Genomic DNA, 45,742 nt, shown 5'->3' with positions numbered 1-45,742 from the left:
GTGGCTTTGCCACCATATCCGTACAAAGCCTTTATTTGATATGTGCCTTATTCAAAAGAATTAAATTACATACTAGATAATGATGGCCTTGAAATGTTGGTATCAAATTGCGATGGGTACAGCCCGTTAAAAATCAAATAATCTTTACTCTTTTAAAAGATAGGTGGCCTCAAATATTTATTTTAGATTTGTGGTCTTACAAAGATGAGTTTCCACATGCATAGTGAAAAAATAAACCAGATTAAAGCTGAATTAGCAGCAGCCAAAGCCGATTCTCCAGAAGAATTAGAAGCATTTAGAATGAGGTTTATAAGTAAAAAGAGTGTAATAGGTGCTCTTTTTGCCGAAATGAGGAACATTCCAAATGAACATAAAAAAGCATTTGGCCAGGAAGTCAATGAAGTAAAACAACTTGCTGAAGAAAAATTTCAGGACCTCATTGCTCAATCTGAAAGCGGAAATCAAAAAAAGGCAAGTCTTGATCAGGACCTTACCCTACCTCCTACAGCATGGCCTGTTGGTGGCATACATCCTTTAACTGCAGTCCGTCAACGTATCGTCACCATTTTTGAACGAATTGGTTTCAACCTTTCCGAAGGGCCAGAAATTGAAGACGATTGGCATAACTTTACTGCTTTAAATTTTCCGGAAAACCATCCGGCACGTGAAATGCAGGATACTTTTTTTATAGAGAAGCATCCTGACATTGCCTTAAGAACACATACTTCTTCAGTACAAGTAAGGGTAATGGAAAATGAGGCCCCTCCTATCCGGACCCTTTCTCCAGGTAGGGTTTTTAGAAACGAAGCCATCTCTGCCAGAGCCCATTGTATTTTTCACCAGGTGGAAGGGCTTTACGTAGATGAAAATGTGAGTTTTGCGGATTTGAAACAGACGCTTTTCCATTTTGCCAAGGAGATGTTTGGGAAAGACACCAAAGTAAGGTTTAGGCCTTCCTTTTTCCCCTTTACGGAGCCAAGTGCTGAGATAGATATTTCTTGCCAACTTTGCGGAGGCAAAGGCTGCAACATTTGTAAAGGCAGTGGCTGGGTAGAAATAGGTGGATCAGGAATGGTAGATCCAAATGTCCTTAAAAATTGCGGCATTGATCCTGAAAAATATACTGGATTCGCCTTCGGTATGGGCATTGAACGAATCGCCATGCTAAAATATCAAATCAACGACCTTAGGCTTTTTACAGAAAATGACATAAGGTTCCTTAGTCAATTTAGAGGTTTGTTATAAATAATCCTGACATACTAACTGACTTCGCAATTTTTGCCTGTTTTGCAAATTTGCAAAACAGGCAAATTTTAATATCTTTGATTGATGCACAAAAAACTATCAATTGTTTCCCTCAAGCGGAAATTACAAGGAAAATGGAAAGCTTTTCGTTTCGATTTAAGTGCATCAAATAATCCTGCCTTTATTGGGTTTTACAAATACTTCTACAATCCGAAAGCGGGAAGTTTGAGTGATTTTTTGAGTCTTTATTCTCTTTCCAAAAAAGGTGATTTTACAGTTATTCAGATCGGTGCCAATGATGGCATAACGCATGACCCCATCCATAAATTTATAAAAAGGGACAATTGGAAAGGTGTATTGCTAGAACCCCTTCCCGGTGTATTTCATCAATACCTCAAAAAGATTTATGTTAAGAATAAAGGTATAACAACAATCTGCGCCGCTATAGGTGAAGAGGATGGTACACAAGCCATGTATAAAATTGGTTTTTCTGACATGCGCTGGGCAACTGGCCTCACTTCCTTTTCTAAAGAAAAGGTTTTAAAGGCCTTTGAAGATGGGATAGTAGCTTCTAATTGTTCAAAATTTGGTGTTGATATCCCTGAGGACAAAGAGAAGTGGGTTGCGAATGAAGAAGTTGAGGTAATCTCTCCGAAAAGCCTAATTAAAAAATACGAATTAAATAAAATAGACCTGCTACAAATTGATGCAGAAGGTTACGATTTAGAGGTCATCCGCATTTTTGACATCTCACAAACTAAACCTGAAGCCATAATCTTTGAGAATGTAGGCCTTAATGCTCAGGATTACGATTCATGCCTACTTTTATTGGAAGAAAACCAATATGCTACACGGAAATTCGGCCCCAATACCCTGGCACTTAAAATGCCTATAGACAGTGCTTTTCAAAAATTCTTTGACTAATGAATAAGGCACTGGTGTCCATAGTAATCCCCTGCTACAATCAGGGCAATTATCTTAACGAAACCGTTCAATCCGTTCTAGCCTCTACTTACAGGCCCATTGAGCTAATAATCGTCAATGATGGATCCAAGGACGATTCTTTAAAAATTGCCCATCAACTGCAAGACAAACACCCAGAGATAACAGCATTGGACCAACCTAACAGTGGGGTGGCCAAAGCGCGAAATTCTGGGGTTAAGGCCGCAACAGGTACCTACATTCTACCCTTAGATGGAGACGATCTTATTTCTCCTGAATACATAGAAAAAAGTATAGAAATTCTAGCGCAGCAGCCAAAGGTAAAGGTCGTCTACTGTCAAGCCGTAAAATTCAATTCCAGCATGCAAAAACCCTGGAAACTTAAGGATTTCAGTCGAAATAAGCTGGCCAGAGACAATATGATCTTTGTAGCAGCCCTGTTTAGAAAATCGGATTTTGTTGATGTAGGAGGGTTCTCCGAAGACATGACCATGGGTCGTGAGGATTGGGAATTTTGGATCAAGATGTTGAAAGATGGAGGAGAGGTAATCCAGCTTCCATTTATTGGATTTTATTATAGGCTGACCCAGCAAAGCAAAAGAAAAAAAACAGGAACCAGCCAAAAAAAGAGAGAAAGAATCGCTTATTTGAATGCGCATCATTTGCCTTTCTTTGAAAGGGAGTTAAATGGCCCCCTAAGATTCCAACGTACCTGGTCAAAGCCTTATAATACCTTATTAAAATGGTTGGGTAAGTTATAGTAAAAGACCATACAGCCGAATAAATATCACTACTACTGGAAAAACAAGCATTGCGCTGTTAGCCTTTCCACCATAGCCCCTTAGTCAGACCAAGTTAATTCCTCAGGGTTAATCACTTATAGGAACAGACGAATATTTGGTACTTTTAAAAACACACGAATCATTAAATTGCTATATATGGGTTTGCAATTATGTCATTAGATTTTTTTTGGTTTCAAGGGAAATAATCCTATATTCATAATCATAATATTCTCATTAATATGAAAGAAAAAATCAATTTTAGCCTTCACAGTCTAAGTTTAGTAGTAGTCCTGGGACTTCTTGCCTGGTATTTTGTAAGCACTGGATTAACAACAGCTACCGTATTCACCTACATGATCGTAGTGTTGATAATTGTAGAAATCACCAGCCTAACCTTAATAAGTGGCATATACCCAGAGAGCCACACTTCATTTAAAATTGGGATCATCGCCTCTCTTTTTATACTCTTGGGCATTAAAATCATGATGCCTACCTTTTTTGTCCCGATATCAGTTACCTTAATCTCGGTCAACTTTTTATATAACTTCTACTCCAATAATAAAAGAAGGAAAGGTGCTTTTAGAAGAAGGAAAAAGAAAGCTTCTCGATTTTAAGCGCTACTCTATATACACTATACCGCTTCATGTATAGAATTTGCCTCAAAAGGCAAATTCTTTCATTTCAATCATAGGATAAGCTAAAAGCAATCACTAATAGAAGAAATGGAGGTATACCAATTCGGAATAGCATTGCTTGACAAGCAAACTAGAGATTTTACCCGCCACAAGTGGATCATTCCCTGAGCAAACAAGCGTACCATTGCCCGTTTTTAAAACAAGACCTGTTCATTTTCGACCATTAAAAAATACTTAGCACTCAGACCTACAACTACTTATGAAATTTTTAGTGAAAATTTAAAATAGTATATATTTTAGCCCTCCCACCAAAAACCTACTTTTACTGTTCAGAAAAATAACAAACAGCTGTACAGTTGTTCGGTTATGAGGCACTTTTGTCTCCCTTACCTTCTTTTTAAGGTTGCACCTCTATCCAAAATAATCCCTATAGGTTTTCAAAAATGATTTCTAAAATGATTTGGTATGTACTTGGCAATAACTTCTGCAAATAAAGTCAACGCCAAACATTATCAAATCATGAAAACATTAGCAACATTATTACTCGCAATCGGCTTATCATTTTCAAGCTTCGCACTGGACAAACGCTTGATGGAGGTTTCCTCTATTGAGATTCAAGAACAAAGATTCGCAATAAAATTGAGTGAGGCCATAGGAAAGGTTAGGGTTACTATCTTCAATCCAAAAGGGCACATTATAAACAGGACATTCTTTGAGATAACTTCCCCTCAAAATATCCCTTTTAATTTAAGTGATATACCTGAAGGCCTGTACAAAGTAAAACTTGACACTAAAGACGATTCTCAAACTTTCGATGTTAAAAGTTATCGAAAAGTTGAAACGAAACTGATGGCTTACGCAAAAGCAGTTGATAAAAATACTTTCAATCTAAAAGTACTTGGCGTATCGGACCCAGGTACCATGGTCACCATTTTCAGTAACAACCATAAAGTACTTATGAAAGATGAAATTCAAGAAACTGGTGGGTTTTCAAAAAATTATCACTTAAAACATTTAATATTGGGTCAGGTCTATCTTAAAGTGGAGGATGCCAAAGGGAAAAGCAAGTATTTGTATTTCAATTGATCTATAGTTTAATCCTAAATCAAGCTTACACCCAAAACTCATTATTTATGCTTTCACAAAACCTATTTGACGAATCGGTTTAAAAAGGCCTCCTTGAATTTGGGAGGCCTTTTCAATGTTCCTATTGGTACGCTTCAATAAGCGCTTTAAGCTTTTCTTCACTTATTTGGCCTGTATGGAAATGCCTTTTACCCGTTGAAGTAACAAATAAAGTGGCTGGAATGGCTCCCGACCAATCTTCTTCCAATTTTTGTTTCCAATCCTTTTGTTCTTTTTCGCTAAGCAACCATATTGGAGAACTAAACCCCTTTTTCTCCACAAAGGCTTCCACCCTTTCAGGTCTTCTGTCATCGTCCAAAGACACAAATACCAATTGAGTGCCTTTGGTATCCTCAACGACCGATTCAAAATAAGGCATCTCATGTATGCAAGGCGCGCACCATGTAGCCCAAAAATTGTAGATTCTCAGGTCTTCAGATGGTGTTTCAATTTCGCTCTTGAAGCCCTCAAAATCCAAGGTGATCATGGGATCAGGTTGGATAAAGCCAAGACTCAAGAAGAGAAATAAAAATTTAATTTTTAACATCATATACATTCAATTTTATGCAATTTGCACTATTTATGCAATACCTGATTAATAAAATATACTGATTGAGGTATCCGAGTCACTGACTTGGAAGGTTTCTCTTCAATGATGACACAAACTGTACCTCTCTTTTTAGCTTACGCGACAATCTTTTTGATGGTGGAGACAAATGAAAAAGTCATCACCAAGGCAATGACTATATAACGCAAGCATTTTTCATGGGGTTTTTCGTTAAGGAGTAAAATAACGAAATCCCAGCATACTATCAAAAAAATAAACCCTAAAGGATTTGGTTTAAGTACTACTTGAAATTACTCTTCTTTAAATTTATCAAGAACATATAAAAAAACATTCGAAGAGAGTGTAGATGCTTCTTCCCTTACAGCTGCAATTTTAGGCAAAGCAGTAACGCTATCGCTACGCAAAACTTCTTTAGGTTTTGAGAATTTTGAGTTTATGCCATTTGAATAGCCAATAAAACGATTCTTTTTATCTACTGAATTTTCACCTTGGATTACATCCGCCTTTGCCAGTTCCCCTTTTTGCTGAACAAAATTGGAAACGTTACCGGAATTATCTTGAGAAAAAGTTTTCCCGGATAAAAGACATAAAAACAAAACCCCAAGAAAACATGGAATATTGTATATAATCCGAATATTATTTTGAAAGCTCATGACTTTATTGGTTAAAACAAGAACTAATCCAATTATTAGCGATTAGTTAACCAATTATACATAATTATTTAATCTTTTACAAATTCAAGATCGCTTATCCTAGCGATTATTTACGAGCATTTTATCACAAAATTTTTAATTCCTGCCAAAAAATAATAGCTATGAATATAAGTTATAAATTTGTTTTAACTCCAATTGCTTAACCTATTCAAAAAATGATGCAAGCCATCAATTTCCTTTTATTTGCTTCAAAATTTACAAAGCATTTTACCAACAACTCGGATAAAATTATGCTCTTGAACGTGGTCATCGATTCAAGAAAAATTCAATCCGGAAACGACACCCTATTTGTAGCCCTTGATGGGTCCAGGAATGCGGGTTGGGAGTTTGCTTCAGATGCTTATGAAAAAGGGGTTAGAAATTTTATTCTTCCAGTCAATTCCCCTTCTTCTCTTATAAAAGGTCTGGAGAACAGCAATATTCTTTTATCCCCTTCTCCATTAAAAGACTTGCAGCAATTGGCGCAGCTAAACCGTGAAAATTTTAAAGGCCCCGTAATCGGCATTACCGGCAGCAATGGAAAAACCATCGTGAAAGAATGGCTTGCTCAGGTACTTTCTGCGAAGTATAATTTATGGAAAAACCCTAAAAGCTACAATAGCCAGATAGGTGTTGCCCTATCTGCATTGGGAATTAGCCAACAACACCAAGTTGCCCTACTAGAGGCAGGGATTTCAGCACCTGATGAGATGGACGCTTTGACGCAAATCATCCAACCCCAATTGGGTATTTTCACCAATATCGGAAGTGCCCATGATGAGCATTTTAAAGACACCAAAGCTAAAATTGAAGAAAAATGCGCGCTCTTCCAAGGTGCCAAATTCCTTATCTATAGAAAAGACCAAACTCAGGTAAGTCATTATTTGGAGGAAAATTTTAATCCTTCTGTTCTCATTAGTTGGTCTGATAAGGCAGGAGCAGATTATATCTTGTCCGTAAAACGGCATAACATTGGCTCGAAGATTTATTTGATAGGCAAGGACTTTCAAACGCATACTTTTTTTACTTCCTTCAGGGATCAGGCTTCCCTTGAAAACATCAGGCATGTGATCACCGCGGCTTTAAGCCTGGGGATGAAGCCTGAAATTATTCAGCAAGGACTTAAACTACTTCATGCTGTGGACATGAGGCTCACCCTAAAATCAGGTAGCAAAGGCTGTAAACTCATAGATGACAGCTACAACAATGACCTCGCAGGGCTGGAACTTGCGCTTGAATTCATGAGCCAGCAAATCACGGCAGGTGGTAGAAAGATTCTCATTTTGTCGGAAATGCAACAAGAGGGAGACGATGAAGTGGTTTTCCAAAAGGTTGCTTGGCTTTTGAAGCACTACAACATCGACCTTTTTGTAGGTATAGGAAAGGGCTTTGGTGGCTTTAAAAATTTATTTTCTGGGGACAGTAAATTTTTTGAATCCACAGAAATACTTATAAATAATTTAAATGCTTTAGCGCTCTCAAATGACCTTGTCCTCATCAAAGGGGCAAGAGCCTTTGGTTTTGAAAGTGTTGTTCAAAAATTGGAGGCACTCGCTCATGAAACCATTTTAGAGATTAACCTCAATGCCCTACGCCACAATTTCATCCATTACCGCCAAAAAGTTAAACCTGGGACCAAAATAATGGTCATGGTTAAGGCTTTTGCTTATGGAGGTGGAGCTGCTGAAATCGCAAACTATTTGCAGGAAATTGGCGCTGAATATCTATCCGTAGCCTATACGGATGAGGGGGTTTTCTTAAGGAACAATGGAATCACATTGCCTATAATGGTGATGAATCCGGGAAGTTATCACTTGGAGCTGCTACAGGAACATGCCTTGGAACCTGTGGTATATAACCTGAATCAATTAAAATCATTGTCGAATGCATTGAATAGTAATTCGGGGTTATTGTCTGTTCATTTAGAATTGGACACTGGCATGAGGAGACTTGGGATGTCCGATCGAGAGCTGGATGAGGCCATTTCAATTCTTCAACAGTGCAGCAATTTAAAAGTTGCGGGCATCTTTACGCACTTGGCTGGTGCAGATGAGGCAATACACAAGGATTATACTTTATCACAAATCAGCTCATTCGTAAGCTCAAGTAACAAGATTATTCAGGAGACCGGATGTGAACCGATTAGGCACTGCTTGAATTCGGCAGGGATCATCCGCTATCCTGAGTTTGCCTTTGACATGGTCCGCTTAGGCATTGGCTTGTATGGCATAGAAGTCAATCAGCTCGAACAGGACAAACTCCAACCTGCCATGACCTTAAAAACGGTGGTATCGCAGGTTAGGAGGCTACAAAAAGGAGAAACCGTTGGGTACGGAAGAAAAGGAGAAATGACGGTAGATGGGGAAGTGGCCACTTTGGCCATAGGCTATGCGGACGGTTATGACCGTCGTTTTAGCAATGGCCAGGCATTGATTTTAATAAAGGGTCAATTGGTACCTATTATTGGCAATGTCTGCATGGACATGTGCATGGCAGATGTTACCGGGCTCAATGTATGCGAGGGGGACGAAGTCATACTCTTTGGCTCCAATCCCTCAATTGTGGACCTGGCAGCAAACATAGGAACAATTCCATATGAATTGCTAACAGGAATAGGACCAAGGGTCAAACGCCAATATATACTGGATTGAGGCTAAAGGCAAAATCAAGATAAACCCACCTTTATGTGAATAATATTTTGTTTATTTGTCATTTATTTTGAAGGTGCTTTATCCTATATTTAATGACCCATATCTCATTGAAATCACCCTTTCTGTTTTTTCTAGCGCTATTTAGCTTTTCTTGTGAAAATGCGCTCGAAGAAGAAATCATGATATATAACAACGATTTCTCCACAGCAGATCTTAATTTCATAGAAAACGGTAGACTATTCGAATTCAATGGAGACACTGTTTTAGGCTTTTACAATGATGAGGAAGTAGTTTTGAACCTGGGGTCTTTACCTGATCACAATGCCATCAAGGTCACCATAGACCTTCTGCTTCATGACAGTTGGGATGGCAATCCTGAAAATGTTGGAGGCCCAGATTTCTGGTATTTAGAATTGGATGGTGAATCCGTTCTCAACACAACATTTTCAAATTCGCCTTGCGAATCCACATTCTGCCTCTACCAGTCTTATCCAGCGAACTACCCTAGGTTTAACGACCCAAAAACCGAAGCTTTGAGCACTGATCTTCCAGGTAGGTGCCAACATAAAAACAGTAATGGCTGGACGAGCCTCTACAGAATCACCAAAATCATCAACCATAAACAAAATCAACTTTCCATCATTTTAGGAGATGATCTTAAACAAGAAAACACGCCTGAACCGATTTGTGATGAAAGTTGGTCTGTATCAAGCATCCAGGTTAGCACCTTGACAATAAATTGAACCCGGCATGAACAAGAAGCACCCTTTCTATCTACAGATTGTCTTTTGGGCATGTTTTATATGTTTGACTTCACAAACAAACACCCTTGCGCAAAGTACAGGGTTGAATTATCCCATTTATGACGATTATATGCGCAGGCAACAACTCCTCGGTAACCTACCGGAGGAGTCTAGCTTCATGATTCGTCCCCTTTACCCTACCGAGGCTTTTAATAAGAGTGATCCATTCCATTTTGAAGAGAATAATGAAGATTCAGCTTTAGCCAAGCCAGGCTTCCAAAATTTCGAAAAACTGAATTTTAAGGCCCTTCCGCCAATGATAAAAAGCAGGTACAATAGTGACCTCCCTTTTGGCATAAATGATGGGCAGATGATCCCCAACAAAGGACTTCAATTAAATGCCAGTGTGGGTATATATTTCGAATATGGACCATTGACTCTTCAGCTTCAACCCGAAATTTTGCATGCTGCCAATCAAGATTTCGTAGGCTTTCCTTTGGATCACTGGGGAAGCACTTGGTTACAGTACTTCGAATGGATCAATACCTCAGACATTCCAGAGCGATTTGATCGCGGTGCGATTACCCAGCTGTCCTTGGGCCAATCCAGTATTCGTTTCAACTATAAAGAATACTCCATCGGTATTTCTAACGAAAACTTATGGTGGGGCCCTGGTAGAAAAGCCTCATTGCTGATGAGTAATAACGCCCCAGGCTTTTTACATTTTACCTTAAATACCCGAAGACCTGTTCTAACAGATATTGGTAGCTTTGAGGGGCAAATAATAGCAGGCCAACTTAGGTCTTCAAAAGTAGATCCTGTCAACTCCGATTATATCTATACCAATACACCTCTCTATGTAACAAAAAGACCCGATGAAGACTGGCGTTACCTATCAGGATTAGTCCTTAGTTACCAACCTAAATGGGTTCCTGGCTTATTTTTGGGATTCAGCAGTGTGTCCCAAATGTACCATTCAGACTTGAGTCAATTTGCTGATTATCTTCCCGTGTTAAATGGAGAGAAGGGCCCTGAAAGCATAAGCAAGCCTAATGTAGACAAAAGGAATCAACTAAGTTCAGGATATTTCCGGTGGATAAATACCAATGGTCATTTTGAATTCTATGGCGAATATGGCAGCAATGGCAATAGCCGAACATTCAATGATTTTTTAATTAATCCAGACAAAAACAGGGCTTTCATCCTTGGTTTTACAAACTTAACGCCACTGAAGAACAAAGATGAATTTATACAAATGGGAATGGAAATCACCCAAACTGGACAAACTGTTCGGGAGGTGATACTTGAAAGAAACAGCTGGTATACGCATCCTCATGTAAGACATGGATATACGCACAGGGGACAAGTTTTAGGTTTTGGTTACGGACCAGGTAGCAATGCCCTTACCATTGATATGGCCTGGGTCAAAAACTTTAACCGCCTAGGTTTTGAGTTCGAATACATCAATCACAATAACGATTTCTATTACAAACGCTTTGAAGCAATCAAAGACCTGCGTCGAAAGTATGTAGACCTAGCACCTTCACTCCTTGGAGAATGGCGTTTCGATAACCTTCTGTTGTCAGCCAACTTTAAATACGTCACCTCCTTAAATTATAAATGGTACCTGGAAAACGATCCTAACGACTATTTTATCCCGGGGCTGGACAAGAGCACTTTTGTTGGAAATATTGGGATTACCTATCTACTGAAGTAAATTAACCTTTTAAATGATTTAAAGGCTTAAGCTTCTGGTTGCCATAATTGGGGACTCAAGCAGTAATAAATTTAGAAAGCTTAAAGAATTTCTAATAATACCATTAGTTTAGTTGATTTAGAACAGCTGGCAAAGTCATCCCCTTCAAATTTAATTTATCCAATCACTCAATCGTAGCATCAATTTCTAAAAGCACATTTAATATAAGCTCACTGGCTTGTAAATAAAATGTCTGTTGGATGTTATCGAAGGTATCTGTAGGCTTGTGATAATCGGCATGATCTGCCACGCCGAAATAAATGAATGGAATTTCTTTTTTGTGAAAAGGCCCATGGTCAGAGGCATTGGTCCAATCAAGTTCTCCTTTTCCTCCATCATTCCCTAAAACCAGTTCCACAGGAGACCGTTTGCCCGCTTTCTCCAGGTAGTGTTTGAATTGGGGGTAAAAGGTAGTGCCTACAGCATAAAGGGTATTCTCTTCACTTCGACTTATCATGTCCATATTGACTACCAAATTGATCTGCTTTAAAGGAAAGGGGAAGTCTTGAAGCAAGGCTTTGGCTCCTAGTAGACCTAATTCCTCAGCGTCAGTTACAGCAAAGAGAATGGAATGCAAGGGTTTGTTTTCCATAAAATAAGCCGCCAGATTCAATAAAGTAGCCGTTCCTGAAGCATTGTCATCTGCCCCATTGTAGATTTTATTGTCCTTCTCACCCAAATGGTCATAATGCGCCATTAGCAAAATGATTTTTGAAGAAGATGTTCCAGGAATAAATCCAATGATATTTCTTCCTTCTGTTTCTTCACTTATAGTGAAATTTTGAATGTAATCAGGGTATTGACTGCTTATCTCTAAATCTTCAAATCTGCTGATAATATAATTAGCAGCCAACTCGTTGCCTTGAGTGGCTGTAGCTCTCCCAGCTAATTTGTCTGAAGAAAGATACTGTACATCCTCCAACAAGGTCTGTTTATCTATCTTTTGAGACCATGTTAAGGATGGTAAACAACAAAAAAGTAATAAAATTAAGTAGGTAATCGTTTTCATAACGAAAGATTTTACAATGGCTTGTGTATATTCGTGAAAATACTAAACTTTCAGATGTGGATTTGACTTTGTTTATGAAATATATTTCTTTGACAGGGCTGATGTGTTTTTTTTCTCTGGTAAACATTGCCCAAACAACACCTGTAGATCAATTTTTAGACGGAAAGTCTGTGGTTCTTGTTTCAGCAGCCACCTCACCCCTTCCTCCTGTAAATTGGCAAGATCTGGCTGAAGAAATTCATCCTGCCTTGGTCGCTGCTGGAGGAGATCCCGTTGCCTACTTCGACCTGGAAGAAGTGATTTTAACAGATGCGATAAAAAATGCCTACGCAAGCCATTTTTCTACACGGCAGATTAAAAACATTGTTTTACTGATCAGAAAAGAGGATGGCCGTCTGTTTTGTCATATTTTCCCTTTCTCAGGCAATGGTAATATTATCTCTCCCGGCAATAATTGGTCCACTCAAGCAAGTGACAAGGGCGAATTTAAGGAACAGATCCAAGCTATAGGATTAAACAAAAGAAGTGAAAATTTCTTGGTAATAGAAGTACCTGAATACCCTTCTATTCCGGGATTGGAGAATAACTCGGTAAATAGCGGGTACATACAAGCTGCTCCTTTAAATCTGGACGTTTTCAAGCTAGGAATTCTACTCACGGGTGCTGCTGGCAATGAGAGCTATCTGAATACATTCCGGCAAGACATCTATGGTAAGGAGCAAAATCAGGTAATGGAAGAGCAACGTGCTCAAAGAGAAGGTATAGAACAAATATTTAAAGCTGAGTATCCTTTTCAAACTGAATTCCTGACAACTTCTAAGTCAAACCAGGAACTTATCAGCGAAAAGGTCCAGTTTATACTCATGAAGCAGGAAGGGCGGGAAGCTGACCTGATGAGAAGTATGGGTGTGCCATTGGAACAAGGTAAAAATCCAGACGCAATTGTGGTTAAATATTACATCCGGTTTCTGGTAAGGAATGAATTGTACATCGGAGAAAAATGGGATGCCTCACCTGATTGGCGATTAGCGCTTAAAGATTTTTTAGATCAAATCACCCCATGAAAATCCAGGCAAAGTATCATTCAAATTTCCCATATTAAAATCTTGACCTATGGTGAATTAAAAAAGGTAGATCCAAAGGACCTACCTCCACACTTAGAAATAGCAGATTTTATTTGGGTGATAAACAACTTTTCTACTTCTCTAATGCAATATTACTTATCTATTGAACCCATTACTCTTTTCAGAAAAGCATTCATGGCCTCTTTTTTATCCATTCCCTCTTCTTTGATCATTTTCTGAACTTCTAAGGTTCCGTATAAATTGGAAAGCAATTCGCCCATCACATCCAATTCCTCATCCTTCAAACTGCTTATCTCCGTCATTGACTCAAGAAGTTCTATGGTTTCTACTACCCAGTCCTCATCGTTCTCCTCTATGAAACCCAGTACATGTTTAATTATTGGCAACCTCATCTATCAGTATTTTTAAAGCCTCTTCCTTATTTGTTTGTATTTGATTTATAAGTGATCCACCATTAAAAACCGCGAAAGTTGGTAAATTGTTAACCTCAGCTAGTTTTCTGGACTCTGGAAGTTTCTCTGCATCAACGTACAAAAAAGTGATCCCTTCATAATCCTTACTCAATCTTTTCATTTTAGGCTTCATAATCCTACAGTTGCCACACCAGGTAGCACCATATTGAACCACTACTTTTTCGTTGTCCTTAATGACTTGTCCTAAATTGTCTGATTCTAATTCTTGTAGCATATAACTTTTGGTTTATTTGAAGCTCAAAGGTAATTACTATAATTAAATATATCCAATCGAAAATATCTATGAGCGATAGCCATTCTTAATAGTACTCTTTTTGAAGAAATGGGATAAGGGCCAAACTAATTGCTTGCTGATAATAATCAGCCCTACTGATTACACCATTTGTAAGAATACCAACGGCTCCACCACTCTCTTTTGAATTGGTTCGATTAAACAGCTTGTCATCTGCTTCACCCAGTTCCATCCCCTCACTGACCATTTTGTTTACAGCCTCAGGTAAAAAGAAAGTTGCTGTCTTGGCTTTCCCAATAGTACTCTCATTATTCAATACCACCATCCAGGCAAAGGAGACCATTTGCTCTCCAACATTGTCCACACCACCTTCTATTCCAACCCAAAAATCGGCTTCTGGAAAAGCATTTTTGGAGGCAAAAGCCCTGTTGTAGGCACCTGTATAGGTTTCCACGTCTCCTTTGGGTTGTGGACTTACTTTAGGGTCAACATTCAATCCCTGAACAATAAAACTTTCATCAAACAAGGTGGAAAATGCGTTTTCGGTACTTTTAATTTTTACAGGGTTCTTACTGCCGACAATTACTAACTTTTGCCTTTTTTGCTCCTGTAAATTTCTTCTTTTAGGGAATGCCATTATGTGAATTAATTTTTGAAATACCTGGTTTCACCCAGATTACGTAATAGTTTTTCTCCGCCTCTGCTTTGGTATAGCGTAGTGGCTGTCCCGACTTCATCGGGAAGTGATGTAAGCGCAAGAAAATCAGGCTATCTGGAGAATGATTCATAGCACCGTTATGCTGAGGTCGAAAATAGCAACGATTAGACTGATTTGTCCGCCGCAGCGGATCATCACGTTATAGAAAGGCTATTGCATATTTCGGGTTTAAGACATGTTGTGATAAACATGGTTTACATCATCATCCTCTTCTATCCGCTCTATCATTTTGTTTATATCGGCCTCTTGTTCTTCTGTGACATCAGTTGTCGACATTGGGAAACGTTGCATTTCAGCGCTTATGACCTCAATACCTCTGTCTTCAAGTGCTTTTTGCATGTTGCCAAAATCCTCAAAGGCAGTGTAGACAAAAATTTCTCCTTCATTCTCATCAATATCATCTAAGCCAAAATCAATTAATTCCAGTTCAAGTTCCTCTAAATCATAGGCTGCTTTGAGAAAACGAAAAACCGCCTTGTGGTCAAACATGAAACTAACGGAACCACTAGTGCCTAAAGAACCACCAGCTTTGGTGAAATAATGCCTGACATTGGCCACTGTTCTGTTGATATTGTCAGTAGATGTTTCAATAAGAACCGCAATACCATGGGGACCATATCCCTCGTAAACTACTTCTTCGTAGTCTTTTTCATCTTTGTTGCTGGCTCTGGAAATCGCCGCCTCTATCCTGTCCTTAGGCATGGATGCACCCTTGGCATTCTGAATGATGGTCTTTAGTCTGGTGTTGTTCGCCGGATCAGGTCCGCCGGCCTTTACCGCCATCACTATTTCTTTGCCTAGGCGGGTAAACACCTTGGACATTAGATTCCATCTTTTGAATTTTCTTTCTTTTCTAAATTCAAATGCTCTTCCCATAAGTTTTTATTTTTCTGGATTGTAAAAATAAATAAATTTTTCGATAGGACTAATATCCAAGCAAAACTAAGCAAGACTAATCTAGTTGCAAGGTTTTGGGTATTTGTTGAACTATGGCCCACGATATACGTTTTATTTTTAGGTAATACAACCTCATTTAAACATTTTTATAATGGACCAACCACTTCCAAACCTTCCCGAATTGTCCCTGCCCCGAATAGTTGTAATTGGCGCTGGTTTCGCAGGTCTTAAACTTGCAAGGAAATTAAAAAACAAAGCATACCAAGTGGTGCTACTTGACAAAAACAATTACCACCAGTTTCAACCCCTATTTTACCAGGTAGCTACAGCTGGCCTAGAGCCAAGTGCCATTTCCTTCCCCTTGCGTAAGGTGTTTCACAATACGCCTAATGTAACCTTTAGGATGGCCGAAGCCCAACGTATCGACCAAAGTCAAAATCGCCTTTATACTGATATTGGTTATGTTGAATATGATTACCTGGTCCTCGCAATGGGTGCTGATACCAATTACTTCGGAATTAAAAACATCATAGAAAACAGCATCCCCATGAAGTCAGTGTCTGAAGCCTTGTTTATTCGGAATAAAATCATCTCAAACTATGAAAGGGCCATCAACATTGCAGATATAGAAAAGAGAAAAGCATTGATGAATGTGGTGATAGTAGGCGGAGGACCCACCGGTGTAGAGTTGGCTGGTGCAATGGCCGAGCTTAGAAACGAGGTTTTTCCTAAAGATTACCCACAGCTTAATTTTCACAACATGAAAGTGGTGCTCATAGAGGCTGGTCCCTCTCTTTTGGCGGGAATGTCTCCTACATCAGGTCTTAAAGCAAAAGAATACCTGGAGTCTCTCAAAGTAGAAATTATGCTGCAAACAGCAGTGGAAGACTATGATGGCCTTAATGTAATTATAAAGGGTGAAAAGCTCCTTCAAACCAATACCTTGCTTTGGGCAGCAGGGATTAAACCCAATCACATCGAGGGCCTTCAAGAGGCTCAAATGTTCAAAAATGGTCGCCTACTTGTAAATGAACACAATTTGGTCAAGGAGAGCAAAAACATCTATGCATTGGGAGATCTTTCCTTGCAGCAATTGCCTGATTATCCAAAAGGACACCCACAAGTGGCCCAGGTGGCCATTCAGCAAGCGGACAACCTTGCCGATAATTTCCTTGCCAAATTGAAAAACAAACCTTCAAAAGCTTTCAAATACAAGAACCTGGGTAGCATGGCTACCGTAGGAAGAAAACTAGCTGTGGTTGATTTACCTTTTATCAAGCTTCAGGGTGTGCTGGCCTGGCTGATTTGGCTCTTTGTGCACTTGATGGCAATCCTTGGCGTGAAGAACAGAATTTTTATTTTCTTAGACTGGTCCTGGAATTATCTTGCCTTCGACCCATCTCTTAGATTGTTAATTAGACCTACTTATGTCAAACCAAAAGACAGGGAAGAATTGATTGAAGAAAAAAACTAATCGTTTTTATTTTTTTAACATTCCTTAACACCTGGACATTAAACTTGTACACTTTCTTCTGGTCTAACAGCTATACAATCTAAAAATAGAACAGATATGAAAAAGTTAATAATGATTTGTGCACTGGTAGTAGCTACCGTGGTGCACGTACAAGCGCAAAGACAAGGCGACAGAGAAGTTAACCCTGAGAAGATGGCCGAAAGGATGACCCAGAGGATGGATGAGAAACTGGACCTGACTGAGGCACAGGAGAAGCAAATCAGCGCTTTATTTCTTGAGCAAGCTAATAGTCGAAAGGAATCCAAAGAAGCTGACAGAGAAGCAATGAAGGCTGCAAGAGAGGCACACCAACAAAAACTGGAAGCCATCCTTACTCCTGAGCAAAAGGAAAAATGGGAAGCAGAAAAAAAAGAAGGTCGTTCTAAAGGGCGCAAAGGAAGAGGAGGGAAACAAAGAGATGGCGAATAAGGCCCCTAAATCAAAAAACACAAATTAATAAGAAGCCAAGGTGTTACCTAAAGTACTCAATAGTCAATCATTGGTTACTTTAGAATAAGATGCCTTGGCTTTTTTTATGCCTTATCCAATTTTACTGTAATTTTGCCTTCTCTATGAAACAGGCCATTATTGTTTTTCAAAAGTATCCAGCTCCGGGAAAAGTGAAAACCCGACTTGCTGCTAAGATCGGTAATGAAAAAGCGGTATATATATACAGCTACTTGCTGAATTACACCCATCAGCTGTTGGCAAGGACAAAAGCAGATGTATTGGTCTTTCATGATGGCCAAATAAATAAGGAACGTTATCCTGCTCACAATTACTATTTCTATCAACAGGTGGGAGACAATTTGGGAGAAAAAATGTACAATGCATTTGAACAAGCCTTCAAAGAGGATTATGGCAGGGTTTTAATCATTGGCACGGACTGCTTTGAGCTTCAGCAAAGCCATATTGAGGAAGCATTGGATAATTTGGTTATGAATGACCTGGTCTTGGGTCCAGCCAATGATGGAGGTTATTACCTCATAGGCTTAAATAAAAATGATCCCCGTTTGTTTGAAAACATTGAATGGAGCACCAAGTCAGTATTCACTGAAACCATGGACATTGCGAAAAAAATCCCACTAAAAACACACCTTTTGGAAAGCCTAAATGACATTGATGAATACAAGGATCTCAATGAAGCGCTAAAAGGGCTTGTTTCAAAGATCCCATAATATTAAAATCATACCCGAGAATATGCAGGCCCGAATAGTAAATAGCAAAGACAAACAGCTGGTAGGTAAAAGCTGTCGGATGAGTTTGGTAAATAATCGAACGGCTAAGCTCTGGAAAAGCTTTATTACCATTAAGGCAACTATTCCCAACCTGAAATCTCAAGAATTGATCGCTTTACAAGTTTATGATCGGGACCATTTTGCCTCCTTTGATCCAACAAAAGAGTTTGATCAGTGGGCTTGTATAGAAGTAGAAGATTTGACTGAAATCCCCGATGACTTTACAGCTTTATCCCTAAAGGGAGGCCTCTATGCTGTCTTTAACTATAAAGGACCAAGTATAGACAAAAGCATTTTTGAATACATTTATTGCACCTGGGTACCCCAATACGACTATCAACTAGATGACAGGCCTCACTTTCAGGTGATGGGAGATAAATACAGCAACAGCTCTCCATTGTCTGAAGAAGAAATTTGGATTCCGCTAAAAAATAAATAATATCTTTTTTCTGTTAAACTTAAACCCAAAAAATGCATTAGGGTTTACCAGGTCCATCTCCTAATTGTCGTCTATTACCCATTTCAGGTTAAATCACTGGGGAGAAAACAAGGCATATTCTCTTCGATTATAGGCGGTAACAGGAATACAAATACTGGATAACAATGGACTACAGGTTTTGGTAATTTCCAAAATTTGCCTGCTACTTTTAAATGCTAAACTTACAGTTGTATTTTCTACAACATCAATTTCTGAAAGACCATCAATGTCTTCATAAAGGTCTTCCCCTAAATTATAAAGCCCACTTTCTTCTTTCAGAACCAATTCATTCCCTTCCAAAGTATAATTACCTTTTAAATACATTGAGTAACCTATCGTCTGTTGGCTTTCGGGATCTTTAAAAGAAATATATCTATAATACCTTCCGGTTTTATCAAAGCCATAGGTATCTACCTTATTCAAATCCTGATTTTCAAGATAAAAAGAATTTTCCCAGTTCCCATAAAGGTTTTGGACTTCGATGAGCTCCTCCTCTACACAGCTCATCCATAAGAGAAATAAAGATAACATTAGAAAAACGTGGTTCTTTTTCATAATACATTAGCTGCTTTAATTGTTTAAGACGCACTATACGCTCATTTCGTCTCAGAATAAATCAAAATATTAGCTTTATTGTGAACAAAACGCATCAAACTAATTTTTACAGATTTTGAGGCAAACATTAAATCAAATAATATTTCTTACATTCAAACATTGACAAAAGCTTTTTGCTAGGGCCTATTCGCAAAAAAAATGACTTTTCTATACAGTGTATATGTGCTATTTGTAATTCATGTAATAGTTGGATTCAAGATCTATTTTAAAGTTAGTGCGCTTTTAAAGAAGCATCAATTGTCCATTAACAAACAAAGCATTTCCCTGCGTTACTCTGTAAAAGAGCTGTCCCAACTTTTTGACCAAATCGAGACCGAAGAGTTAAACTTAAAAATCAAGCAAATAATCTGCTGGACCAAGCTCAATTATTGGCTGGGTAGGATTTCCTTTTTGCTCTTTGTTGGGATTGTTTTTTATCTTTTTTTCTAGGGGAAAAGACAAGAAGCAAGAAATAAAACAAAAAATGAAGGCATCCATCTTACCTTACAAAAAATATCCTTTCTCCTTAAGGCTTTATAAAAATTAAATGGCTGAAATGGTTATACCTGATATTTCATAAGAAAACTGGAAACTACAAATAGCATAGAATACTATCGTATCGGGGCGTTTAAATATCAGATGCCCACCCTATTCCATAATGCTTTCCAACTCTTTTTAACTAAAATTTAATTTTGATGTTGACTGAGAAATTTCATAAATCCCAAAAAGCCAGAGGGGTGATATTATTGTAGCCAGGGCTGTGAGGCCATGGCGAAACAGGAGATACAACAGGACTCTGGCGGTATATTTGTCTATTTTTTTTGCAACAATGCTGACAAATTCCTGGGTACGCTTAACTACCAAATGACTCGTCCTAAATAAAGTTTACCGTTAATTGTTTAATTTCTGCCAAGGATTTATTATCCCGTGTAAATCCCTCCCGACTTTGGCCGGGACAAACGCTGCCACCTTGAAAGGGGATTATACTTACCAATAAATTCAAATTCGGTTTTAATCCCTCACCCTATCAAACCGAAACTGCTGCTTTTCTTTCCTTCTTTTTCTTGGGTTTCTTCATCTTATTGATCCAAATAATTGTGCCAGTAATAGGAAGACTAGTGGCAATCAAACAAGAGATAAAGTAGAGTAATTTAGAGAATGATCCATATACATCCCCTAAATGCAAAGCCTTAATAGAACCTGAAACCCGCTCATTGAAAGGCTTGTCTCTAAAAATGTCCGCTTCCAACACCTCAGCAGATGCCACATCCAAAACTAACTTATCAGACGCTGCCGGAGCAAAAAAACCTGCACGTTTCTTACTGATATTAACTTTAGAAGCACCAGGACTTGGTAAGCTAACCGTGTATTCACCTGCATAGTCAAGCGTTTGATCCACGCTGTACAAATATTCTTCCAAAGGCAGCATTTCTATTTTGGATTCCTCTTTTTTTGCTTCCTTTTTACCCGAACCCGCATTTTGAGCCGGTCTCCTTACACTCCTCTCTTGGTAAGTCCCCAAGGATTTTTGCAAAGCTTCCCTGTACCAGGGAAATGAAAAGAAAGGTCCCGTCACTCCCATTAAAAATAGAATGATCGCAGAATACAGCGCAAGAGAATTGTGAAGGTCATGATTGATACGCTTCCAATTGCTGCTAAATTTAATCTTTAGCCCTTGACGCCAATACTTGGCTTTGCGTGGCACCCAGATCACCAATCCGGTTAAAACACCTATCGTAAATAGGATGGTACTGGCTCCAGTGATATAACTACCGAGTTTTCTGTTTTCTAAGCCTTCAAAAATTGGTGCTTCAATTTTGTCCAACAACAACCAGCGGTGTAAGGAAAATATGTATCCCATAAATGTAGCTGCCGAATTTTCTTCATTGCTATCTCCTAGCAGTTCACCAGTATATTGATTAAAGAAATAGGTGGTTCCAAACCTACTTTTATCTCCCTCTGCCCTTGCATTTATCTGAAAGCTTCTATTTTCATCTGATGAAATTTTCACAGCCGTAATATTTCCCTCGATAACTTGTCTACCCCTGGCAAGCAATTCATCTGATGTTAGCGCCTCCTTGCCCTCACTATTGTTTACCTTATAAAGATGTGAAGCATTCCACTCACGGATTTCCGTGTTGTATACATATACAGTACCTGTCAAGCAGACTACCAATAATACTATCCCACTTATCAACCCTGCCCAAAGGTGGATATCATTGAAAAACTTCCTGGTCTTAGCCCAAACTTTGGATTTTTTCTGCTTAGTCATATACTTGGTAAATTGATTTATAAAAAACAATGAAAATTAGCCGATTAGGGTAAATCCCATGCTCAAATTATATTCTATTCATTTACTTGTGCTACTCATTTAAAAAGTCAACACAGTCTTGATCCTCTTTCTTTTTATAAAGACTTCTTCCTCTATGAAAGTGCATTAAATCATTGATCCTGTATCACTTACAAGATACAATCCCAAAGCTTTTCACAGGAATATCAATTTAAACATTATTTAGATTAAATCTAAGAAAGGTTAATGGAAATGCAAATATAAAAAAACCTTTAAATTGTCAGTAAAGAATTGGAAATTAATTTCAAGGATTACAGAATACCTAATAAAGAGGACTTTAGATCCATCTTTATAGGCATTAAGGAAATATAACCGGTGTTTTCCTTCCATCTCCCTTGTACCTGTTTGGCCTTACCCCTTTGAATAAAGGACATAGGAGCACTAAGTGCAGTTTCACGAATATTAATAGAAAAAGTCAATTAAATTTGGTATTCACAAGGCTTATCGGAACTTAGCACAATTCTTAATGGCTTTAAAAAACACTTTGGAAAGGAATTAAGGTCTTTACTTATTAGCCCAATTGAAAGTTTATATACAGTAACACCAAACTATCGGTAGCTTTTCCATCCATAAATAGCGGAACCCAATCGTTTGGCATCAAAGAAACTACCCTTAAGGCCTCTGCATCTAGGGACTTGTCCCCTGCCTGCGGGATAAATGGACGCTTCATCGTTCCTTCTTTGGTAATGGTTACCATCACTCCAACGGTACCTGTAACGCCTTTTGCTCTTGCCGCATGTGGATATTGAATATTATTGGCCAGAAAATAGAAAAACTTAGCATCCCCTCCCAACAATACAGGCATGGCTCCTGTTTTAGCTTCCACCAAATCTTCGTCCTTTAAAATATAAACGGCCTTTACTGATTTGAAATCTTGAAGGTATTCGAACGATTTTGTGGAAAAATTGTATTGTTGAATTAAAGTGTTGTCAGCATCAAAATGATCCCAGGTTCCTGCCTTATCTCCCTGACTATATTGTCCTTTTACTCGGAACCCAAGACTTCCTTTGTACTTAATTTCAGCAGCTCCTTCTTTGGTTTGTTGCCCCTCAAGCACATGGTAAGTAGAGACAGTCGAAGGGTTTTTATTGGTCTCTTTTACCTTTTTAAGGCTTTGAGAATTGGCTGAAAAAAATGAGGTGCCACATAGGAGAATAAGAATTAAGGCTCTAACCATATTATTATACCTGAAGTTTATTAGGCGAAAGCTATTCATTTTATTTATAAACTAAAAGACAAAAACATAATATTGAAGATTTAGTTGAAAATGGAATATCTTGAAATCGGAACCTTAGATTATTGCTTCAACACCCCATTCAACCTGGCCACAAAATGCTAATGTCAATTTTTTGATCAAATAAAAATAGTCGAACCAATTGTATTCAGGGGTATAATATTGATTAAATGCTTTCTATATTTGATTTTTAGCTGAAGAATTTAGCATATGACCATACAACAACTGGAATACATATTGGCTGTAGAGAAATTTCGGCATTTTGGACATGCTGCGGAAGCTTGTTTTGTCACCCAGCCTACCCTAAGTGCGCAAGTGAGCAAGTTGGAAAGGGAGTTGGGCATTATTCTATTTGACAGGTCTAAAATGCCGGTGATTCCCACCGAAATTGGAGAAAGAATCGTTGTTCAGGCCAAGAGAGTAGTTGCAGAGAGTAAGGGCATTTTAGAACTGGTAGCGGAAATCAAAGGAGAAGTAGGGGGAACGATAAAAATAGGGATTATCCCTACCCTAGCCCCTTATTTATTGCCCCTTTTTATTCGGAATTTTATCGAAAAGTACCCAAATGTATTGCTGGAAGTACAGGAAATGGTAACTGAAGACATCTTAAGCCGCCTCAAAAACGATGAGCTTGATTTGGGTTTAGTAGTAAGTCCTCTGCATGAAAACGGAATGGTAGAAAAGCCGATATTTTACGAGAAATTTTATGTCTATCTATCCAATGCCCACCCACTTTTAAATCAGGAAGAAATCCCAGTAGAAAATCTTCCTGCCGAAGATTTATGGATTTTGCAGCAAGGTCATTGTTTCCGGGATCAAGTCCTCAACCTCTGTGATAAAAACAAATTTCAGCGAAAGAATTTTCATTATGAAAGTGGCTCACTGGAAGGGCTGAAAAACATGGTGGACCGCTATACGGGTATGACACTGCTTCCAGAACTTGCGACAGAAAATCTTTCCGAAGAAGAAAAGGAAAGACTCAGGCCTTTTGCAGGAGATCCCCCAGTAAGAGAAATAAGCCTTATCCGCACCCGTAGCTTTTTGAAACAAAAACTGGTTACTTTGCTTTTCGAAGAAATTCAATCGGCAATTCCTCTTCACATGCATGCCAATAAGGAGGGACGATTGGTTAATTTTAAATTATAAGAAAGATGTCTCTTAAATGTCTTAATTTTAAGGCTCAGGTTTTTGGAAGTTAATAGAACATAACACTAAAGGTTTTTGTTAGCATCCTCTTAAAAATTGGTAACAATGCTACCAAAATTGTAAATTTACATTCGCCTAAAGCTTGGGATGAAACTAGAACTAGAAATAATTTACTGAAATTAAATCGGCCTGAAAAGCAGATAAATTGCCTATAACGGGCTGATAAAAAAAATAAAGCATCATGGAATTGAAAAAATACATTGAATCCAACTCTAAAAGATTTTTAGATGAATTATTGGACTTGTTGCGTATCCCATCTGTTAGTGCCGACCCAGCATACAAAAAAGAGGTATTCAAGGCAGCAGAATTTGTAAAAACCAGCCTTGAAGCCGCAGGTGTGGATCAAGCTGAAATTTGCAGCACTGCTGGTTATCCTATCGTTTACGGAGAAAAAATAATTGATCCAGCTGCTCCTACGGTCTTGGTTTATGGACATTATGATGTACAGCCAGCTGATCCGCTTGACTTATGGGATTCACCTCCTTTCGAGCCAGTGATCAAAAAGACAAGCAGTCATCCCAATGGAGCCATTTTTGCCAGGGGTTCTGCAGATGATAAAGGGCAATTCTACATGCATGTCAAAGCTTTCGAATCCATGCTAGCGAGCGGTCAACTCAATTGCAATATAAAATTCATGATTGAAGGGGAAGAGGAAGTGGGCTCTGAAAACCTGGATATTTTTGTGCGTGACAATCAGGAAAAGTTAAAGGCTGATGTAGTTCTCATTTCTGATACCTCCATGATTTCATTGGAACATCCTTCCGTAACGGTAGGCCTTCGAGGACTTGCCTACATGCAGGTAGAAGTCACTGGTCCCAAAATGGATTTGCACAGTGGTACTTTTGGTGGCGGAGTAGCCAATCCTATTAATGTGCTTTGCAAGATGATAAGCTCTCTACACGATGAAAACAACCACATCACCATCCCTGGCTTTTACGACACTGTAGAAGAATATAGTAATGAATACCGGCAGCAATTGAATAAAGCCCCCTTTGATGAAGGAGAGTACAAGGAAAAACTTGACATCAATGAAGCATATGGTGAAAAGGGCTACACCACTATAGAAAGAGTTGGCATCCGTCCTACCCTGGATGTAAATGGCATTTGGGGTGGCTATATAGGCGAAGGAGCTAAAACTGTTCTTCCATCAAAAGCCAATGCAAAAATTTCCATGCGATTGGTTCCCAATCAGGACCATAAAGTAATTGCCAAACTATTTGAAGAACATTTTAAAAGTATAGCACCACCTGCTGTCAAAGTAAAAGTGGTGCCCCACCATGGTGGACAAGCTGCAGTAATTCCTACTGACTCAATTGGTTATAAAGCAGCTGAAGCAGCCATAGATGAGGCCTTTGGTAAAAAAGCCATCCCAACAAGGGAGGGGGGATCAATTCCTATTACTGCTTTGTTTCAACAGGTTTTGGGCTTGGATCCAATTTTACTTGGTTTTGGACTGGACACAGATGCCATCCATTCCCCTAATGAGCACTATGGCGTAGACAATTATTTCAAAGGCATAGAAACCATCGCCTTGTTTTTCAAACATTTTCACCAACTTTCCAATAAAGATTAATACCAAGCAAGAAAAGTGAAGGTACAATACGGAACTTATCATTACCGTTTTTAATTACTATGTGGTGTGAAACCTAAATGGGTAAATAAATTCGGTAATGAACTACAATAAGTTATTATTTTTAGCATTAAGCTTCTTTTTCCTAAGCCTCTCACTAAGCGCTCAGGTAACTGACCCACCAAAATGGGACATTCAACTTGACCATAAAGATCCGGCAGTTGGAGATACAGTTACCCTTATATTAAAGGCCTCCATCCCTCTCAACTGGTACATTTATTCTAACGAATTTGATCCGGATCTTGGGCCTTTACTGACAGAAATCAACCTTGAAGAGGCCACAGGGATCAGCCTTGAGGGAGGATTAGAAGCCGTTAACTCAAAGAAAAAGTTTGACGAAGTTTGGGAAGGAGACATTACCTATTTCGAAAAAGAGGGTGAATTTCAACAAAAACTGGTAATCACTGAAGAAAACGCTATAATTAAGGGTACCATAGATTACCAAATGTGTTCTGATGTTACCAATCTTTGCATTAACTATCAGGAAGATTTTTCTATAACGTTGGGTAATCCAGTTACTAGTCAAGTACCTGATTCCCCGGTAGGAGAAAAAATCACACTGGAGCAGCCTAAAGAATCCTTGATCGGTTTTATGCTCATTGCCTTCCTAGCTGGTTTAGCAGCATTACTGACTCCTTGCGTATTTCCGATGATCCCAATGACGGTTACCTTCTTTACTGGTAAAGGCAAGTCCAAAATGGAAGGCTATAGAAATGCCTTTATTTATGGTTTCTCTATTATCGCCATTTATACCATTGCAGGTACTGTGTTGGCCGCAGTTCAAGGACCTGAGTTTGCCAACTGGCTTTCTACCCATTGGATACCAAATGTGTTTTTCTTTGCCGTATTTATCTTCTTTGCATTGGCTTTCTTAGGCTTGTTTGAAATTACGCTTCCTTCGGGGTTGGTCAATAAAATGGATGCAAAGGCTGATAAAGGAGGCATGATGGGCATTTTCTTTATGGCCTTTACCCTTGTTCTAGTTTCCTTTTCATGTACTGGCCCAATTGTCGGATCCATATTAATCAGCTCGGCTGGTGGAGCGCTAATCAAGCCAATTTTAGGCATGTTGGCCTTTTCAATGGCTTTTGCATTACCATTTACCTTATTTGCTATTTTCCCTGGCTGGCTCAGTTCTTTGCCTAAATCAGGTGGCTGGCTAAATTCAGTCAAGGTGGTTCTTGGATTTTTAGAACTAGCCCTTGCCTTCAAATTCCTAAGCATTGCCGATCAGGTATACCATTGGGGAATTCTTGACAGAGACATTTACCTTGCCATCTGGATCGTGATCTTTACCATGATGGGCTTGTACTTGTTGGGTAAAATTAGGTTACCACATGACAGCCCTATGGAATCCCTAGGTGTACCAAGACTAATGCTTGCCATTGCTACCTTCGTATTGGTCATATATATGATTCCTGGAATGTGGGGAGCACCATTAAAAGGACTTAGTGGCTATTTACCACCCCTTTCTTCGCATGATTTTGACTTGTCCAAAATCAGCCGGCAGACCTCGGACAATGAACTGGATGAATCACCCAAGTATGCGGACTTCCTTCATTTCCCTCATGGCATTCAGGGCTATTTTGACTACGATCAGGCACTTAGAGCAGCTAAGAGACAAAACAAACCTTTGTTTATTGATTTTACAGGACATGGATGCGTCAATTGTCGGGAAATGGAAGCCAGGGTATGGTCAGATTCCAGGGTGCTTAAGCGTTTGAAAGAAGACTTTGTAATGGTGGCGCTTTATATTGACGAAAGACACACCTTACCTGAAGACCAATGGTACACCTCCACTTATGACAATAAGGTCAAGAAAACCATCGGCAAGCAGAATGCAGATTTTCAAATTACCCGTTTCGAAAACAATGCACAACCCTACTATGTGATTCTAGATCATCAGGAGGACCCACTTATAAATCCTATTGCTTACGAAACGGATATTCAGAAATTCATTGACTTTCTGGATGCTGCAAGTAAGGAATTTCAGAACAGAACCAATAACAATTAGTTTATAATTCTTATTTCTATTTAGGGCCATATGAAGCCATCCATTAACTGGATGGCTTTTTCCTTTTCCCCGGATTATTTCTCGTCAATCTTTGGTGGGGTTCTTGCAAATGCCCAACTTTACAGGCTTAAAAGCATTTGATATGCCCATGAAAAAAATAAAGCGGGGGATTCAAAAGGTGAAAATGATTGCCTACAAAGAAACCAGCCATCAACCTATTGACAACCTTTGGTCTTTTTGTGGGGCCTTTATTGGCATAGCTGCCATTGGCATGATCCAGCAATATTTTTACCATCTCGAAAGAGAGGATCAGTTGTTTCTTATAGGGGCTTTTGGTGCTTCCTCGGTACTGCTTTTCAGCGCCTCCAATAGTCCCCTGGCGCAACCTAGAAATACTTTATTCGGTGGTATTCTTTCTGCAATTGTGGGTGTATTTACCTATAAGGTTTTCTATATGGAGGATTTTATTTGGCTTTCCCCAGCCTTATCGGTAGCCTTGGCCATTTTGGTCATGCAGTATACCAAGACCCTGCATCCTCCAGGAGGAGCCATTGCACTTATTGCCAATATCGGCTCTGATGAGATTAAGGAAATGGGCTTTTTTTACGTTTTCAATCCTATCTTCACAGGTTTGATGGTTTTACTCGTAGTAGCTTTACTTTTCAACAATATTTCCAAAAACAGAATCTACCCTTATAGAAACGTAGATATACGAAAACTCACGTATTTTGAGAAATTGTTCTTATGGAACCTAAAAAACTAAATCTTCAAGGAATAGCGAAAAACCCAAAGGGATACTGGAAATAGCAGACCAATATCCAGTTTATACCCATAAAACCTTTAATAGCTATTTAACAAAGACAATAATTTAAAAATTACACCCCTTTATTTCTGGTTCATTTTTATTCTAAATAGCGCCAAAGTTGAATTCTATTGGTATTTTCTAACAATAGCCTGTATTTTTGGTTAGCAAAACGGACAATTAAGCAAAGCATGAATAAAAATAAATCCAAAACTGGAATTTTATTGGTCAACTTGGGAACCCCCGACAGCCCTGCAACGGCTGATGTAAGGAAGTACCTCAAAGAATTTTTGATGGATGGAAGGGTACTGGACATTCCTTTTCTATCAAGATGGATGTTGGTCAATTTTATTATTGCCCCTTTCAGGTCTCCTAAGTCTGCCAAGGAATACCGCAAACTATGGACGGAAAGAGGTTCCCCGTTACTGTTTCACACCAAGGACTTAAAAGACAAGCTGGTTCCATTGCTGGACCAGGAAAAATATCAGGTTGAAATTGCCATGAGGTACCAATCCCCAAGTATTGAGGATGGACTAAAAGCTTTGAACAATGCCAACGTAAAGGAGATTGTAGTCTTACCACTGTTTCCTCAATATGCTTCTGCGAGCAATGGCTCTGTCATTGAAAAAGTCATGGCCCTGGCCAGGGAATGGCAGATTATTCCAGGCATAAAGTTTATCAGCAATTTTGTTGACCACCCTTTGTTTTTGGAGGCTTGGGCAGAATTAGGTAAGAAATTGATGGTTGAAGAGGAATATGATCGCTACCTTTTCTCTTATCACGGCCTTCCTGAAAGACAAATTCTCAAGGGGGCAGTCGATGGATATTGTCAGCTAAATGGAAAATGCTGCGCGACTTACCATAAAAAGAACCAGTATTGCTACCGGGCACAGAGTTTTCATACTACGCGTTTGATTGCTGAAAAGCTCCAACTACCTAAGGAGAAAGTCATGACTTCCTTCCAATCCAGATTGGGAAAAGACCCTTGGATCAAACCTTATACCGATGAAGTCATAAAAGAGATGGCAGCCGATGGAGTGAAAAAGGTAATGGTTTTCTCTCCTGCATTTGTCGCCGACTGTTTGGAAACCACTGTGGAAGTAGGACAAGAATACAAAGACCTCTTTCTAGAATTGGGGGGTGAAAGGTGGGACCTCGTTCCCAGTTTAAATTCAGAAGACACCTGGGTCAATTGTGTGAAAGACCTTGTTACTTCAGAAAAATAAATCCACATAAGCCCTGGAAATATTAGGTCAATAATTCCAGGGCCATTTTTTTATAGGCATCCATTTTGGGAACAGGCACGCCTATTTCTTTAGCTCTTTCATCCCATTCACGCATTTTGAGGATGAGCTTGTGTTGTGGATCCGCTTCAAATTCCCTGGCTTCCTCAGCAGTCATTACCCCTCCTTGAAATGTCAAAGTTTTTTTACTTGCTTCAGACAACTTTTTAAAATAAACCGGATTTTTATAGGTGAGATACCGCTTGGCCTCCACATGGCTTTCTACCAATCTGGCTACAATTTCAGGAAAACCCAATTTTCGAAGGTAATCAGCACCTAGTTTTTCATGGTCCATCACTCCATATCCCGACATTTGCTCCAATTCATCTCGTTGGGAAAACAAATGGCCAAGGTCATGAAAAAATGCGGCCAAAATCACTTCATTGCCATAGCCTTCATCTGCAGCCATCTGAGCAGCCTGGCTCATGTGTTCAATCTGTGAGACCGGTTCTCCTATATAATCTGCATTTCCATACGATTCATACAAGGCAAAAACTTCATTGACCTTGTTTTCAGGACTAAGTTTAGACATAGGCGGTTTATTTTAAGGTGGAAATTAAAAACAATCATTCACTATTGACAATTTCGAACCTACTAATTATTAACTTAAACCTAATTTACTCAGGTTTTAAGTTCCCAATATTTTTGGTTATTTTGAAATGCTGAATTTGAAATAGGTACTTAAGATAGATAAAAACATGAACACTCCAATCAAATTGGCTGTCTTTGATATGGCAGAAACTGCTATAAAGAATGATAAGGTAGTACCTGGATTATTATTGAAGGCCTTTCTTCAACATGGTTTCGAAGCGCAAATCAACGAAGCAATCCATGAACAAATGGGTTATGCTATTCCGGAAGCTATTAAACAAATCCTAACTTCACACACAACTTATCAGCCCGATTTTTCTGAGCTCATTGGGGGAAAGATTTATGCTACTTACAAGGCAGAAATTAAAAAATATTGTCGCTCAAACCCTGAAATTTCTCCAGAAGAAGATGCGCTCGAAGTTTTTGAAACCTTGCAACAGCTGGGAATAAAAATAGGGATCAATACCAATTTTGACAGAGAAACTGCGAACCTACTTTTAGAACAAGTTGGATGGAAGGATCATCCTCTAATTGATATTATTGTATGCAGTGATGAAGTTTGCAAAGGAAGGCCTCACCCGGAAATGATCTTGCAAATGATAGCTGCTTTAGGTATTGGAAGTCCATCTGAGACCATCAAATTAGGTGGTACTTTAGCTGATATACTTGAAGGCCAGCAATCAGGTTGCTTGATGAGTATAGGCATTTTTAACCCCAATTTTAGCAAGACTGAATTGTTAAAAGCCCATCCTACCCATATTCTAGATTCTCTTTTCGAAATCATCCCGATTGTAGAAAGGGAACTTTCAAAATCCCCTGAATAAGATTCATGATCCATTTTCCTTCACTTTCCAAAAGGCTTTCAGAAGAAAATCCTTTGCTCATGAGCACCTTTGTAGCTGTCATGGCTTTTCTAAGCTATAGTTGCATGTATGCCTTTAGAAAACCATTTGCTGCCGCCACCTTTACAGGAGAAGAATGGTGGGGTATTGATATTAAAGTCTGGTTAATTCTTATGCAGACCTTAGGTTACATGGCCAGCAAGTTTTATGGCATCAAACTGATTGCAGAGTTGAGTGGAAATAAACGAGGCCTTTTGATACTATCACTTATTGGGTTTTCCTGGTTGTCTTTGCTAGGCTTTGCTTTATTACCTGCCCCCTTCAATATTTTCTGTTTCCTGTTAAATGGTTTTCCGCTTGGCCTAATTTGGGGCTTGGTTTTTCATTACCTTGAAGGGCGAAAATTTACCGAAATGATGGGGAGTATACTGGCGATCAGTTTTGTTTTTTCTTCGGGTTTTGTAAAATCTATAGGAAGGTATTTGTTGGTCGATTGGGCCATTGACCCTTATTGGATGCCTTTTGTGACAGGAGCCTTTTTTATTCCACTACTAATCACAGCGGTGTTTTTCTTGGACCATACTCCAGCTCCAAACGAAGGAGACATCGCCCTTAAAACCAAGCGAAAATCCATGAACAAACCTGAACGTCAGGCTTTCTTCCGGAATTTTAGCTTCGGTATTGTTTTGCTGGTGTTGGTCTATATGGCTTTGACAGCCTTTAGGGACATAAGAGATAACTTCGTAGTAGAAATCTGGAAAGAATTAAAAGTTGGAATAGCTCCCGAGCTCCTTACCCAAACGGAAATACCCATTACTTTGATTCTGCTGCTTATGATGGGCTTACTGGTTTTGGTCAAAAATAATTTCAAGGCTCTTTTCCTTTACCACCTTATTATAATTTCAGGATTGCTCTTGGCCGTTATTTCAACCTTTTTACTTCAAAATGGATGGATAAATCCCTTCTATTGGACAGTTGCTACTGGCACAGGTATCTACATGGCCTATATTCCTTTTAATTGTCTCCTCTTCGATCGGCTTTTGGCCGCCTTCAAATATGTAGGCAATGTAGGCTTCCTAATGTACCTGGTAGACAGCTTTGGCTATTTGGGCTCATGTGGCATCCTTGTATTCAAGCAATTTGGGGACTGGGAGGCGATGAGTTGGTTTACTTTCTACTCCGAAGGATTGATCATAGTGATGACACTTAGTGCCGTGATAATGGTTATCAATGGTTTATATTTCTACAAAAAATTAAAACACCATTCAATAATCTTAGCCATAAACAGCCAATCAATTCAGCCTTTACCTTTAAAAAAGTAAACTGAACTTTACGACTTTTCAATATTTTTTATTCGCTTTTTGAATAAAAACCAATAGCCAAGAGGAAAAATCAGGGCTTTTAGGCGCCAGTCATTTTTTTCATGGAAGGATAAAAATTTATTTTTGCTAATCTGTCTATAAAAAAGACTTGCCATCAGCAAGTGTCCCAATACTAAGAACAACATAACACTATAAAGGATCAGCTCATTCATTTTTTTAACCTGGGGAATATCAGTGGTACAATTTTTTGATAATTAATATAGGCTTCACCATAGATGGATAGCAGCTTTTTCTCTTCATAATAAATACCAAATGGCAAATATAACAGCAAAGCCGATAGATGAATCAATGAGGACATATTAGGCACATAAAGGAAATAGCCAATAAAAATCAATATCAATCCAGCATATAAAGGGTGTCGCATATGCTTGTACCAACCCACCCTTATTAGTTCTTCCTTTTCCTCCAGGTCATCATGAGGCCTCCAACCAATAAATCTGCCCGTAGAAATACCTTTCATGCTTTTTACCATTATAATGGTGCCAAAAGTAGCCAACATGTATCCAAAATAAGTACTGCCCTCTGAAGGTTCAAATAGCCAATAGGGTACTATTATCGCAGCAAAAACAAACAAGCACAATAAAAACAGTGTAGAATACAAACTATAGGCTAGCCTGTACCATTTGTAACTGCCTTTCATCCAAAGCCTGAATTTTCTTTTTATATTTAAACTTGCCAGTACGGTATGGCTTGCATAAAACACAATCCACCCCAGTGCTAAAGTGATATATTCCATAAAGTTTCGAATATCCGCAATTTGACTGACTAATGAAAAATTTAAACCGATATATTGAGCATACGGCTTTACAGCCAACTGTAGATGAACGCGCTATAGACAATGCAGTAAATCAAGCCAAAAAATATTCATTTAGAGGCCTTTGTATTCCGCCGTTTTGGGTGAAAAAGGCAAATAGAAGCTTAGGAGAACTTGACATACAGCTGGTGACAGTGGTGGGTTTTCCCTTAGGCTACTCTATGACCCAGACCAAAGTTTTTGAGGCCAAACAAGCTATTGAAGATGGCGCAGATGAATTGGATGTGGTCTGGTCTACTTCAGCTTTCAAGTCAGGCATGAATTGGCCAAAAATAGAATTGGCTCAAATGGCAAAGGCTTGTCATGAGGCTGAAAAGTTGTTTAAAGTAATTATAGAAACAGCTTATTTAAGTGATGAAGAATTACTACTTGCCTGTAAAATATGTACAGATGCAGGGGCAGATTTTGTGAAAACTTCTACAGGCTTTACTGAAAAGGGAGCCGAAGTGGCTACAATCAAACGCATGCGTGAGATGCTGCCAAGCCAAGTAGGCATAAAGGCAAGTGGCGGAATTAAAACCCTGGATCAAGCTTTAGCCATGATTAGGGCGGGTGCAGACAGAATCGGCACCAGTAGTGGGCACCTTATAATGGAGGCTTGGTTGGACAAAATTCCTTGACAAAAGCTACGTCCTCCCTTTTTTCTAGGGTTACCCTAGGTGTTTCAGGCTTCACCTCTGATTGATTAAAATAGATTAGAAAGAAAGGGATCACAAAAAAGGTCAGCAAGATGTAGGCAAAACCAATCGATTTATTGTTGGCGGTTTGTCTTGCAAATTTTTTGGCCAATCGAACAGGAAGTTCTCTCAACCTGGGAAAAGGAAGAAAGATAAGGTTGCCTATGAGGTTAAACAAAACATGAACAATGGCTACACTTATAGCTGCTTCTGTTTTGTACAATGCTGCGATTACAGCCGTAATGGTAGTCCCTAGGTTTGCTCCCATAATAAAAGGGAAAACCTTGCGAAGCGCTACTTTACCTGTCGCTACTGCTGTCACCATCAATGAAGTCGTCACTGTGCTGGATTGTACCGCTGCTGTGAAGAAAGCGCCATAGGCAAAAGAGCGGAAGGGGAAGTTAAAAATATGTTTCCTTACCTTTTTAAAATTCGGTGTAATCAGGGATTTATAAGCAAGGGAGGAAAGAATCTTAATAGAGCCTATCATCAAGAGAATCCCTGTAGCCAAGGCAAGTAAGGGCCAGCTAAGCAAGGAAAACAGCTCATAGCTAAGTGATCTAAGGAAAAAGCCATTTAAGCCGATCTCTCCAAAGCCTACTGGTTCGTCCCAGATAAACCAATGGGTAAGCCAAGCAGACAATTGACTCAAAATACCAAAGTACACCTCCAATGGTAGCAAAATAATAACGGTGCTGATATTAAATATATCATGAAGCACTCCTGCGGAAAGGGCCTTTCGGAAAGTTTTCTTTTTTAGAATATAGCCAAAAGCTACTAATGTACTTGTTAAAGTGGTGCCAATATTGGCGCCCATTATCACAGGGACAGCCTGTGCCAAACTGAGATTTCCAGAAGCCACCAATACTACGACCATGGCAGAAATGGTCGAACTCGACTGAATGAGGGCAGTGGTAAGCAATCCAATAAAGAGTCCTACAAATGGATTACTGGTGGCAGTGAACAAGGCATTGGCAGCTTCATTGTTTAATTCAGTTAGGGAAACGGTCAAAAAATCAATAGAAAACATGAAAATCAATAGGCCTATAATTATAGTAACTATTGTTATCAGGTTTTTAAAATAAGCATTTCCTTCAAGTACTTTGGTCATTCAAATGAGGCTGTAATTTCGTCCAGGGAATATAAGTGCAAAATACGTTTAGAGTAAACAGAATAACACGCTTTTTAAGTAAAACTTATGTTAATAATGAAAAAGAACAACTCACTCATAAAGAATTGATTAAAAATGCCGATTTAACCCAATAGGAACTAAAATATTTATATTTTTGAGAAAAATGAAATATTGAAATAACTTTATCGGGGCAGGCTTTACAATTATTTAAACAGGGACTTAACAATTTGGTAACATTATCCTTAAAATTTCTTGTTTAATTTGCACCTCATTTCAAAGCCAAAATCTACTCATGGCCAAACTAAAAGATCAAAACATTAACCAGGCTACATTATCTAAGGCAGCCTATTCACTTTTTGATTTCACTAAAAAGGAGAAACCCTTTCTTTTGATTATCTGTATTTTGGTTTCAATTGCTGGGATCATAACGCCTTATACTTATGCCGCCATGTGGTTTGGCTTTGCGTTGGCCGCTTATTCAGCGATTGCCAATGACAGTATTCAGACGATTGGGACTTTTATTGCATCAAACCAAAAACAGAAATGGTATTTTCTATGGCTGTTTATGGGCTTAATTTTTGTCGGTACTGTAACCTTTAGCTGGTTTTATTACAATGGTGATGTAAGTTACCAGCGTTTGCGAGTGGACGGACTTGACCAGGCGCCAACAAGTTTTGTATTTCTCCAAATAGCTGCTCCAATAGTATTGTTGGTAATGACCCGTTTGAGAATGCCTGTATCAACCACTTTCCTTTTGCTTAATGTATTTACCTACAAGGCAGGAACCATTTTAGGAGTGATGCAAAAAAGTTTCATTGGGTATTTTGTAGCCTTTTTCCTAGCCATAATCGTCTGGTTTGTTTTAGAAAAATTTGTCACCAACTACCTAAAAGGAAAGCCAAGCAAATTTTGGTACCCTCTTCAATGGATCATTTCAGGTTGTCTTTGGGCAGTTTGGATCATGCAGGATGCGGCCAATATAGCAGTATTTCTTCCAAGAGAGTTGAACGTTTGGGAATTTTCCGCCTACACTGGCTTTGTATTCTTAGGGCTGGGGGTTCTTTTTTACATGAAAGGGGACAAAATTCAAGGCATTGTAAATGAAAAAACCAGGGTTACAGATGTCCGGGCTGCTACTATTGTAGATTTGGTGTATGCAGTAATTCTTTTCTATTTCAAAGCCTACAGCCAGATGCCTATGAGTACTACTTGGGTTTTTATCGGACTTCTTGGGGGTAGGGAGCTTTCTATAGCATTGGCCAAATCCAAGAAACTGAAGAAACGTAAAGCAAGGCTAGTAAGGGCTTATCGTATGGCCTCAAGTGACCTTTTAAAAGCAGGTATTGGGTTGGTTGTATCCCTGATTTTGGCATTAATTATTAATGAGGGTGTAAGGAAAGAAGTATTCGAACTCATTTTTTAAAGATACATTGGAATTGTTTTCAGACGAATACTGGATGAATGAGGCCCTCAAGCAAGCAAGAATTGCTGCAGATGAGGGAGAGATCCCTGTTGGAGCAGTGATTGTGGTTAAAAACAGGGTCATCGCAAAAGCCTACAACCAAACGGAAAAACTAACCGACGTAACTGCGCATGCAGAGATTCTTGCCATCACAGCCGCTTCAAATGCACTCGGTGCCAAGTACCTTCCAGAATGCAAGTTGTACGTAACCTTGGAGCCATGTATCATGTGTGCAGGCGCTTGTTTTTGGACACAACTAGGGGAATTGCATTTTGCTGCATCGGATCCCAAGCGTGGTTTCACCAAAACAGATATTTCCATAATACACCCTAAAACTAAACTGCATAGCGGAATATTGCAGGAAGAATCCAAGGATTTATTGCAAGCATTTTTTAAAAATCTAAGAAATTAGAGATTCAAAGGAATAAAAGAACCTTTTTTAAAGTTTAGTGGTTTATAGAATAGGTTTTTTAATAGGGACCCACAACCATCAACTTATTTAAATGTTTAACCTAAAATAGAAAAAAAATGGCTTTTGAACTTCCTAGTTTACCTTATGAAAAAAATGCATTGGAACCAAATATCGATGCGAAAACCATGGAAATCCACCATGGCAAACATCATAACGCCTATGTAACCAAATTAAACGATGCTATCAAAGGCACTGAATTTGAATCAAAAAGCTTAGAAGAGCTAATGAAAAATGTTTCTTCTGCACCTGCAGGTGTAAGAAACAATGGTGGAGGACACTTCAATCATTCCCTTTTCTGGACTGTTCTTTCTCCAAACGGAGGAGGTAAGCCTAGTGGTGACTTAGCCGCTGCCATTGACAAAAAGTTTGGATCCTTCGATAAATTCAAAGAAGAATTTGCAAATGCTGCTGCGACTAGATTTGGTTCTGGTTGGGCTTGGCTGAGCGTAAGCAATGGTGAATTGGTTGTAAGCTCTACTCCAAACCAGGACAACCCTGTGATGGACGTAGCTGAAAGCAAAGGAACACCAATCTTAGGATTGGACGTTTGGGAACATGCTTATTACCTTAACTACCAAAACAGAAGACCAGATTATATTGCTGCATTCTGGAACGTAGTTAATTGGGAAGAAGTAGCTAAAAGATTTGCTGCTGCCAAATAAATCATAGTTATTAAAGATGCGATAAAACCTCCTCTGTTTATACATTGGAGGTTTTTTGTGTCCAAATCGAACATAAAAAGTGTTCACTTCTGAGACAGTTCATTTAACACTCATTTTTTTAATTCATTGATTTTTAGGTATTTAAGGTGATTTTTAGGTTTTGGCATCTTTTTCCCATTGAATTGATCTGAACAATTCAATATTAAAAACCATGTATTTCTCTAAGTTAATTTTTGCCACTTCATTTTTCTTCTTGCTAGGACTAAGTCACCTTGCTGCCCAAAGCACTTCATTAACGGTAAGCGGAACTGTAATCGATCAAGAAAACAAGCCATTGCCTTTCGCAAATGTGATATTACAGGAAGCAAACACCAATGGACTAATTAAAGGAACAATTTCTGATGAAGAGGGAAATTTTTCTCTAAATGTAATCAGCTCAGTCAAACTCCAACTCAAAGCTTCTACTATAGGCTATGAAGATTTCATCAGTGAAGCATTTCAGTTGAAAACTGAAGACAAGCATTTTGGAAACATAAAACTGAATGCCGAATTGGGAGCCCTAGATGAAGTGGAAGTTCGTGCAGCACGCCCAAATGTATTGATCCAGGCCGACAAAACAGTAGTAAATATAGAGGGAACGTCTATGGCTGAAGGCAATAATGCATTGGATGTCATCGGCAGGTCACCAGGAGTATTTGTAGATGCTGATGGGAACATCAATCTTAATGGAAAATCTGGAGTAATGGTACTTTTGGATGACAGGCAAACCTATATGTCGGCTAAGGATCTGGCAGACTTTCTAAGGGACATGCCTGCTGACAATATCCAAAGTATAGAGGTCATCAACAATCCACCAGCAAAATATGATGCTGAAGGAGCGGCTGGTGTGATTAACCTTGTGTTGAAAAGGAATACTTACAATGGTATAAATGGAAATTTAAATATTGGTAGCCAGTTTAATGGCCTTCATTTACCCTCCGTAGGTGGAGCGATAAATATTAAGAGAAACAAATGGACTTCCAATGCCAATTTGAATTACAATCATTGGGGTAGAAATATGGAACTTGACCTTTTGAGAAGGTTCCAATTGGACAACGGGCTTTCTGAGTTTGACCAGAGGGCTAGAATGAAACTGCTAACTAAAAACTTGTTTTTCTCTGGTGGAACAGATTATCAGATCAATGAAAAGCATAGTGTAGGCATCAATCTACAAGCCTCCACACAAAACGGTGAAGATGGAGGAACCTCATTTACCACCATTTCTAACCCAGAAAATGCAGACCTAAATTACATCAACGCCCTTAATGAGACAAATTTTGAGAACGCCAGGATATTTGGGAATTTTCATTATATCGGCAAGCTTGACACCTTGGGCACAAAAATCTCAGCAGATTTTGATTATTCCAATATGGATGCTAGCAGCATAATTTTATTGAACAATAGCTATTGGGTCAATGAAGAAAAAGAATTGGCAAGATTGAATAGGGTCAAAACAGGAAATGACATGGTTTACGCTATTTACACAGCAAAAACCGACTTCACAAAGCCTATAGGTGAAGACAAAACGTTGGAACTTGGCTTGAAAGGAAGTTGGGTAAAATCCGATAACATGCTAGATATCGCCAAAAGTGAGGAAGAAGGTCCTTATCTGCCAGACGCCAATAGCAATCATTTTATTTACAAGGAAAAGGTGATGGCTGCTTATGCCTCTTTCAAAGCTCCTCTTGGCAAGAAGCTAGAATACCAAATGGGACTAAGAGCGGAATATGCAAATATTGAAGGCAACTCGATTACTTCCAATCAGGTAAATACCCAGGAATACATCAACTTTTTCCCAAGTGTCTACCTGCAACATAAAATGAATGATGACTACCAAATCGTCTACAATGTCAACAGGAGAATTACCCGCCCTCATTATCGACAGCTTAACCCTTTTGTTTTTTATATAGACCCACTAACGACGGAGGAAGGCAACCCTAACCTCAAGCCACAGTACGCCAATAATATTGAGATGAACCATATTTACAAGGGGGCCTATCAATTGGCTCTGACTTATTCTCAAACCGAAAATGCTTTCGGTCAGATATTGACGCAGGACGAAGACAGTAGAACCACCTTGATACAAATGAGAAACCTTGACCAAACCCAAAATTTAGGTCTTAGGGCAACTGTACCGGTTGAGTTTGCTGAATGGTACAGTACAAGTAATATGTTACAATTCAATGGGAGTTCTTTCGAATCCCAAATAGGAGAAGACTTGTTGAATGTAAAGCAGTTTTCCTATATGTTTCGAAGCCAACACAATATTAACCTACCGAAAGGTTTCAAGCTAGAATTGGTAGGGATTTACAGAAGTCCTTTTCAGGACGCCCAGATCAAAATAAATGGCATGAGTTGGTTGGACGCTGGGATAACAAAAACATTTAAGGATGAAAAATTAAGCCTTACGGTGAATGGCTCTGACATTTTCAGAACGATGAAATTCAAAGGAGGTATTAATTTTTACAATATCAACACCGATGTCCGTCAATACAATAGCATGCAAAGTGTTCGCTTCACTTTAAGGTGGAAGTTTGCTCAGGGTGAAAAGTTTAGTGTTTCACAGCGAAGCGGTAGTACGGAAGAAAGAAACAGGCTGTAATAAGTAAAGATTAGGTTTTTTAAAATGGAAAAGACAACATCCCTTGGATGTTGTTTTTATTTTTAAACCGTATTATGCAATAGAATTTCTCCGCCCTGACAATAGTCAGGGGTAATGCCAGTCCTGAGCTTTCTCAGGAAGCGTTGAAATCACAAGAAAATCAGGCTGTTTGGAGATTTTAGCTTGGCATCGCTATGGTGAAATTAAAAACAGGAACAGAGTGGCTGATTTAATATAAAGCTTACTGGAAATGGTATAGAAAAATCAAATGGGCGGCAAGGGCAGGTTTTCTTTCCCCTTTGATCTCAATCTTTACTTTCATTTCGGTCTTTATGGTTCCACGCAAGTCACTGATATTTGCTAGGGTAGCATGCATTCGAATTTCATCGTTGACTTTGACAGGATTGGCAAATCGTAAGTTTTCGATTCCATAATTAACCATCATCTTCAGGTTATTAACTTGCACAATCTGGTTCCAAAGAAATGGCACCAATGATAGCGTAAGGTATCCATGTGCTATAGTTCCACCAAAGGCACCTTCGGCTTTTGCTTTTTCGGGATCTGTGTGAATCCATTGGTGATCAATGGTCGCATCGGCAAAAAGATTAATCTGATCTTGTGTTACTTCATGGTACTCAGAAACTCCCAATTCTTTGCCTATGTATTCTTGAAAGTCTTCAAAGCTATTAATAATTAATTTACTCATAATCGTTTTAGGTTTAAAAAAATGAAATTATCAAAACCCTGCGGATAATAAAACAAAAATTAAAGAAAACCGCAATACTTCTAATTCTTAAACTGCCCCATTCCTCCTCTTTTTGGAATACATAAAACCCAATATCATACTACTTACGAAGAAAATAAGCGTAGTCCATTCATAAGTACGTTTTTCCTTGAGCCCCTCTTGAATTTTCTCATCTCTAATATCAAGCGCTCTTTTGAGCTTTACAATATCTTCTTCAGCCTTTTGGGCAATGTATTTGTAATCCTCCTTTTCATTCCCAATTGCAGAAGTTTCTATGTCTTTTCGCAGTTTCAGTTCACCAATTATTTGATTGTCTTTCTGCAAGATACGAGCCATCCATTCGTTGGTTACCGTCATGTCTTTTTTTGTCCTGTTGCCAAAAATCCCTGACTTCTGGGATTCTGATTCTTGCCATTCCACATGCAAACGCTCTCTCTCTCCGATCAGTTTCTTTAACTTTTCCTGACCGCTGACGTTCATAGGCAAAGTCATCAACCAAATTATAAGTCCTAAAAAGTAGGTAGTTTTCATTGTTTTGAAGAAAGTTATGGTAATTTTTTTTCAAGAAGTCCACAGCTCAAAAAACATGCCTAACGCAAACTGTAATTGTGAATTCCACAATAAGATCTTAACTGAGCGATCAAAAGCAGCTATAAGTAGCATTGGGGGAAACTTTCGACTAAAGTCTGGAAATTTCAAATAGTTAGTGGAGCAGTTGACCTTAAGCTTTTCCAGGAAGGAATTCATTTAAAACTTGTCTAAGGTAATCCCGGTCAAGATGGGTATAAATCTCGGTAGTGGTGATACTTTCATGACCAAGCATTTCTTGTACCGCTCTTAAATCTGCCCCACCTTCCACTAGGTGGGTGGCAAAACTGTGTCTAAAAGTATGGGGACTTACCTTTTTATTTATCCCTGCTTTTTCCACTGTTTTTTTAATGATTAAAAATACCATTACCCGGGAAAGTTTTTTTCCTCTCCTATTCAGAAATGCATAATCTTCATGTCCTGCCGCAATGACCTGATGAGCCCTGACTTCTTTTAAATACATCGCGAGGTATTTGGCAGCAGATTTTCCGATAGGCACCAAGCGTTCTTTGTTTCCTTTTCCAAGAATCCTCAAAAAGCCAATGTCTTCATAGTATTGACTTAATTTTAGGTTTGTCAATTCGGAAACCCTAAGCCCGCTACTATATAGCAATTCCATCATTGCTCGGTTTCTATGTCCTTCAGGTTCACCTAAAGGAACCGTATCAAACAATTGTTCTATTTCAACATAACTTAAGGTATCAGGTAACGTTCTAGTCAGCTTAGGTGCCTCGAGCAATGCGGCGGGATTTTCAGTGATTTTATCTTCATACAGCATGAACTTAAAGAAAGCTTTTATCCCTGAAATTATTCTCGCTTGAGAAAATTCTGAAATGGACAATTCAGCCAGCACTTTTAAAAATTGTCGAAGGTGGTACAATTCCACATTAATGGGCATGGTTTCTGGAAAGTTTTTATCCATGAAACGGGCGAGCTTTTCAATATCTTGTCTATAAGCTAAGATTGAATTTTCACTTAGAGAACGCTCAATTTTCAAGTAGTAACCAAATGCCTTTATTTCTCTTTCCCAGAACACAAAGTAAAATTAACTTAATACAGGTATTAAATAATAGTTTTTCTAAAAACATATGAATATACATTTAAGTTGTTTTCCGAATGCTTAACTTTGCGCCTGTTTAGTAGCCAATTAAAACCTTCAAACATTGAAAATCACAATCATTAACGGGCCCAATTTGAATTTATTAGGCAAGCGCGAGCCAGAAATTTATGGCAGCCGCTCATTTGAAGATTATTTTGAAACCCTTGTTCAAAAATACCCAGACTTGGAATTGTCTTATTACCAAAGCAATGTCGAAGGCGAGCTAGTAAACATGCTACATGAAGTAGGCTTTGAACATGATGCCATCCTTATCAATGCTGGAGCCTATACACATACTTCGGTTGCCCTTTCTGATGCGATTGCCGGCATTACCAGTCCAGTTCTGGAAGTACATATATCCAATATTTACAAAAGAGAAACTTTCCGCCACAAGAGCATTATTTCTAAAGAATGTGTCGGAATGATTGCGGGCTTGGGATTGAAAGGTTACGAATTGGGATTGAACTATTTCATTGACAATAACAAAGAAAACGCATAATGGCTATACTCACTTTTGCTCCGGGTCCATCTAAGGTACATGACAAGCTGCCAGACTATTTTCAGGAGGCCTTTCAACTAGGAATTTTAAGTGCCAATCACCGCAGTGCGGTTTTCATGGACCTCTATAAAGATACCGAAAGGTTATTCAAGGAAAAATTGGGCGTTCCTGATGATTACAAATTGCTCTTTACTTCATCTGCTACAGAAAACTGGGAAATCATTACTCAGTCATTGGTTTTAAAGTCCTCCTTTCATATATATTCTGGTTCATTTGGAAAAAAATGGTTTGGCTTCGCCCAGCACATCAATCCCAACACAGCGGCATTGGTACTGGACAAAAACACAACCTTGGCAGTAGATGAGCTGGAAATTGGGGCTGACTTTGATATCATAGGCATAACACAAAATGAAACAGCCAATGCAACTCAGGTTAGCAATGAAACCATAGCCGCAGTAGGCAAAAAGTATCCAGATAAAATGTTGGCGATAGATACCACCTCCTCTATGGCGGGCATCAATCTTGATTTCAGCTTGGCTGACATCTGGTATGCTTCTGTTCAGAAGTGTTTTGGCCTGCCTGCAGGTCTGGGCGTTTTGATCCTTTCCCCAAAAGCCATAAAAAGAGCCGAGGAAAAAGGCGAAAATGGAAGGTACAACAGTCTTAATTTCATGTTGGAGAATGCCGCCAACTTTCAAACGCATTATACCCCAAATGTTCTCGGCATTTTTCTACTTAATAGGGTATTGGCAGAAATGCCAAATATTAGCGAGGTGCATGAAAAAACAGAGGCACGGATGAAGGCTTTGGAAAGCATCGTTGAAAATTCTTCAGCCTTGGATTTCTTGGTTAGCAATCCTGCTACCAGAAGTAGAACAGTATTAGGAGTAGGGGGAGCCGAAAACTTTATTAAACGCATTAAAGCTGAAGCTGAAGCCAATGGCATGCAAATGGGCAGTGGCTATGGCCCACTAAAACCAACCAGCTTTAGAATTGCCAATTTCCCCGCATTGAATGATTTGGAGTTTGACAAACTGATTGCCTTTCTCAAAGCGTATTAAAACCAAATTGTAGTGTTTGATTTTAAGGAGATATTATCTGTTACACTGATTTTGTTTTCTGTGATTGATATTTTGGGTTCAATACCAATAGTGATCAATCTCAGAAAGAAAGTAGGCCATATCCAAAGTGGCAAGGCTACCATTGTAGCCGGAGTCTTGATGGTGAGCTTTCTATTGGTTGGTAAATCTATTTTAAGTCTGTTTGGTATAGATGTGGAAGACTTTGCGATCGCAGGGGCTTTGATCATCTTTGTCATTGGGGCAGAGATGATATTGGGGATTGAAATCTTTAAAACTGATCCCGAGGCAAGCTCTACAAGTACTTCAATCGTGCCCATTGCCTTCCCTTTAATCGCAGGTGCAGGTACATTGACCACCATCCTAACCCTTAAAGCTGAATTTAGTCAGGCAAATATTGCGGTAGGAATTGTCTTAAACCTCGGTATAATCTATGCGGTTTTGAAAAGCACCCATTTCCTGGAGCAAAAATTAGGGAAGACAGGCTTGGATATTTTACGTAGGATATTTGGAATCATTCTGCTTTCAATTGCCATTAAGATTTTCAAAACAAATCTTTTTCCTGTTTAGAATTTAGCATAAGATAATTTATTGGGTACTTAAATTGGCTTCAAAAATCAATCATTGGGTAGCGGTTGTCAATTAGTCAAACTGCCAGCCTACTAAAACATCAAAACTAACTGATTCCCTTACGGTTGTAACACAATAAGGAATATTAATGCCCATACTGTGTTTTGAAACCACTTAAGTAGAAATAAAAAAATGAAAAAATATTGAAAATAATGTGCAATGCTTTTTGATTTTCTCAATTTTTACTTACTTTTGTCTTCCCAATATGTCAACGGGGTGTAGCGTAGCCCGGTATCGCGCCTCGTTTGGGACGAGGAGGTCGTAGGTTCGAATCCTGCCACCCCGACAAAGCCAGTTCATTGCGAACTGGCTTTTTTTTATTAAAAACCCCCAATTTCTTCTGAATAGGGCTTAAAATGGATCAGGCTGAATATCTGGGGGATTTATTTCAAGCATAAATTTTTGACAGTCTAAATAGAAAGAATTCTACGTTGGTAACGCCTCTGAACTGAGTCCTAAAAGCCTTTATTTTCGCATTGAATGATTCGGCTGAAGCATTGGTACTGCGGTTGTCAAAAAAGTTTAGGATTGA

General features: G+C 38.9%; 44 protein-coding genes, 1 tRNA gene and 1 pseudogene (1 of these 46 only partly in view). 29 read left to right on the top strand and 17 right to left on the bottom strand.

All coding sequences use genetic code 11. The features are described from left to right. Window positions 1-216: 216 nt before the first annotated feature. From AAC073_RS19945 to AAC073_RS19925, 5 genes are all read left to right on the top strand, one after another. On the top strand, window positions 217-1,245 hold the full coding sequence (locus AAC073_RS19945) for a phenylalanine--tRNA ligase subunit alpha (protein WP_339925569.1): 1,029 nt from the start codon (window positions 217-219) through the stop codon (window positions 1,243-1,245). An 84-nt stretch (window positions 1,246-1,329) separates the two neighbouring features. Then, window positions 1,330-2,169 carry an FkbM family methyltransferase gene (locus AAC073_RS19940; RefSeq protein WP_339925568.1) on the top strand — a complete coding sequence of 280 codons (840 nt, stop codon included), beginning with the start codon at window positions 1,330-1,332 and terminating at the stop codon, window positions 2,167-2,169. Continuing rightward, window positions 2,169-2,948, top strand: a complete 780-nt coding sequence (locus AAC073_RS19935; RefSeq protein WP_339925567.1) for a glycosyltransferase family A protein — start codon at window positions 2,169-2,171, stop codon at window positions 2,946-2,948. Before AAC073_RS19940 ends, AAC073_RS19935 begins: the two co-directional genes overlap by 1 nt. 260 nt (window positions 2,949-3,208) lie before the next feature. Continuing rightward, window positions 3,209-3,583, top strand: a complete 375-nt coding sequence (locus tag AAC073_RS19930) for a hypothetical protein (protein WP_339925566.1) — start codon at window positions 3,209-3,211, stop codon at window positions 3,581-3,583. A 540-nt stretch (window positions 3,584-4,123) separates the two neighbouring features. Beyond that, window positions 4,124-4,690 carry a DUF3244 domain-containing protein gene (locus AAC073_RS19925; protein ID WP_339925565.1) on the top strand — a complete coding sequence of 189 codons (567 nt, stop codon included), beginning with the start codon at window positions 4,124-4,126 and terminating at the stop codon, window positions 4,688-4,690. A gap of 121 nt (window positions 4,691-4,811) precedes the next feature. On the opposite strand, the gene AAC073_RS19920 is transcribed toward AAC073_RS19925, so the two are convergent. After that, the gene (locus AAC073_RS19920) at window positions 4,812-5,279 is read right to left on the bottom strand and encodes a TlpA disulfide reductase family protein (RefSeq protein ID WP_339925564.1); all 468 of its coding nucleotides are present in this window, start codon (window positions 5,277-5,279) and stop codon (window positions 4,812-4,814) included. 308 nt (window positions 5,280-5,587) lie between these two features. Continuing rightward, window positions 5,588-5,950 carry a hypothetical protein gene (locus AAC073_RS19915; RefSeq protein WP_339925563.1) on the bottom strand — a complete coding sequence of 121 codons (363 nt, stop codon included), beginning with the start codon at window positions 5,948-5,950 and terminating at the stop codon, window positions 5,588-5,590. Between the two features lie 215 nt (window positions 5,951-6,165). On the opposite strand from AAC073_RS19915, the gene AAC073_RS19910 reads away from it, so the two are divergent. The 3 genes from AAC073_RS19910 (at window position 6,166) to AAC073_RS19900 (ending at window position 11,100) form a co-directional block, all read left to right on the top strand. Next, window positions 6,166-8,640: a bifunctional UDP-N-acetylmuramoyl-tripeptide:D-alanyl-D-alanine ligase/alanine racemase gene (locus tag AAC073_RS19910; protein WP_339925562.1), complete on the top strand. Its 2,475-nt coding sequence runs from the start codon at window positions 6,166-6,168 to the stop codon at window positions 8,638-8,640. Between the two features lie 92 nt (window positions 8,641-8,732). Continuing rightward, window positions 8,733-9,383, top strand: a complete 651-nt coding sequence (locus AAC073_RS19905) for a hypothetical protein (protein ID WP_339925561.1) — start codon at window positions 8,733-8,735, stop codon at window positions 9,381-9,383. Window positions 9,384-9,390: 7 nt separating this feature from the next. Further along, window positions 9,391-11,100 carry a capsule assembly Wzi family protein gene (locus tag AAC073_RS19900; protein ID WP_339925560.1) on the top strand — a complete coding sequence of 570 codons (1,710 nt, stop codon included), beginning with the start codon at window positions 9,391-9,393 and terminating at the stop codon, window positions 11,098-11,100. Window positions 11,101-11,263: 163 nt separating this feature from the next. On the opposite strand, the gene AAC073_RS19895 is transcribed toward AAC073_RS19900, so the two are convergent. Beyond that, window positions 11,264-12,148 (bottom strand): M28 family peptidase, encoded by an 885-nt coding sequence (locus AAC073_RS19895; RefSeq protein WP_339925559.1) that lies wholly within the window; start codon window positions 12,146-12,148, stop codon window positions 11,264-11,266. 74 nt (window positions 12,149-12,222) lie between these two features. On the opposite strand from AAC073_RS19895, the gene AAC073_RS19890 reads away from it, so the two are divergent. Further along, window positions 12,223-13,212 carry an NTPase gene (locus AAC073_RS19890; RefSeq protein WP_339925558.1) on the top strand — a complete coding sequence of 330 codons (990 nt, stop codon included), beginning with the start codon at window positions 12,223-12,225 and terminating at the stop codon, window positions 13,210-13,212. 152 nt (window positions 13,213-13,364) lie between these two features. On the opposite strand, the gene AAC073_RS19885 is transcribed toward AAC073_RS19890, so the two are convergent. The 4 genes from AAC073_RS19885 to AAC073_RS19870 all read right to left on the bottom strand — a co-directional run bounded on the left by AAC073_RS19885 (window position 13,365) and on the right by AAC073_RS19870 (window position 15,532). Beyond that, window positions 13,365-13,625: a hypothetical protein gene (locus AAC073_RS19885; RefSeq protein ID WP_339925557.1), complete on the bottom strand. Its 261-nt coding sequence runs from the start codon at window positions 13,623-13,625 to the stop codon at window positions 13,365-13,367. After that, window positions 13,606-13,920, bottom strand: coding sequence for a thioredoxin family protein (locus tag AAC073_RS19880; RefSeq protein ID WP_339925556.1), 315 nt, complete (start codon window positions 13,918-13,920; stop codon window positions 13,606-13,608). The genes AAC073_RS19885 and AAC073_RS19880 overlap by 20 nt, the downstream gene beginning before the upstream one ends. An 85-nt stretch (window positions 13,921-14,005) precedes the next feature. Beyond that, on the bottom strand, window positions 14,006-14,575 hold the full coding sequence (gene yjjX / locus AAC073_RS19875; protein WP_339925555.1) for an inosine/xanthosine triphosphatase: 570 nt from the start codon (window positions 14,573-14,575) through the stop codon (window positions 14,006-14,008). A 249-nt stretch (window positions 14,576-14,824) separates the two neighbouring features. Further along, window positions 14,825-15,532: a YebC/PmpR family DNA-binding transcriptional regulator gene (locus AAC073_RS19870; RefSeq protein WP_339925554.1), complete on the bottom strand. Its 708-nt coding sequence runs from the start codon at window positions 15,530-15,532 to the stop codon at window positions 14,825-14,827. 172 nt (window positions 15,533-15,704) lie between these two features. On the opposite strand from AAC073_RS19870, the gene AAC073_RS19865 reads away from it, so the two are divergent. The 4 genes from AAC073_RS19865 (at window position 15,705) to AAC073_RS19850 (ending at window position 18,743) form a co-directional block, all read left to right on the top strand. After that, on the top strand, window positions 15,705-17,027 hold the full coding sequence (locus AAC073_RS19865; RefSeq protein WP_339925553.1) for an NAD(P)/FAD-dependent oxidoreductase: 1,323 nt from the start codon (window positions 15,705-15,707) through the stop codon (window positions 17,025-17,027). Window positions 17,028-17,123: 96 nt separating this feature from the next. Further along, window positions 17,124-17,495: a DUF4890 domain-containing protein gene (locus AAC073_RS19860; RefSeq protein WP_339925552.1), complete on the top strand. Its 372-nt coding sequence runs from the start codon at window positions 17,124-17,126 to the stop codon at window positions 17,493-17,495. 143 nt (window positions 17,496-17,638) lie between these two features. Continuing rightward, window positions 17,639-18,244 (top strand): TIGR04282 family arsenosugar biosynthesis glycosyltransferase, encoded by a 606-nt coding sequence (locus AAC073_RS19855; protein WP_339925551.1) that lies wholly within the window; start codon window positions 17,639-17,641, stop codon window positions 18,242-18,244. Between the two features lie 22 nt (window positions 18,245-18,266). Further along, window positions 18,267-18,743: a GyrI-like domain-containing protein gene (locus AAC073_RS19850; protein WP_339925550.1), complete on the top strand. Its 477-nt coding sequence runs from the start codon at window positions 18,267-18,269 to the stop codon at window positions 18,741-18,743. A 93-nt stretch (window positions 18,744-18,836) separates the two neighbouring features. Here the strand turns inward: AAC073_RS19850 and AAC073_RS19845 are convergent, their stop codons facing one another. The 3 genes from AAC073_RS19845 to AAC073_RS19835 form a co-directional block, all read right to left on the bottom strand. Beyond that, window positions 18,837-19,337, bottom strand: coding sequence for a hypothetical protein (locus AAC073_RS19845; RefSeq protein WP_339925549.1), 501 nt, complete (start codon window positions 19,335-19,337; stop codon window positions 18,837-18,839). Window positions 19,338-20,403: 1,066 nt separating this feature from the next. Next, on the bottom strand, window positions 20,404-21,648 hold the full coding sequence (locus tag AAC073_RS19840) for a PepSY-associated TM helix domain-containing protein (RefSeq protein ID WP_339925548.1): 1,245 nt from the start codon (window positions 21,646-21,648) through the stop codon (window positions 20,404-20,406). A gap of 589 nt (window positions 21,649-22,237) precedes the next feature. Next, on the bottom strand, window positions 22,238-22,903 hold the full coding sequence (locus AAC073_RS19835; RefSeq protein WP_339925547.1) for a TonB family protein: 666 nt from the start codon (window positions 22,901-22,903) through the stop codon (window positions 22,238-22,240). 267 nt (window positions 22,904-23,170) lie between these two features. Here AAC073_RS19835 and AAC073_RS19830 point away from each other — a divergent pair, with 267 nt between their 5' ends. From AAC073_RS19830 to hemH, 5 genes are all read left to right on the top strand, one after another. Beyond that, window positions 23,171-24,106 carry a hydrogen peroxide-inducible genes activator gene (locus tag AAC073_RS19830; protein WP_339925546.1) on the top strand — a complete coding sequence of 312 codons (936 nt, stop codon included), beginning with the start codon at window positions 23,171-23,173 and terminating at the stop codon, window positions 24,104-24,106. A gap of 241 nt (window positions 24,107-24,347) precedes the next feature. Next, window positions 24,348-25,739, top strand: a complete 1,392-nt coding sequence (locus AAC073_RS19825; RefSeq protein WP_339925545.1) for a dipeptidase — start codon at window positions 24,348-24,350, stop codon at window positions 25,737-25,739. Between the two features lie 97 nt (window positions 25,740-25,836). Next, entirely contained in the window at window positions 25,837-27,810 is a 1,974-nt protein-coding gene (locus tag AAC073_RS19820) for a cytochrome c biogenesis protein CcdA (RefSeq protein ID WP_339925544.1), read from the top strand. Between the two features lie 148 nt (window positions 27,811-27,958). Next, window positions 27,959-28,573 carry an HPP family protein gene (locus tag AAC073_RS19815; RefSeq protein ID WP_339925543.1) on the top strand — a complete coding sequence of 205 codons (615 nt, stop codon included), beginning with the start codon at window positions 27,959-27,961 and terminating at the stop codon, window positions 28,571-28,573. A 230-nt stretch (window positions 28,574-28,803) separates the two neighbouring features. Further along, complete coding sequence (gene hemH / locus AAC073_RS19810) at window positions 28,804-29,838, top strand: ferrochelatase (RefSeq protein WP_339925542.1); 1,035 nt, start codon at window positions 28,804-28,806, stop codon at window positions 29,836-29,838. A gap of 22 nt (window positions 29,839-29,860) precedes the next feature. On the opposite strand, the gene AAC073_RS19805 is transcribed toward hemH, so the two are convergent. After that, entirely contained in the window at window positions 29,861-30,427 is a 567-nt protein-coding gene (locus AAC073_RS19805) for a phosphonate degradation HD-domain oxygenase (RefSeq protein WP_339925541.1), read from the bottom strand. A 166-nt stretch (window positions 30,428-30,593) separates the two neighbouring features. On the opposite strand from AAC073_RS19805, the gene AAC073_RS19800 reads away from it, so the two are divergent. Further along, window positions 30,594-31,310: an HAD-IA family hydrolase gene (locus AAC073_RS19800; protein WP_339925540.1), complete on the top strand. Its 717-nt coding sequence runs from the start codon at window positions 30,594-30,596 to the stop codon at window positions 31,308-31,310. Window positions 31,311-31,369: 59 nt separating this feature from the next. After that, a complete protein-coding gene (locus AAC073_RS19795; protein WP_339925539.1) occupies window positions 31,370-32,650 on the top strand; it encodes a DUF5690 family protein in 1,281 nt (426 codons plus the stop codon). 208 nt (window positions 32,651-32,858) lie between these two features. Here AAC073_RS19795 and AAC073_RS19790 read toward each other — a convergent pair whose 3' ends face one another. Next, window positions 32,859-33,446 (bottom strand): isoprenylcysteine carboxylmethyltransferase family protein, encoded by a 588-nt coding sequence (locus tag AAC073_RS19790; RefSeq protein ID WP_339925538.1) that lies wholly within the window; start codon window positions 33,444-33,446, stop codon window positions 32,859-32,861. A gap of 32 nt (window positions 33,447-33,478) precedes the next feature. Here AAC073_RS19790 and deoC point away from each other — a divergent pair, with 32 nt between their 5' ends. Beyond that, a complete protein-coding gene (gene deoC / locus AAC073_RS19785; protein WP_339925537.1) occupies window positions 33,479-34,144 on the top strand; it encodes a deoxyribose-phosphate aldolase in 666 nt (221 codons plus the stop codon). On the opposite strand, the gene AAC073_RS19780 is transcribed toward deoC, so the two are convergent. Beyond that, window positions 34,110-35,312 (bottom strand): Na/Pi symporter, encoded by a 1,203-nt coding sequence (locus AAC073_RS19780; protein WP_339925536.1) that lies wholly within the window; start codon window positions 35,310-35,312, stop codon window positions 34,110-34,112. The two genes, deoC and AAC073_RS19780, sit on opposite strands and share 35 nt — an antisense overlap. A gap of 313 nt (window positions 35,313-35,625) precedes the next feature. Between AAC073_RS19780 and AAC073_RS19775 the strand changes: the two genes are divergently transcribed. From AAC073_RS19775 to AAC073_RS19760, 4 genes are all read left to right on the top strand, one after another. Next, entirely contained in the window at window positions 35,626-36,756 is a 1,131-nt protein-coding gene (locus tag AAC073_RS19775; RefSeq protein ID WP_339925535.1) for a hypothetical protein, read from the top strand. A 7-nt stretch (window positions 36,757-36,763) separates the two neighbouring features. Further along, window positions 36,764-37,207, top strand: coding sequence for a nucleoside deaminase (locus AAC073_RS19770; protein ID WP_339925534.1), 444 nt, complete (start codon window positions 36,764-36,766; stop codon window positions 37,205-37,207). A 116-nt stretch (window positions 37,208-37,323) separates the two neighbouring features. Beyond that, window positions 37,324-37,929, top strand: coding sequence for a superoxide dismutase (locus AAC073_RS19765; protein ID WP_339925533.1), 606 nt, complete (start codon window positions 37,324-37,326; stop codon window positions 37,927-37,929). A 211-nt stretch (window positions 37,930-38,140) separates the two neighbouring features. Next, window positions 38,141-40,570: an outer membrane beta-barrel protein gene (locus AAC073_RS19760; RefSeq protein WP_339925532.1), complete on the top strand. Its 2,430-nt coding sequence runs from the start codon at window positions 38,141-38,143 to the stop codon at window positions 40,568-40,570. A 241-nt stretch (window positions 40,571-40,811) separates the two neighbouring features. Here AAC073_RS19760 and AAC073_RS19755 read toward each other — a convergent pair whose 3' ends face one another. From AAC073_RS19755 to xerD, 3 genes are all read right to left on the bottom strand, one after another. Continuing rightward, entirely contained in the window at window positions 40,812-41,276 is a 465-nt protein-coding gene (locus tag AAC073_RS19755; RefSeq protein WP_339925531.1) for a MaoC family dehydratase, read from the bottom strand. Window positions 41,277-41,363: 87 nt separating this feature from the next. Continuing rightward, on the bottom strand, window positions 41,364-41,846 hold the full coding sequence (locus AAC073_RS19750) for a Clp protease ClpB (RefSeq protein ID WP_339925530.1): 483 nt from the start codon (window positions 41,844-41,846) through the stop codon (window positions 41,364-41,366). Window positions 41,847-42,036: 190 nt separating this feature from the next. Continuing rightward, complete coding sequence (gene xerD, locus AAC073_RS19745; RefSeq protein WP_339925529.1) at window positions 42,037-42,939, bottom strand: site-specific tyrosine recombinase XerD; 903 nt, start codon at window positions 42,937-42,939, stop codon at window positions 42,037-42,039. A gap of 127 nt (window positions 42,940-43,066) precedes the next feature. Between xerD and aroQ the strand changes: the two genes are divergently transcribed. The 4 genes from aroQ (at window position 43,067) to AAC073_RS19725 (ending at window position 45,496) form a co-directional block, all read left to right on the top strand. Next, window positions 43,067-43,501, top strand: a complete 435-nt coding sequence (gene aroQ, locus AAC073_RS19740) for a type II 3-dehydroquinate dehydratase (protein WP_339925528.1) — start codon at window positions 43,067-43,069, stop codon at window positions 43,499-43,501. A gap of 5 nt (window positions 43,502-43,506) precedes the next feature. Further along, entirely contained in the window at window positions 43,507-44,562 is a 1,056-nt protein-coding gene (locus AAC073_RS19735) for an aminotransferase class V-fold PLP-dependent enzyme (RefSeq protein WP_339925571.1), read from the top strand. A 12-nt stretch (window positions 44,563-44,574) separates the two neighbouring features. Further along, on the top strand, window positions 44,575-45,150 hold the full coding sequence (locus AAC073_RS19730) for a MarC family protein (RefSeq protein WP_339925527.1): 576 nt from the start codon (window positions 44,575-44,577) through the stop codon (window positions 45,148-45,150). Window positions 45,151-45,422: 272 nt separating this feature from the next. Beyond that, window positions 45,423-45,496, top strand: a tRNA-Pro gene (locus AAC073_RS19725). A gap of 102 nt (window positions 45,497-45,598) precedes the next feature. On the opposite strand, the pseudogene AAC073_RS19720 reads toward AAC073_RS19725, so the two are convergent. Next, window positions 45,599-45,742 (bottom strand): annotated as a pseudogene (locus tag AAC073_RS19720) (transposase) (its annotated part continues 42 nt past the right edge of the window); the annotation flags it as partial.

It is taken from the genome of uncultured Cyclobacterium sp. (assembly GCF_963977555.1).
Classification (GTDB): domain Bacteria; phylum Bacteroidota; class Bacteroidia; order Cytophagales; family Cyclobacteriaceae; genus Cyclobacterium.
The sequence above is the reverse complement of the archived record's forward strand: the minus strand, read 5'-3'. Positions and strand labels throughout refer to the sequence as shown.

Excerpts from the sequence above, each read along its gene's own strand:
- AAC073_RS19945 (WP_339925569.1), top strand. The coding sequence starts at position 217 with ATGCATAGTGAAAAAATAAACCAGATTAAAGCTGAATTAGCAGCAGCC.
- yjjX (WP_339925555.1), bottom strand. The coding sequence starts at position 14,575 with ATGGCATTCCCTAAAAGAAGAAATTTACAGGAGCAAAAAAGGCAAAAG.
- AAC073_RS19860 (WP_339925552.1), top strand. The coding sequence starts at position 17,124 with ATGAAAAAGTTAATAATGATTTGTGCACTGGTAGTAGCTACCGTGGTG.
- AAC073_RS19885 (WP_339925557.1), bottom strand. The coding sequence starts at position 13,625 with ATGAGGTTGCCAATAATTAAACATGTACTGGGTTTCATAGAGGAGAAC.
- AAC073_RS19920 (WP_339925564.1), bottom strand. The coding sequence starts at position 5,279 with ATGATGTTAAAAATTAAATTTTTATTTCTCTTCTTGAGTCTTGGCTTT.
- AAC073_RS19910 (WP_339925562.1), top strand. The coding sequence starts at position 6,166 with ATGATGCAAGCCATCAATTTCCTTTTATTTGCTTCAAAATTTACAAAG.
- AAC073_RS19795 (WP_339925539.1), top strand. The coding sequence starts at position 31,370 with ATGAGCACCTTTGTAGCTGTCATGGCTTTTCTAAGCTATAGTTGCATG.
- AAC073_RS19925 (WP_339925565.1), top strand. The coding sequence starts at position 4,124 with ATGAAAACATTAGCAACATTATTACTCGCAATCGGCTTATCATTTTCA.
- AAC073_RS19895 (WP_339925559.1), bottom strand. The coding sequence starts at position 12,148 with ATGAAAACGATTACCTACTTAATTTTATTACTTTTTTGTTGTTTACCA.
- hemH (WP_339925542.1), top strand. The coding sequence starts at position 28,804 with ATGAATAAAAATAAATCCAAAACTGGAATTTTATTGGTCAACTTGGGA.
- AAC073_RS19755 (WP_339925531.1), bottom strand. The coding sequence starts at position 41,276 with ATGAGTAAATTAATTATTAATAGCTTTGAAGACTTTCAAGAATACATA.
- AAC073_RS19900 (WP_339925560.1), top strand. The coding sequence starts at position 9,391 with ATGAACAAGAAGCACCCTTTCTATCTACAGATTGTCTTTTGGGCATGT.
- AAC073_RS19940 (WP_339925568.1), top strand. The coding sequence starts at position 1,330 with ATGCACAAAAAACTATCAATTGTTTCCCTCAAGCGGAAATTACAAGGA.
- AAC073_RS19790 (WP_339925538.1), bottom strand. The coding sequence starts at position 33,446 with ATGGAATATATCACTTTAGCACTGGGGTGGATTGTGTTTTATGCAAGC.
- AAC073_RS19845 (WP_339925549.1), bottom strand. The coding sequence starts at position 19,337 with ATGAAAAAGAACCACGTTTTTCTAATGTTATCTTTATTTCTCTTATGG.
- AAC073_RS19935 (WP_339925567.1), top strand. The coding sequence starts at position 2,169 with ATGAATAAGGCACTGGTGTCCATAGTAATCCCCTGCTACAATCAGGGC.
- AAC073_RS19850 (WP_339925550.1), top strand. The coding sequence starts at position 18,267 with ATGCAGGCCCGAATAGTAAATAGCAAAGACAAACAGCTGGTAGGTAAA.
- AAC073_RS19870 (WP_339925554.1), bottom strand. The coding sequence starts at position 15,532 with ATGGGAAGAGCATTTGAATTTAGAAAAGAAAGAAAATTCAAAAGATGG.
- AAC073_RS19820 (WP_339925544.1), top strand. The coding sequence starts at position 25,837 with ATGAACTACAATAAGTTATTATTTTTAGCATTAAGCTTCTTTTTCCTA.
- AAC073_RS19930 (WP_339925566.1), top strand. The coding sequence starts at position 3,209 with ATGAAAGAAAAAATCAATTTTAGCCTTCACAGTCTAAGTTTAGTAGTA.
- AAC073_RS19815 (WP_339925543.1), top strand. The coding sequence starts at position 27,959 with ATGAAAAAAATAAAGCGGGGGATTCAAAAGGTGAAAATGATTGCCTAC.
- AAC073_RS19905 (WP_339925561.1), top strand. The coding sequence starts at position 8,733 with ATGACCCATATCTCATTGAAATCACCCTTTCTGTTTTTTCTAGCGCTA.
- AAC073_RS19800 (WP_339925540.1), top strand. The coding sequence starts at position 30,594 with ATGAACACTCCAATCAAATTGGCTGTCTTTGATATGGCAGAAACTGCT.
- AAC073_RS19765 (WP_339925533.1), top strand. The coding sequence starts at position 37,324 with ATGGCTTTTGAACTTCCTAGTTTACCTTATGAAAAAAATGCATTGGAA.
- AAC073_RS19890 (WP_339925558.1), top strand. The coding sequence starts at position 12,223 with ATGAAATATATTTCTTTGACAGGGCTGATGTGTTTTTTTTCTCTGGTA.
- AAC073_RS19835 (WP_339925547.1), bottom strand. The coding sequence starts at position 22,903 with ATGGTTAGAGCCTTAATTCTTATTCTCCTATGTGGCACCTCATTTTTT.
- AAC073_RS19750 (WP_339925530.1), bottom strand. The coding sequence starts at position 41,846 with ATGAAAACTACCTACTTTTTAGGACTTATAATTTGGTTGATGACTTTG.
- deoC (WP_339925537.1), top strand. The coding sequence starts at position 33,479 with ATGAAAAATTTAAACCGATATATTGAGCATACGGCTTTACAGCCAACT.
- AAC073_RS19805 (WP_339925541.1), bottom strand. The coding sequence starts at position 30,427 with ATGTCTAAACTTAGTCCTGAAAACAAGGTCAATGAAGTTTTTGCCTTG.
- AAC073_RS19915 (WP_339925563.1), bottom strand. The coding sequence starts at position 5,950 with ATGAGCTTTCAAAATAATATTCGGATTATATACAATATTCCATGTTTT.
- AAC073_RS19840 (WP_339925548.1), bottom strand. The coding sequence starts at position 21,648 with ATGACTAAGCAGAAAAAATCCAAAGTTTGGGCTAAGACCAGGAAGTTT.
- AAC073_RS19855 (WP_339925551.1), top strand. The coding sequence starts at position 17,639 with ATGAAACAGGCCATTATTGTTTTTCAAAAGTATCCAGCTCCGGGAAAA.
- AAC073_RS19830 (WP_339925546.1), top strand. The coding sequence starts at position 23,171 with ATGACCATACAACAACTGGAATACATATTGGCTGTAGAGAAATTTCGG.
- AAC073_RS19780 (WP_339925536.1), bottom strand. The coding sequence starts at position 35,312 with ATGACCAAAGTACTTGAAGGAAATGCTTATTTTAAAAACCTGATAACA.
- AAC073_RS19825 (WP_339925545.1), top strand. The coding sequence starts at position 24,348 with ATGGAATTGAAAAAATACATTGAATCCAACTCTAAAAGATTTTTAGAT.
- AAC073_RS19865 (WP_339925553.1), top strand. The coding sequence starts at position 15,705 with ATGGACCAACCACTTCCAAACCTTCCCGAATTGTCCCTGCCCCGAATA.
- AAC073_RS19775 (WP_339925535.1), top strand. The coding sequence starts at position 35,626 with ATGGCCAAACTAAAAGATCAAAACATTAACCAGGCTACATTATCTAAG.
- AAC073_RS19760 (WP_339925532.1), top strand. The coding sequence starts at position 38,141 with ATGTATTTCTCTAAGTTAATTTTTGCCACTTCATTTTTCTTCTTGCTA.
- AAC073_RS19880 (WP_339925556.1), bottom strand. The coding sequence starts at position 13,920 with ATGCTACAAGAATTAGAATCAGACAATTTAGGACAAGTCATTAAGGAC.